The 57671-nt window shown below is 46.7% G+C and carries 49 protein-coding genes (2 of these 49 running past the window's edge); 27 read left to right on the forward strand and 22 right to left on the reverse strand.

What is annotated here, in order from left to right:
- The 7 genes from CLV25_RS05095 to CLV25_RS05125 all read left to right on the forward strand — a co-directional run.
- On the forward strand, positions 1 to 424 hold the final stretch of the coding sequence (locus CLV25_RS05095; RefSeq protein WP_131838554.1) for a Na(+)-translocating NADH-quinone reductase subunit A. Its footprint begins 929 nt before the window's first position; the window shows 424 of its 1353 coding nt (coding positions 930-1353); its start codon lies off the left edge, out of view; its stop codon occupies positions 422 to 424.
- 25 nt (positions 425 to 449) lie between these two features.
- The gene (locus CLV25_RS05100; protein ID WP_131838555.1) at positions 450 to 1613 is read left to right on the forward strand and encodes an NADH:ubiquinone reductase (Na(+)-transporting) subunit B; all 1164 of its coding nucleotides are present in this window, start codon (positions 450 to 452) and stop codon (positions 1611 to 1613) included.
- Between the two features lie 18 nt (positions 1614 to 1631).
- The gene (nqrC, locus tag CLV25_RS05105; protein WP_131838556.1) at positions 1632 to 2357 is read left to right on the forward strand and encodes an NADH:ubiquinone reductase (Na(+)-transporting) subunit C; all 726 of its coding nucleotides are present in this window, start codon (positions 1632 to 1634) and stop codon (positions 2355 to 2357) included.
- Between the two features lie 3 nt (positions 2358 to 2360).
- Complete coding sequence (locus CLV25_RS05110) at positions 2361 to 3011, forward strand: NADH:ubiquinone reductase (Na(+)-transporting) subunit D (protein WP_131838557.1); 651 nt, start codon at positions 2361 to 2363, stop codon at positions 3009 to 3011.
- Between the two features lie 10 nt (positions 3012 to 3021).
- Entirely contained in the window at positions 3022 to 3639 is a 618-nt protein-coding gene (gene nqrE / locus CLV25_RS05115; protein ID WP_131838558.1) for an NADH:ubiquinone reductase (Na(+)-transporting) subunit E, read from the forward strand.
- 17 nt (positions 3640 to 3656) lie between these two features.
- On the forward strand, positions 3657 to 4913 hold the full coding sequence (nqrF, locus tag CLV25_RS05120; RefSeq protein ID WP_131838559.1) for an NADH:ubiquinone reductase (Na(+)-transporting) subunit F: 1257 nt from the start codon (positions 3657 to 3659) through the stop codon (positions 4911 to 4913).
- 67 nt (positions 4914 to 4980) lie between these two features.
- On the forward strand, positions 4981 to 5988 hold the full coding sequence (locus CLV25_RS05125; protein WP_131838560.1) for an FAD:protein FMN transferase: 1008 nt from the start codon (positions 4981 to 4983) through the stop codon (positions 5986 to 5988).
- Between the two features lie 73 nt (positions 5989 to 6061).
- Here CLV25_RS05125 and CLV25_RS05130 read toward each other — a convergent pair whose 3' ends face one another.
- Complete coding sequence (locus CLV25_RS05130; RefSeq protein WP_131838561.1) at positions 6062 to 6301, reverse strand: hypothetical protein; 240 nt, start codon at positions 6299 to 6301, stop codon at positions 6062 to 6064.
- A gap of 153 nt (positions 6302 to 6454) precedes the next feature.
- On the opposite strand from CLV25_RS05130, the gene CLV25_RS05135 reads away from it, so the two are divergent.
- On the forward strand, positions 6455 to 7009 hold the full coding sequence (locus CLV25_RS05135; protein WP_131838562.1) for an HDIG domain-containing metalloprotein: 555 nt from the start codon (positions 6455 to 6457) through the stop codon (positions 7007 to 7009).
- Positions 7010 to 7072: 63 nt separating this feature from the next.
- Here the strand turns inward: CLV25_RS05135 and CLV25_RS05140 are convergent, their stop codons facing one another.
- The 4 genes from CLV25_RS05140 to CLV25_RS05155 form a co-directional block, all read right to left on the reverse strand.
- Positions 7073 to 7954, reverse strand: a complete 882-nt coding sequence (locus CLV25_RS05140) for a YitT family protein (RefSeq protein WP_131838563.1) — start codon at positions 7952 to 7954, stop codon at positions 7073 to 7075.
- Between the two features lie 153 nt (positions 7955 to 8107).
- Positions 8108 to 9433, reverse strand: a complete 1326-nt coding sequence (locus CLV25_RS05145; RefSeq protein WP_131838564.1) for a DEAD/DEAH box helicase — start codon at positions 9431 to 9433, stop codon at positions 8108 to 8110.
- 396 nt (positions 9434 to 9829) lie between these two features.
- Positions 9830 to 10558 carry a hypothetical protein gene (locus CLV25_RS05150; protein ID WP_131838565.1) on the reverse strand — a complete coding sequence of 243 codons (729 nt, stop codon included), beginning with the start codon at positions 10556 to 10558 and terminating at the stop codon, positions 9830 to 9832.
- A 293-nt stretch (positions 10559 to 10851) separates the two neighbouring features.
- The gene (locus CLV25_RS05155) at positions 10852 to 15372 is read right to left on the reverse strand and encodes a hypothetical protein (RefSeq protein ID WP_131838566.1); all 4521 of its coding nucleotides are present in this window, start codon (positions 15370 to 15372) and stop codon (positions 10852 to 10854) included.
- A 228-nt stretch (positions 15373 to 15600) separates the two neighbouring features.
- Here CLV25_RS05155 and CLV25_RS05160 point away from each other — a divergent pair, with 228 nt between their 5' ends.
- From CLV25_RS05160 to CLV25_RS05175, 4 genes are all read left to right on the forward strand, one after another.
- Positions 15601 to 16104 carry an outer membrane beta-barrel protein gene (locus CLV25_RS05160; RefSeq protein ID WP_165876991.1) on the forward strand — a complete coding sequence of 168 codons (504 nt, stop codon included), beginning with the start codon at positions 15601 to 15603 and terminating at the stop codon, positions 16102 to 16104.
- 182 nt (positions 16105 to 16286) lie between these two features.
- A complete protein-coding gene (locus CLV25_RS05165; RefSeq protein WP_131838568.1) occupies positions 16287 to 16907 on the forward strand; it encodes a porin family protein in 621 nt (206 codons plus the stop codon).
- Between the two features lie 125 nt (positions 16908 to 17032).
- A complete protein-coding gene (locus tag CLV25_RS05170) occupies positions 17033 to 17581 on the forward strand; it encodes an outer membrane beta-barrel protein (protein WP_165876992.1) in 549 nt (182 codons plus the stop codon).
- Between the two features lie 88 nt (positions 17582 to 17669).
- Complete coding sequence (locus tag CLV25_RS05175) at positions 17670 to 19217, forward strand: sulfatase-like hydrolase/transferase (protein WP_131838570.1); 1548 nt, start codon at positions 17670 to 17672, stop codon at positions 19215 to 19217.
- A gap of 51 nt (positions 19218 to 19268) precedes the next feature.
- Here CLV25_RS05175 and CLV25_RS05180 read toward each other — a convergent pair whose 3' ends face one another.
- On the reverse strand, positions 19269 to 20258 hold the full coding sequence (locus tag CLV25_RS05180; protein ID WP_131838571.1) for an aldo/keto reductase: 990 nt from the start codon (positions 20256 to 20258) through the stop codon (positions 19269 to 19271).
- Between the two features lie 331 nt (positions 20259 to 20589).
- Here CLV25_RS05180 and CLV25_RS05185 point away from each other — a divergent pair, with 331 nt between their 5' ends.
- The gene (locus CLV25_RS05185) at positions 20590 to 21579 is read left to right on the forward strand and encodes a beta/alpha barrel domain-containing protein (protein ID WP_131838572.1); all 990 of its coding nucleotides are present in this window, start codon (positions 20590 to 20592) and stop codon (positions 21577 to 21579) included.
- Positions 21580 to 21687: 108 nt separating this feature from the next.
- On the forward strand, positions 21688 to 22761 hold the full coding sequence (locus CLV25_RS05190; protein ID WP_131838573.1) for a diphosphomevalonate/mevalonate 3,5-bisphosphate decarboxylase family protein: 1074 nt from the start codon (positions 21688 to 21690) through the stop codon (positions 22759 to 22761).
- A gap of 87 nt (positions 22762 to 22848) precedes the next feature.
- Here CLV25_RS05190 and CLV25_RS05195 read toward each other — a convergent pair whose 3' ends face one another.
- From CLV25_RS05195 to CLV25_RS05205, 3 genes are all read right to left on the reverse strand, one after another.
- Positions 22849 to 23106 carry a SemiSWEET transporter gene (locus tag CLV25_RS05195; RefSeq protein WP_131838574.1) on the reverse strand — a complete coding sequence of 86 codons (258 nt, stop codon included), beginning with the start codon at positions 23104 to 23106 and terminating at the stop codon, positions 22849 to 22851.
- 218 nt (positions 23107 to 23324) lie between these two features.
- Positions 23325 to 24044: a hypothetical protein gene (locus CLV25_RS05200; RefSeq protein WP_131838575.1), complete on the reverse strand. Its 720-nt coding sequence runs from the start codon at positions 24042 to 24044 to the stop codon at positions 23325 to 23327.
- A 767-nt stretch (positions 24045 to 24811) separates the two neighbouring features.
- A complete protein-coding gene (locus CLV25_RS05205; protein ID WP_131838576.1) occupies positions 24812 to 25552 on the reverse strand; it encodes a DUF6261 family protein in 741 nt (246 codons plus the stop codon).
- Between the two features lie 645 nt (positions 25553 to 26197).
- Here CLV25_RS05205 and CLV25_RS05210 point away from each other — a divergent pair.
- Positions 26198 to 26806: a hypothetical protein gene (locus CLV25_RS05210; RefSeq protein ID WP_131838577.1), complete on the forward strand. Its 609-nt coding sequence runs from the start codon at positions 26198 to 26200 to the stop codon at positions 26804 to 26806.
- Positions 26807 to 26933: 127 nt separating this feature from the next.
- Here CLV25_RS05210 and mnmE read toward each other — a convergent pair whose 3' ends face one another.
- Positions 26934 to 28337 carry a tRNA uridine-5-carboxymethylaminomethyl(34) synthesis GTPase MnmE gene (gene mnmE, locus CLV25_RS05215; RefSeq protein WP_131838578.1) on the reverse strand — a complete coding sequence of 468 codons (1404 nt, stop codon included), beginning with the start codon at positions 28335 to 28337 and terminating at the stop codon, positions 26934 to 26936.
- 216 nt (positions 28338 to 28553) lie between these two features.
- Between mnmE and sucD the strand changes: the two genes are divergently transcribed.
- The 5 genes from sucD (at position 28554) to CLV25_RS05240 (ending at position 37614) form a co-directional block, all read left to right on the forward strand.
- Positions 28554 to 29423, forward strand: a complete 870-nt coding sequence (sucD, locus tag CLV25_RS05220) for a succinate--CoA ligase subunit alpha (protein WP_131838579.1) — start codon at positions 28554 to 28556, stop codon at positions 29421 to 29423.
- A gap of 255 nt (positions 29424 to 29678) precedes the next feature.
- Positions 29679 to 31391 carry a 3'-5' exonuclease gene (locus CLV25_RS05225; protein WP_207895589.1) on the forward strand — a complete coding sequence of 571 codons (1713 nt, stop codon included), beginning with the start codon at positions 29679 to 29681 and terminating at the stop codon, positions 31389 to 31391.
- Between the two features lie 520 nt (positions 31392 to 31911).
- Positions 31912 to 34743 carry a TonB-dependent receptor gene (locus CLV25_RS05230; RefSeq protein ID WP_131838580.1) on the forward strand — a complete coding sequence of 944 codons (2832 nt, stop codon included), beginning with the start codon at positions 31912 to 31914 and terminating at the stop codon, positions 34741 to 34743.
- A gap of 105 nt (positions 34744 to 34848) precedes the next feature.
- Positions 34849 to 36357: a hypothetical protein gene (locus tag CLV25_RS05235; protein WP_131838581.1), complete on the forward strand. Its 1509-nt coding sequence runs from the start codon at positions 34849 to 34851 to the stop codon at positions 36355 to 36357.
- Positions 36358 to 36465: 108 nt separating this feature from the next.
- Positions 36466 to 37614 carry a transglutaminase domain-containing protein gene (locus CLV25_RS05240; protein WP_165876993.1) on the forward strand — a complete coding sequence of 383 codons (1149 nt, stop codon included), beginning with the start codon at positions 36466 to 36468 and terminating at the stop codon, positions 37612 to 37614.
- Between the two features lie 9 nt (positions 37615 to 37623).
- Here the strand turns inward: CLV25_RS05240 and CLV25_RS05245 are convergent, their stop codons facing one another.
- From CLV25_RS05245 to rocD, 3 genes are all read right to left on the reverse strand, one after another.
- Entirely contained in the window at positions 37624 to 37881 is a 258-nt protein-coding gene (locus tag CLV25_RS05245; RefSeq protein WP_131838583.1) for a hypothetical protein, read from the reverse strand.
- A 470-nt stretch (positions 37882 to 38351) separates the two neighbouring features.
- Positions 38352 to 40394: a M13 family metallopeptidase gene (locus tag CLV25_RS05250; RefSeq protein ID WP_131838584.1), complete on the reverse strand. Its 2043-nt coding sequence runs from the start codon at positions 40392 to 40394 to the stop codon at positions 38352 to 38354.
- 233 nt (positions 40395 to 40627) lie between these two features.
- Positions 40628 to 41878, reverse strand: a complete 1251-nt coding sequence (gene rocD, locus CLV25_RS05255; protein ID WP_131838585.1) for an ornithine--oxo-acid transaminase — start codon at positions 41876 to 41878, stop codon at positions 40628 to 40630.
- Between the two features lie 355 nt (positions 41879 to 42233).
- On the opposite strand from rocD, the gene CLV25_RS05260 reads away from it, so the two are divergent.
- Positions 42234 to 42920: a response regulator transcription factor gene (locus tag CLV25_RS05260; protein WP_131838586.1), complete on the forward strand. Its 687-nt coding sequence runs from the start codon at positions 42234 to 42236 to the stop codon at positions 42918 to 42920.
- A gap of 85 nt (positions 42921 to 43005) precedes the next feature.
- Here the strand turns inward: CLV25_RS05260 and CLV25_RS05265 are convergent, their stop codons facing one another.
- The 9 genes from CLV25_RS05265 to CLV25_RS05305 form a co-directional block, all read right to left on the reverse strand.
- Positions 43006 to 44901: a glycoside hydrolase family 13 protein gene (locus CLV25_RS05265; protein ID WP_131838587.1), complete on the reverse strand. Its 1896-nt coding sequence runs from the start codon at positions 44899 to 44901 to the stop codon at positions 43006 to 43008.
- Between the two features lie 217 nt (positions 44902 to 45118).
- Positions 45119 to 46135: a hypothetical protein gene (locus CLV25_RS05270; protein ID WP_131838588.1), complete on the reverse strand. Its 1017-nt coding sequence runs from the start codon at positions 46133 to 46135 to the stop codon at positions 45119 to 45121.
- Positions 46136 to 46342: 207 nt separating this feature from the next.
- Positions 46343 to 46777 carry an FMN-binding protein gene (locus tag CLV25_RS05275; protein WP_131838589.1) on the reverse strand — a complete coding sequence of 145 codons (435 nt, stop codon included), beginning with the start codon at positions 46775 to 46777 and terminating at the stop codon, positions 46343 to 46345.
- A gap of 94 nt (positions 46778 to 46871) precedes the next feature.
- Positions 46872 to 48173 (reverse strand): hemolysin family protein, encoded by a 1302-nt coding sequence (locus CLV25_RS05280; RefSeq protein ID WP_131838590.1) that lies wholly within the window; start codon positions 48171 to 48173, stop codon positions 46872 to 46874.
- Between the two features lie 440 nt (positions 48174 to 48613).
- The gene (gene rnk, locus CLV25_RS05285) at positions 48614 to 49024 is read right to left on the reverse strand and encodes a nucleoside diphosphate kinase regulator (RefSeq protein WP_131838591.1); all 411 of its coding nucleotides are present in this window, start codon (positions 49022 to 49024) and stop codon (positions 48614 to 48616) included.
- A gap of 84 nt (positions 49025 to 49108) precedes the next feature.
- Positions 49109 to 49591, reverse strand: a complete 483-nt coding sequence (locus CLV25_RS05290) for a hypothetical protein (RefSeq protein ID WP_131838592.1) — start codon at positions 49589 to 49591, stop codon at positions 49109 to 49111.
- 118 nt (positions 49592 to 49709) lie between these two features.
- Positions 49710 to 50084 carry a hypothetical protein gene (locus CLV25_RS05295; protein WP_131838593.1) on the reverse strand — a complete coding sequence of 125 codons (375 nt, stop codon included), beginning with the start codon at positions 50082 to 50084 and terminating at the stop codon, positions 49710 to 49712.
- Positions 50085 to 50293: 209 nt separating this feature from the next.
- Positions 50294 to 50989, reverse strand: a complete 696-nt coding sequence (locus CLV25_RS05300; RefSeq protein WP_131838594.1) for a hypothetical protein — start codon at positions 50987 to 50989, stop codon at positions 50294 to 50296.
- A gap of 312 nt (positions 50990 to 51301) precedes the next feature.
- The gene (locus CLV25_RS05305) at positions 51302 to 52321 is read right to left on the reverse strand and encodes a DUF6588 family protein (RefSeq protein ID WP_131838595.1); all 1020 of its coding nucleotides are present in this window, start codon (positions 52319 to 52321) and stop codon (positions 51302 to 51304) included.
- A 140-nt stretch (positions 52322 to 52461) separates the two neighbouring features.
- On the opposite strand from CLV25_RS05305, the gene CLV25_RS05310 reads away from it, so the two are divergent.
- From CLV25_RS05310 to CLV25_RS05335, 6 genes are all read left to right on the forward strand, one after another.
- Positions 52462 to 53736 carry a replication-associated recombination protein A gene (locus CLV25_RS05310; protein WP_131838596.1) on the forward strand — a complete coding sequence of 425 codons (1275 nt, stop codon included), beginning with the start codon at positions 52462 to 52464 and terminating at the stop codon, positions 53734 to 53736.
- Between the two features lie 11 nt (positions 53737 to 53747).
- Positions 53748 to 54566: a 3-deoxy-8-phosphooctulonate synthase gene (gene kdsA, locus CLV25_RS05315; protein ID WP_131838597.1), complete on the forward strand. Its 819-nt coding sequence runs from the start codon at positions 53748 to 53750 to the stop codon at positions 54564 to 54566.
- Between the two features lie 69 nt (positions 54567 to 54635).
- A complete protein-coding gene (locus CLV25_RS05320) occupies positions 54636 to 54923 on the forward strand; it encodes a YciI family protein (protein ID WP_131838598.1) in 288 nt (95 codons plus the stop codon).
- A 128-nt stretch (positions 54924 to 55051) separates the two neighbouring features.
- Positions 55052 to 56386 (forward strand): serine hydrolase domain-containing protein, encoded by a 1335-nt coding sequence (locus CLV25_RS05325; RefSeq protein ID WP_131838599.1) that lies wholly within the window; start codon positions 55052 to 55054, stop codon positions 56384 to 56386.
- Positions 56387 to 56491: 105 nt separating this feature from the next.
- The gene (locus CLV25_RS05330) at positions 56492 to 57175 is read left to right on the forward strand and encodes a M15 family metallopeptidase (RefSeq protein ID WP_207895590.1); all 684 of its coding nucleotides are present in this window, start codon (positions 56492 to 56494) and stop codon (positions 57173 to 57175) included.
- 256 nt (positions 57176 to 57431) lie between these two features.
- A protein-coding gene (locus CLV25_RS05335) for a GIN domain-containing protein (RefSeq protein WP_131838600.1) crosses the window boundary here: on the forward strand, positions 57432 to 57671 show its 5' end (the start). Its footprint extends 408 nt past the window's final position; 240 of the gene's 648 nt are visible here — the first part of the coding sequence; the start codon lies at positions 57432 to 57434; the stop codon falls past the right edge of the window.

The raw sequence follows: 57671 nt of genomic DNA on the forward strand, positions 1-57671 counted from the left end.
TACGAAGATCTCTTCGGAAGGATTTATTGGATTTTACGATAATATGCTGGCTGTTATTCCCGAGGGAGACCAATATGAGTTCTTCGGTTGGGCTCTACCTGGGTTGGATAAATTCAGCTTCTCCAAGTCTTTCCTATCGTGGCTTACTCCTAGCAAGGAGTACGTTTTAAACACAAACTACCATGGTGGTGAGCGTGCATTTGTAATGAGCGATGTTTATGGGAAAGTATTTCCCTTCGATATTTACCCTGTATACCTTCTAAAAGCAATCCTAGCAGAAGATATTGATGCTATGGAAAAGCTAGGAATTTACGAGGTGGTAGAAGAAGACTTCGCTCTTTGCGAGTTTGTAGATCCATCAAAAATCGAAATTCAGGCAATTGTTCGTAAGGGCTTGAATTTGATGATTAAGGAGATGAACTAATCCATAACCCTTAATTCGTTTAAAAATGTCGTTAAGAAGTTTTATTGATAAAATAAAGCCAAACTTCGAGAAGGGCGGAAAATATGCGAAGCTTCAATCTACGTTTGATGCCTTCGAATCTTTCCTTTACGTTCCGAAGAAGGTAACAACTCATGGCAGCCAAATTAGGGATGCGGTGGATTTGAAGCGTATAATGTCAGTTGTTATTATTGCGCTTGTGCCTGCTCTACTTTTCGGTATGTGGAACGTTGGCTTCCAGCATGCACGCTCTCTTGGACAAGTTGATACGTGGACATTCTGGCAAATGTTCGGCTTTGGTGCCCTTAAGGTGATGCCTATTGTCGTTGTTTCGTACGTTGTTGGTCTGGGTATAGAGTTTATTGCCGCACAAATGCGCGGGCATGAGGTAAACGAGGGATTTCTTGTTTCCGGAATGCTTATTCCGCTTATTATGCCGGTTGATGCACCACTTTGGATGGTTGCCGTATCTACTGCTTTTGCCGTAATTTTTGGCAAGGAGGTTTTTGGAGGTACCGGAATGAATATCTTCAACCCTGCACTACTTGCGCGTGCCTTTATGTTCTTTGCCTATCCGTCAAAGATCTCTGGTGACTTTGTTTGGATTGCCGGACTTACCGGTGGCGATGGTGTTGTAGATGGCTTCTCTGGCGCTACTCCGCTTGCTATTGCAAAGTCTAACCTCGTTGATAAGCTCCCTAGCGCCTACGATATGTTCATGGGGTATATCCCAGGTTCTATTGGCGAAACATCAACCCTTGCAATTCTTATTGGAGCTGCTATCCTAATCTTCACCGGAATCGGTAATTGGAAGATTATGCTGAGCGTATTTGCTGGTGGTGCTGTTATGGGGCTAATCTTCAATGTTATTGGGATTAACCCATACATGGAACTGCCGTTCTACTACCACTTCATTATGGGTGGATTCGCTTTTGGAGCAGTATTTATGGCTACCGATCCTGTTACCGCTGCACAAACCGAGCGTGGTAAGTGGATTTACGGTTTCCTAGTCGGATTGATGGCCGTTCTGATTCGCGTATTCAACCCTGCTTATCCAGAAGGTATGATGCTTTCAATCCTTTTACTCAACACTTTTGCTCCGCTTATCGACCACTTTGTAGTAGAGTCGAATATCAAGCGCAGGCTAAAACGTGCAAAGGTAAAGGCATAACAACAAAACAGATCAGCCATGAACAAAGAGAAAAATTCCTATATTTTTACCTACTCGGCCGTAATGGTTATCCTTGTTGCCATTGCTTTAACCTTGGCTAACATTTTCTTAACTCCTGCACAACAGGCTAATATCCTTGTTGAGCAGCAGTGGCAAATCCTCAAGTCGGTAGGAAAAGCACTTGATGCAGATGCCCAACCAAACAAGGTGGAGTATATCAAGGGGATGTACGAGAAGTATATTGTAGAATCTTTTGCTGTTAGCAGCGAAGGAAAGAAACTTGAAGGTAAAGATGCCTTTAAGATTGATTTAAAAGCAGAACAAAAGAAACCTCTAGAACAGCGCGAACTTCCTGTATTTGTATACAAGGGAGATAATGGCGAGTCTAAAGTAATTGTTCCAATCCGCGGTAATGGTCTTTGGGGACCAGTATGGGGATACGTTGCATTGGAGGCCGATTACAATACCATTTGTGGTGCTGTATTCGATCATGAGGGAGAAACTCCAGGCCTAGGTGCTGAAATTAACACTCCTGAATTCCAAAAGCGTTTTGTAGGGAAGAAGATTTTTGAAGGAGAAACCTTTACTTCTGTACGCCTGATAAAGGGTGGTGCAGATCCCTCCAATCAGCATGGTGTTGATGCCATTTCTGGAGGAACGCTTACCAGCAACGGTTTGGATGCTGCTTTAAGTAATAGCTTGAGCCCTTATCAAGCATTCTTTAAATCTCAAATGAAAAAATAAGCCATGAGCCAAAAAGAATCATTGTTTTCAGCAAAAAACATGAAGCTGCTCACTGGGCCGCTTGATAGAGAGAATCCGGTTACCATTCAAATTCTCGGTATTTGTTCGGCATTGGCGGTAACCGCTCAGCTTAAGCCAGCACTAGTTATGGCAATTTCGGTAACTGTGGTTACTGCTTTTTCGAACCTCATCATCTCCATGATGCGCAATGGAATTCCAAACCGTATTCGTATCATTGTTCAGCTGGTGGTGGTTGCTGCTCTTGTAATTTTGGTAGACCAAATTCTTCGTGCCTACGTTTACGATGTAAGTAAAAAACTATCCGTATTTGTGGGGCTTATTATTACCAACTGTATCATCATGGGTCGCTTGGAGGCATTTGCGCTTGGCAATAAGCCTTGGCCTTCGTTCCTAGATGGGTTGGGTAACGGTATGGGATACGGCTTAATTCTTGTAATTATTGCGTTCTTCCGCGAAATATTTGGTTCTGGAACCTTGCTCGGAATGCGCATTATTCCAGAGTCGCTGTACATCTCGAATGGCGGTTTTTACGCCAATAATGGATTTATGATTCTTCCTCCTGCAGCTCTTATTATTGTAGGGTGTATTATCTGGTTCCAAAAAAGCCGAAATAAGGATTTACAAGAGAAATAAGACTTGAGGTATGGAAAACTTACTTAATATATTCGTCAAGTCGATCTTTATCGACAACATGATTTTCGCCTTCTTCTTGGGAATGTGCTCTTACTTGGCGGTTTCTAAGACAGTTAAGACGGCGTTAGGACTAGGTATTGCGGTTGTTTTTGTGATGATTATTACCGTACCTGTAGACTTCCTTCTTAACAAGTATGTACTTGTTCCGGGAGCTCTTTCTTGGTTAGGTGCCGATTTCGATTCTGTAGATTTGAGCTACCTATCCTTTATCATCTTTATTGCGGTAATTGCTGCAATTGTGCAAATTGTAGAGATGGCGGTTGAGAAATTTTCTCCATCTCTATATGCTAACCTTGGAATTTTCCTTCCGCTGATTGCTGTAAACTGCGCCATTCTTGGTGGTTCTCTATTTATGCAAAAGCGCGAGTACGAAACCTTAGGTGAGGCAACCTCTTTTGCTGCAGGTTCGGGGATTGGCTGGTTCTTGGCCATTGTTGCCCTTGCCGCAATTCGTGAAAAGATGAAGTACTCGAATGTGCCAGCACCGCTTAAGGGTATCGGTATTACCTTTATCGTAACCGGTTTGATGGGGATTGCATTTATGAGCTTCCTAGGTATTAAGTTGTAATTATTAAAAACAGAATGATGATTTTGCTATTTAGTCAAACATCGCTTATCATAACAGCTGTCATCGTCTTCCTTTCGTTGACTTTGCTTTTGGTATGGTTAATTCTATTCCTAAAGAAGAAGCTTACGCCTGGAGGATTGGCCACAATTGACATCAACGGCGAAAGACAGCTTGAGGTGGAGTCGGGATCTACCTTGCTTAGCACTCTTGGAAATAACGGAATTTTTCTCCCATCAGCATGTGGTGGTGGTGGTTCTTGCGGTATGTGTAAGTGTAAGGTTACCGATGGTGGTGGCGAAATTCTACCTACCGAAACGGGTTTCTTTTCGCGTAAGCAGCAGCAAGAAAAATGGCGCCTTGCCTGTCAGGTTAAGGTAAAAGAGGATATGAAGGTTGAAGTTCCCGAAGAGGTTCTTGGTATCAAGAAGTGGGAATGCGAGGTGGTTTCGAACCGCAACGTGGCAACCTTTATCAAGGAGTTCGTGGTTAAGCTTCCTGAAGGGGAAAACCTTAAGTTTAAGTCTGGTGGTTACATCCAAATTGATGTACCAAAGTTTGAAACAAACTTCTCTGACTTTAATATCGAAAAGGAGTACCACGAAGATTGGGATAGCCTGAAGTTGTGGGATCTTAAGACAAAGAACGAGGAGGAAACCTTCCGTGCATACTCTATGGCCAACCACCCTGCAGAGGGTAATATTGTAATGCTAAACATTCGTATTGCCACTCCACCATGGGATCGTGCTAAGGGTGCTTTCATGAATGTTAACCCTGGTATCTGCTCGTCTTATATTTTCTCACGTAAGCCTGGCGATAAGGTAACCGTTTCAGGACCTTACGGAGAGTTCTTCCTGAAGCAAACCAAAAACGAGAAGATGTTTATTGGTGGTGGTGCAGGTATGGCCCCTATGCGTTCGCATATCTTCCACCTGTTCCATACAGAGAAGCATCAGGAGAAAGCTACTTTTTGGTACGGTGCTCGCTCGCTTCGTGAGGTATTCTACGAGGATGAGTTTAGGGCTATTGAAAAGGATTTCCCTAACTTCAAGTTTAATCTTGCGCTATCAGAGCCTAAGCCAGAGGATAACTGGACCGGTCCTACCGGCTTTATCCACCAGGTGATTTTTGAGAACTATCTCAAGAATCATGATGCACCAGAGGATATCGAGTACTACCTATGCGGTCCTCCTATGATGAATGCAGCTGTAGAGAAGATGCTATTCGACTTGGGAGTTCCAAAAGAAAACATCATGTTCGACGACTTTGGAGGTTAATCCCTATATCATTTAAGGCTCTCTATTCTGAGAGCCTTATTTTTTCTATCCTTAAAAACGTCATAATATGAAGATAAAATTGGCTATTACGATTGCCGCAGTAGCAATACTTGCATCGTGTAGCAGTAGAGAAAAGGAGTATGTGCGATTTGGCGGTTTTGCGCAGGGAACAACATACAGCATCTCGTATCGAGACCCTGAAAAGCGAAATTTGCAGCCACAAGTAGATTCTCTGCTGAACGATTTTGACAATTCACTCTCCATCTACAACAAAAAGAGCATCATTTCTAGGATGAACGATAACGATACCTCGGTAGCTGCAGATGGCTATTTGACCGAATGCTTTAGCTATGCTGTAGAGGTTTACAAGGCTACCAATGGGGCATTTGATATTACCGTTGGTCCTCTTGTGCGCGCTTGGGGCTTTGGCTTGAAAAATAAGGATAAGATCAGCCAGCAGCATATCGATAGCTTGCTTACTCTTGTTGGTATGGAAAAGGTGAAGCTGGTGGCAGGAAAGCTGCAAAAGAGCAACCGAAAGATTTTTGTTGATGTTAACGCTATTGCTCAGGGGTATTCTGTTGATGTGGTTGCTAGATACCTCGAGAGTAAAGGGATAACCGATTATCTGGTGGAGATAGGAGGGGAAACCTTTGGAAAAGGGCTTAATTCGAGAGGAAAAGCATGGACAATTGGCATTGATAAGCCCTACGATGGTAACGTTACCCCAGGTGAAGATCTACAGGCCAAGGTGGAGCTACCTAGCGGGAAAGCTTTGGCAACATCTGGGAACTACCGCAAGTTTTACGTAGAAAATGGGGTTAAATATTCGCATACTATCGATCCTAAAACGGGTTATCCTGCCCGCAACACGCTACTATGCATATCGGTAATTGCTGGCAACTGCGCATATGCTGATGCTTATGCTACGGCTTTTATGGTTATGGGGGTTGATAAGGCTAAGGAGTTCTTAGCTGCTCATCCTGAATTTGAGGCGTATATGGTATACTCTGGTAAGAATGGCGCATTTGAAACTTTTGCTACGCCAGGATTTGAGAAACTGATTCTGAAGTAGGAAAAAGGACTTGAATGCTGAAAATATAAGGGCTGTCAACAACTGTTGACAGCCCTTTTTAGTGCTTTCTATCCTAATGGCTGCCGCAGGTAGAGCAGCAAGAGCTGCAGCTCCCAAAATCGGTGCCTGTTTGTTCGCAGTGGGCTTCCCATTCCTCCTGTTTGGCGCATTTGATGCCCATTTTTTGCATAGCCGGATTGGTTTCTACCTCGGTGTCGGGGAACTTGCCCTTAATCCATATTCTGATGCCTAGCCCTGCAAATGCAATTGCCAGCAACCCGATAACTACAGCTAAGGTTTTAAGTAGTACCATTGTTGTTGTTTTTTGCAAAGGTACTATTCTTCGTAAATCTATACTTCCAAAATGTGCTAAACATGGCATCTATTCGTTCGAAGGATTTTGGATGCTACAGAATGTATACACGCGCTTTTTTATAAATTAACCCCAATTTTTAAGCATAGTATTATGGATCGAAAACAAGCATTAGAGCTGCTGCATGACCGTATTAAGAACCCCAGAATGGTTGCCCATTGCCTAGCTTCGGAAGCCGTAATGAGACGGTTGGCGGTTCACTTTAACGAGGATGTAAACCTATGGGGGCTTGCTGGGCTTCTTCACGATTTGGATGTGGAAGAAACGGAGGGGGACCACGAGCAGCATGGCAATGTTGCCGCCGATTTCCTTAAAGAAAACGGACTCCAACAGGTTGCTGTTGATGCCATTCGTAGGCATAATGAAATGGCTACTCCTGAGCCTAGAACTACTTTGCTAGACCATGCTCTTGCTGCTGGCGAAACAATTACGGGCCTTATTACCGCAACGGCAATGGTTTACCCCGATAAGAAGGTGGCTTCCGTCAAGCCGTCGTCGGTGGTAAAGCGGATGAAGGAGAAGAGCTTTGCAGCATCTGTTAAGCGCGAGAATATCATGGAATGCGAGCTGATTGGCATTCCCATTGCCGCATTTGCTGGGATATCGGTGGTGGCGATGCGCGAAATTGCCGAGGATATTGGGCTCTAGGTTGGGGGTAAAAGAAAAGCCGCAGATGTTCTACGGCTTTTTTATTTGAGCTTCGTGCGTGCTTTAGGCGTGTGGTTGGAAACCATTTCCGAGAATCTCGCCCGCACCGGTAACGTTTACGAACGCCTTAGGGTCGATCTTGCGGATCTCCTGCTTTAGGATTTCCACCTCGCGACGGTTGAGCACTACGTATATCATCTTACGGTCCTGCTCCTGGTAAAGCCCCTTTACGTTAATAAGGGTGCCTCCACGATCGAGGTCTTTTAGGATCACCTGGCGGATCTTCTCGTACTCGTCCGAGATAATCATCACCGTTTTGTTAAACCCTTCTTGGGTAACAATCATATCGATAATCTTGCTTTGGATATAGATCAGAATCCATGCGTAGCAAGGGAGCTTCCAGTCGCCAAAGGCAGGTACGGTAATAAGGGTGATGATCGAGTCGACGATGAGCACCAGCTTACCCAGCGACATGTGGGTGTACTTGTGCAGGATCATCGAAATGATATCGCTACCGCCCGAGGTGGCCTTCGACTTGAAGATGATGCCCATGGCAACACCGTAAAGGACTCCGGCAAAGATGGAGGCTAGGAGTGGATCGTCGATTAGCGGTTGACCCGAGGTCCATATTTGGGTTTCGAATAGCCAGGTGAAGCCTAGCCCTGCCGCTGTCGCAAGCGCAGTTTTAAATCCGAAGATGGGGCCAAGAACGAGGGTGCCTATTAGTAGAAGCGGCCAGTCGAGGAAGGCAACTGCCGTACTGATGTTCCATCCAAAGAGGTGGTGAAGCACGATCCCGATTCCATAGGTGCCTCCAGGGGCAATCTTGAAGGGGGAAACGAGCATGACGATAGCCATCGTAAAGATGAAGCTGCCCAGAAGAATGTAGCCAACGGCCTTCCACCATTCGGCCGAAAACATTTTTTCCTGTTGAATTTGCGACATGTTGCGAGATTTAAGTTACGGTTTGTAATCGATTACAAAGGTAATAGAGGGAAATTGTTCGTCAATGGGTCTATTTAGCTTACGGATATGTTTAATGACATCAAAAAAGCTTGCGATTATATTTGGATAATTGGTTTCCGCTAAGCCGATGCGCTACCACGAGACCCCGATGGTGGGCTTTAGCTTCTTTACGGGCTGGTTGCGAACCGCTTTAACCAGCTCGTGGGCCAGCTGGCGCCGTACGGCCACAAAGGCCGACTTGTCGAGGATGTCTATCCGGCCAATATCGCTCTTTTCGATGCCTCCCTTCTGGATCAGGAATCCTACTACATCCACCTTGCTGAGCTTATCCTTCTTGCCTGCGCCAATGTAGATGGTGGTCCAATCGGGTTGGGGGGGCAGCTCGGCCTCCTTCGAGAGCGGCAGCTGCTCGATGTCGGTGCTGGCGTAGTGGGGGAGGTCTTCGGATTCGGCAAGTACGAGTACCGCACACCCGTTGGCCTTCATGCGGGCGGTACGGCCGTTGCGGTGGACGAACGCCTCCTCGGTTTCGGGTAGCTGGTAGTGCACCACGTGACCGATCTCGGGGATGTCGAGCCCGCGCGAGGCGAGATCGGTGGCAACGAGGATCTTTATGCTTCCATTTCTGAACTTAATGAGCGAGCGCTCGCGCTCGGGCTGCTCGAGCCCTCCGTGGAAGACGTCGGAGATGATGCCCTCCTCCATGAGCATGGTGCAAAGGCGGTCGGCGGCATCGCGGTGGTTTACGAAGACGAGCATGGTGCTTTCGCCCAGCTGGCAGATCAGGTTTACCAGCGCCCCAAACTTGTCGTGGTGCTCCGAGCGTACGATCTTTAGCTCCAGCCGTTCGGTGGTGCTTGGCCCATCGAGGTACGATAGCTTGTGGGGGCTGTTCAGGCCGACGAAGGGTGGTATTTCGAGCGCATCGGTGGCTGAGGTAAGCACCTTCTTGCCCAGATTCTCCAGGTTCTCCATAATTTGCGCCATCTCCTCGTCGAAGCCCAGCTCCAGGCACTTGTCGAACTCGTCGAGCACCAAAAAGCTGACGAGCTCGGGGCTGATGGTGCCGCGGCGGATATGGTCGGCGATGCGCCCGGGGGTGCCAACGAGCAGCGCAGGTGGCTCCTTTAGGCTGTTGGCCTCCATCCAAAAGGGGTGGCCGCCGTAGCAGCATACCACCTTGAAGCGCGTTTTTAGGTGGCGGAAAACCTGCTCGATCTGCAGCGCCAGCTCGCGCGTGGGCGTAAGCACCAGCGCCTGCACGAACCCCGCGTTGGGGCGCAGGTGGTGCACAATGGGGATCAGGAAGGCCAGCGTCTTGCCCGATCCGGTGGGCGATAGCACAACAACTTCGGGGTGCTCCTCTACGGCCTCGATAACCTCCTCCTGCATGGGGGTCAGGTGGGCGATGCCCATGTTGGCCAGCCCATTCGATACGATCTGCTTGCGGTTTTCCATGGGGGCAAAGGTACAATATTCTGAGCTGTATGCTATAGTTTGCCCATAATGAGCAATCGTATGCTAAGGATATCCAACGGAATCTTCTGTTAAGGTTTTTCCCTATTCTTTCTCTTCAACTACTTGTTCTGGGAACGCTTTTGCCTTGTCTTTCTCTTCAACTACTTGTTCTGGGAACGCTTTTACCTTGTCTTTCTCTTCAACTACTTGTTCTGGGTACGCTTCTACCTTGTCTTTCTCTCCAAATATCTGTTCTGGGGATGCTTCTACTTTGTCTTTCTCTCCAACGACCTATTCTGTGAGAGCAACTACCTGTCCTAGGTACGCTACTGCCTTAACTGTAAAAGCAAGAAGGGCTACACAAACGGTAGCCCTTCTTTTATACTTGTATATTGCTTACTTAGTGGGTGGAGTGGTAGGGTTCGTCTTTTTTACAGATGGCACGTACCCCTGAGCCTTAAGCGCATTGGTGAAGTTAAACTGGTCGACAAGCACCTTGTTGTCGGCAAAGTAGGTGCTCACGAGCTTGCATACAGAGATAACCTCGTCGTAGATGTCGTTTAGCTCCTCTACGTTCACCGAGTTTACGGTTTTACGGTTAACCTTCAGCGATTCCTGTCTATCGTTTGCTTCAATAAGCTGAACAGCTTGCTGCAGTAGCGAGTCGATAGCCGTAGGGTTTGCACCTGCCTGAACCAGTTCGGTCTTTACCTCTGGGGTAAGGTTGCTCTTGAGCGTTTGTAGCATATTTACGTAGCCAGCCTGTGTGGTGTTCTTTTTAGGCAGCTTGTTGTAGCCAAGTAGGATTAGTAGGGCATCCATGCGGGTTGGGTTCTTTCTGAAGCCAACCTCAATTTCAACCTTAAGATCCATAATACCACGGTGAGCAGTTGCAATTGTGTCCGTTACCGTTGCGGTAGCTTCCTTAATTTGAGAGAGGATGTCTACACCGATATTCTTATCGAATGCAGTGGAGATTCTTGATTTCAGGTCGAGGAAGAAAGGGCTCTTCCACTGAGGGCGGCGAGCGCTGAGGATATCAACATGCTCAATTCCGCGTTCGGCAATTTGGCTCGATGCCATCAGCATTTGTGCATCGGTTCCTTTATACTGACGTTGCGTCATACGTAAAAGTATTGGTTAGTATTTTTTAGTAACGTTTAAAAGTATAAAAAGATTTTCTAGTTGTTGCAGCTTGTGGTTATTTTTTTATGGTATTCTCCCAGTCAAAAGAATAAATGTAGGTTGGCCATATAGTCGTTGCACTGCAACGTTCATACACACCTTCCCCAAATAGATTCTGTAGTAAACCTCATAAAATAACAGGAGGTCGCTTCATGTACTGAAACGACCCCTTACTTTATACTAATAATATCTCAAATCTCAAATCGCATATCTCAAATCGCACATCACTCATCTTATTTCTTCAGCTGCTTATACCGGGCGGCCACAATGTCCACCAAGCGGTCGTCGGCGTTGGTGTAGCTGTACAGCGTTAGCCACATGTTCTGCTTGATGCTGCGCTTCTTGTTGCTGGTTTTGGCAATGGGGGTGTTAAAGGCTTCGTTGGTCGACGAGGCAAACATGTTGCCGGCCGAGGTGTAGACGAAGGTGTAGAACTGGTTGTTGCCCAGGTCGAGGTGCAGGTACATCCGATGATCCTGGTAGGGCATAAGCTCTATGAAGCCCTTCACCTTTCGGTTGACCTGCTTGCCGCCGATGTTGGCGATGCCAATGTCGCCCTTCGAGATGTAGGAGCGCGATTTTTTGTCCCACCTTAGCTGCATATCGGTAAGGGTGAGCGTGTGCAGGTACTCCTCCGGAAGCTTTTCGGGCGTAGGCGTCTTGGCGTAGCTGGCAATAATGGCCTCGGCCTTGGCGTCGCCCAGCAGCTCGCGTAGGGCAACCCTCGAGTTGGGGGTGCTGTAGTCGAGGGCGGTTTTGGCTCCGGCGGCAACGTCGGCGGCCAGCACGTTAAGCGCTTCGGTGTTGAACAGGAAGTCGAGGGTTACCATTCCGGTAAAGCTGAGCTCCTTGCTGCCGATGTTCTGAACGGCCTTTCCGGCGGTGGCCAGCTTCACCTCGCCGAGGTCGACGCCCAGCTTCAGCTTGCCCTCGTTCACCAGCAGGTCGAAGTCGGAGTAGAGGCTCACCATATCGCCGGCGGTATTGGGCCTGCGGATTTTGTCGATGGAGCTCAGCTGGTAGTAGCTGCCGTTGTCGTTGTAGTAGAGGAAGCCGTTGGGCTGCACGAATGCCGAATCTTCGGTGTACTTGCGTCCGGTAAAGAAGGTGGGGTATACGCTCAGCGAGTCCCTTCGCAGGTAGGTTCCGGCGTAAACCCGAATCTTATCCACCGTTTGGTAGGGGTTGCTGATGGGGATCATCACCGAGTCGGGCGCTATCTCGGCGGTAAACCTCATCCAGTTCTTGGGTAGCGACTCGTACTTGTGGGTGAGGCGTGCCCCGCCATCGAAGGTCAGGTGCTTCTTATCCGAGAAGGCCGTTACCTTCCCCTTAAAGCGGAAGTAGGGGCTTAGGAAGAAGCTGTCCTCGTCCATGATGTTGGCAAACGCGGTGGTCTTGTACTCCCTGTCCACGGTAATGGTGCCAAAGGTGATGGTGTCTACCTTGCCGTACTTGTCGATGTAGCTGTACAGCCCCTGCCCGTTGAAGCCGTTTCGGCCGCCTACGCTGATGTCCACATCGTAGAAGTGGTGGCTCTTGGTTTGGCGGTTGGCGTACAGGTCGGCCTTGTAGAGCTTGTCCATAAAGCCCTTGGTGTGTAGGGTTACCGTATCGCGCTTGGGGTTTAGGATTAGCGCAGCATCGGCAATCAGCAGGTGCCTAACCTTGTTGGCCTGCAGAGTCTTGTTCCGCATGTTGTAGTAGGCCATCGGGGAGGCAAAGCAGAGCGAATCCTGCTCCTTTACGGTGGCAACAAAGGCGCTTCCCGGAGGAACCTTCCCCTCGTAGGCTAGCGCGTAGCGGTCGGTAATGCTCGGCGGCAGCTGCAGGCTTTCGGGGGTCGAAACCGTCAGCAGCTGGTTGTTCATGTCCCAGCCCACGCGCTTGGCGTAGGCCAAGTAGGCTAAGTCGGGGTAGAACGAGGTAAAGATGTCGTTCTTCTTCTCGAACTTGCCCTGGTAGCTCTTCAGGTCGATGCTCGAGGCGATCCCGTTTGATGCAAACAGCCTATTCTCGCGCTTGTCGTCGTAGATCACAACGTTGGAGGTATCGCCCTTAAAGGTGTAGGCGGCCATGTCGAAGTTTTTCGACGCTATGGTGGCCGTGTTGACGTCGAGCACGCCGTTGCCCCTTAACCCGAGAGGCTCAATCACCAGATCGCCGTTGAACGTAACCTGGTTGTCGTATAGGTTAAAGGGCGTTTTGTCCTTAAAGAACTTCATGGTGTTCTGGTAGGGTCGCCACTTCATCAGGTGCTGCTTGGCGTTTCCGTTGGGATACTCGATGCCCAGCAGCGTGCGCTCTATGGTCATCGACTTCAGGATCGATACGCAGCTGTCGGGGAAGAAGAGGAAGTCGTTGGAGTTCGACATCGAGCTCAGGTACTTTATCGAACCCTTCCCAATTAGCCCTTCGTTGCTCAGCTTAATGGTGTTGTAGAACTTACCCTTGCTCTTGTACAGCGTCACCCCCGTGGTGTCCACCTTACGGCTAAAGCCCAGCGACTGGTCGGGCTGAACCACCAGCGTTTCCTGGAAGGGGGCAAATATATCGGCCGAGTTGAGCTCGCCCTTAAAGCCTAAACTCTCCTTCTCGAAGGTGTTTAGGCTGTCAATCTCGTAGGGGTACACCTTAAAGTAGAACTTGTCGCGCTTGTATATCCCCCCAAATATGGCCGGATCGTCGTAGTAGATGTACGAATCCTTCTTGCTGGCAAACTTTGGGTAGCTGGGTCGCCGTTTAAGCCCCGACTTGTTGTTGGGCTCATCTATTCGCAGCGATCCGGTGATGTTCTCCATGGTGGAGGTGATGTTGCTCAGCATTCGGTTTCCCTTGTTGTCGTACTTGTCGGTTCGGTAGTCGAAGTTCATGGAAACCACCTTGTCCATGTTGATGCTAAAGGCGTCGTAGTCGAACTTAAAGCCATCGCCCTTAAACGATACCAGTCCGGCTCGAATCTCTCCATCAAACTCCATATCCCTGTTCTTTTTAAGGATGATGGAGTTGTTCTTTGGGTAAACCTTTACGTTTTGGGTGTCGGAGAGGTTAATTTGGGGAATCCCAAAGATGGTAAGGTTAAAGTTGCTAAGGTCGAGTATGGCGTTGTTCTGGTTCTTCTTGTTTTCGGAGTTGAAGAGGATGGCGTCGTAGTCCTGTGCGCCATTGCGCGCTCTTAGCGCCTCGCGCAGCTTTGGTGTTGTGGTAAAGACCTTGCTCTCCGAGTCGTACACAACATAGCCAAGAAAGCCCATCTCTTTAAGCAGGATGTCGCAATCGGCGTTGCTGCGCTTGGCAAAGCGGCTAAGGCCGTCGCAGGTTAGGGGGCTAACCTTTTTCTTTTGCTGCTCCTTCTCGTACTGTCGGATAAGCGATATCGGATGCTTATCGTCGCGGCGCATCAGGCCGTCGAACATGTCCTGGTTAAAGAAGTTTATCGATTCGAAAATGGCCTCACTCTCCGAGCTGCCAAAGGGGGCGTTGAAGTTTAGCACATCCTTCCTCATGTTCCAGTATAGCTGCTCGGAGTAGATTCCAATCTTGTGGTACGAGTCGAGGTAGGGTGCCCTTGTTAGCATGTTTTGGTTGTCGGATGTAAGCCTGAGCTCGCGCCTTCGGCTATCGAAGTCGAGCAGCTTATTGGTGTGGACGATAGAATCGGCAAGTAGCCTAATGGTAACCGAAGCGCCGCTCGAGGAGAAGCCATCGCTTCGGATAATGAACGACGGGCTAAGCGCAGTTATAAAAGGCTTTTTTGTTCTGATAAAGGTAACCCTTGCTGGTTCCTGCTTCGATCCGTACCCCAGCAGCGTGTGCCCCTTAATGGCAATTCCTCCCTTGTAGTTGATGGAGTCGAACAAGTTGGTAATGCTGATATTCCTGTTGTAGCTGTAGAAGTGGGGGTAGTACACCAGCTCCTTGGTGTTAACGCTGTTGGGCGAAAGCGTAAGGGTGCCCAGCAGCGGATTTTTGAATACATCGGTAAAGTAGAAGCTAACGGAGTCAAAATCCTGCTTGGCTTTCACGAAGTTCAGCCGGTAGCTTTTAAGATCGGCATATACCTTTGTGGTGTCGTAGCCTGCCTTTTTCCAGAAGATCCTGCCGTTTTTCCCTATAAATTGAGATGTAAATGGTAGTACTGTTCCTGTGGTTCCGAATATGCTTACCGTGTCGTGTTCGGCAATGTACGATATGCGCGAGTTGGATGTGCTGAGGTAAAGCGTAGTGTCAAACCTGTAGGTAAACTCTTTGTCGGAAAGGCTCCATTTGATGTAGTTGTTCGCATAAAACGCCTTCTCCTTGTTAAGGGTTGTGGGGCTTTCAAAAATAGAAAGAACGAGAGGTTTGGGGTATTTTTTGTGGCTAAGCAATAGCTTAACAGCCTTGCTCCATGCTTCAAATCCTTTTATCATAGAGGTCGAATCGAAGAAAACCATCATACTCTTAAGGTAGCTGGTAAGGAAAGGGTCGGCAGTAAGGTTTCGTTCTTCGAATTGAGACGTGGTTTCTACTATTACCTTTCGTTGCTCGTCATTTAGCGATGGCGATTGCCAAAACTTTGCGAAATCGGCCAGAAACTTGGTATTTGCTTCGCTTTTGTGGCTTGCTAGCCTGTTGGCAACATCAAGGGGGAATGCTTTAAGATCATCGGGAAGCTCTACTTTATCCTTTTTGCTAGGATACGATAGGCACACAAGAAGCAGCAAAAAAGCCGTAGCTGCTAACGAAACGATATGCTTACTGTTGGTTTTCAATCTTTATAGGGTAATGGTAGCGTTGTATTCTTTCCAAAAAAAGCAATTTTTTGCGAATATATACTATTTGAGATGTAAGGACAATTATTGAAACGGCATAAATACCATTTAAAAGAATTGGTTAGTAATGGTTTTGAAGAAGATGGTTGGTGTTATTGTGAACAAAATAATTGGGAGTTGTGTTAAAGGATGTGTTGTAAGTGTTTATTAACCAAACAATCTTTTCTTATGAAAAAATTCTTTTTAGTAGTAGCTGTGGTATTGGTTGCAGCTATAGCAGGTAATGCTCAGGACAAAAAGTGGAACGTAGGAGTAGGTGGAGGCTTATCTATACCTACCGGTGATGCTTCAGATTTTGTTAAGACAGGATTTAATGGTTTCGTACTTGGAACCTACAATTTTACTCCAAAGTTTGCTGCAGGTGTAGAGATGAACTATACCATTCTTCCAGGTAAAAGCATTGGTGGTTATGATATTTCCGACTCCGAAGTTGCCGCATTCCTAGCAAAAGGTATTTACACCTTTACAGAAGAAGGATTCCGTCCCTATGTTAGCGGTGCACTTGGACTTTATTCTCATAAGGATGGTGACACTAAGGCTGGTATTGCTGCAGAGGCAGGCGTTAAGTACAACCAATTTGGACTTGGTGCTGCATACCATATGGCTGGAGAAGAGAATGACTTTACCTTCTCATACATTCAGCTAAACTTCACCTACACCTTTAGCTTCTAGAGAAATTATTATAGTACAACAAAAAGCCACTTCTTTTCGGAGTGGCTTTTTTGTTTATCTAGTATATATAGCAGAACCTCCCTTTTGTATTACTTAATAGTTGGTGTTTGATTGTATCGGCGTAAAGTTTGAAGGTATCCCTACTTTTGTGCCGATTTACTAATCAAAATAAAAAGGTAACTATGAAGAAAGTTTTTTTGGTAGTAGCAATAGCTCTTGCTGCGGTAGCTGCAAATGCTCAAGTAAAATTTGGTCCTAAGGTAGGTTTGAACTTCTCTACCATGTCATCTAAGGGAGGTGGATTTTCTGCCGATGCAAAAATGCGTACCGGATACCAAATTGGTATGGTTTTTCAGGGAGATATTGCTCCAAATGTATTCGTTCAACCAAGCATCCTTTTTTCGTCTAAGGGATCGAAGTATGATAATGGCCTTATTGAAAAAGTAGTGGCAAACTACATTGATGTACCTGTAAACTTTGGCTACAGAATCAATTTGGGGGGCGCTAACCTTAACCTTTTGGCGGGTCCTTATTTCGCGTATGGTGTTGGAGGGAAAGTTACCTCTACATTGGATGTAATCTTGGGAAAGATTACTGTTGAGGAAGATATTAAATGGGGATCTGATAAGGATAAGGATCATTTTAAGCCATTTGACATGGGGATTAACCTTGGCGGCGGAGTTGAGTTTAACAGCTTTCAGGTGTCGCTTCAGTACGGATTTGGCTTGCTAAACATCAACCCAAATTCTGATATTACAAACAAAAATGGGGTGTTAAGCCTTTCTGCTGCATTCCTTTTCTAGAATAGCTCATAAGACAAAAAAAGGAGGGACTCTTTGGGTCCCTTTTTTTGTCTATTGCTTGAAATTTGAGATGGCTTGGCGTAGATTTCTGAATGTTTCGAATCGGCATCAAATCTGAGTTTGCCATGAAAACGCTTGCTTTAATCGTAGCTATTCTGATGTTTTGTGTAGCAGGTAATGCACAAAATAGGATGTTGGGCTTCGGGTTTGGTGGTGGGATTGCCATTCCTACCGACGATGCTGCCGATTATAGCAAGATAGGTTTTGATGGCTTTGTAAATGGGATGTTAAGCTTCTCCTCTAGTTTTAATGCCGGAGTTATTTTGGGCTACGCTTCCTTTCCTTCAAAGATGGTAGATACGCTGAATCTGCCAAATACTGTAGTAAGGGCATTTCTTTTGAGAGGAGCCTATACGTTTACTTCCGAACAGCGTATTCATCCATATATTGCAGCATTTGGTGGGCTATACCATACTAAAATAAACAAGTGCCTTACTGTTACAGGGAACGAGGTGGTATCGGTAAATATTACAGATAGCAGCTACGGGTATGGCGTAGAAGCCGGTGTGCGGCGAGGTCATCTTTCTGTTGGGGTTGCATACCATGTTGTTGGATTCGATTTTAAGTACGTACTTGTTAATGTAGGGTACAGCCTCTTTTTTAAAATACGGTAGCTTTGAACCATCTGCTTTAGTCGTATCTCCATGGTATTTGTTCAAGTTTTCTTAGCTTTGCAGGCTAACAAACCCAGAATAGGTAGCTATGCGTTATAAGTTAAGGGGATTTCTTTTAGCAGCCAGCACTATACTCCCTTATACGCTATTGGCCGATAGGCCATCCGACAGCGTTGCTGTAAGGAAACCCAATATTGTAGTAGTTCTTGCCAGCGATCTTGGTTATGGCGATCTAGGAGTATATGGTCAATCGAAGATCGAAACGCCCTATATCGACCGGTTGGCATCTCAAGGGGCTCGTTTTACCAATTTTTACAGCGGATCGTCTTCGTTTGCGCCATCGCTTTGTAGCATGCTTACTGGAAAGCATGTAGGGAAGGCTGCGATTCGTGGAACCGACGAATGGGTAGAGCGTGGCAGCGTAATGAACTACGTTAAGGTTCTCATGGATTCTACCCTAGAAGGTCAGCGTCCTATGCCACTTGGCGAAGAAACGATTGCCAACAGGGTTAGGGAAAAGGGGTATGTCACCGGAGCTGTTGGTCTGTGGGGCTTAGGCTCTGCTACTACCCAAGGCTCTCCTTTGCTCCATGGTTTTGACTCGTTCTATGGCTACACATGCCTTCGCCAGGCGCAAACGTACTATCCAAAGTACCTGTGGCGAAACGATAGTAAGGTATCGATGGATAATGCGCTTGTTTTTCCTAATATGAAGCTTCCTACTAATGCCGATCCTTACAAGGACGAGAGCTATCTGTCGTATACGCTCGAACACTATGCACCAGATTCTATACTGATGGCTGCGCTAAGGTTTGTTGAAGTAAACAAGTCAAATCCGTTTTTCCTGCTTTACTCTGCACAGCTTCCACAAGCTCCGCTACAAGTACCACAAGAGCGTGTAAGACGGTATCGCCTAAAGTTTGGCGAAGAGGAACCGTACCTTGGCTTGAATGGAGGCTGTCCGAACCGAACTCCACGAGCAACATATGCCGCTATGGTATCGTACCTCGACGATCAGGTAGGAATGCTAGTTGAGAAACTAAAGGCCGAAGGGGTGTACGATAATACGATCATCATCTTTACATCGGCAACAGGAGCAGCTTCGCAGTCGGGTGTGGATGGCGCGTTTTTTGAGAGTGCAGGAAAGCACCCGCTAGGTAAGGGGAGAGGTAGTGGGTTCCTTTTCGAATCGGGGATTAAAGTACCTATGATAGCAGTATGGCCATCTGTTATTGCACCTAATCAGGTTGTCGATCAGATTGGGATTGGCTACGATGTTTTTTCAACTCTTGCGGATGTGGCCGGGGTAGATAGCGTGGCATCTGGCGATGGAATTAGCCTGCTGCCGGTACTGAAGGGAAAGTCTCAGGAGAATCAGCATGAGTACCTTTACTGGGAGAATGCCGATAACCTAGGGCATATTGCCCTAAGGATGGGAAAGTGGAAGCTGCTAGGGCGTAACATGAGCTACGACGAACCCTACTTTGAACTATACGATTTGGAGGCCGATCCAGAGGAAAACAACGACGTTTCGGAGCAAAATCCTGATGTTGTTTGTCGGATGGTGGATCTGATTCTTAATGCTCGAACATCGCCCTCAATTTCGAGTTTCAAGCTACGGTATTTGGAGGATTGAATTTCACGATAAGGAAAAGGGGATGGTCGAAAGCCACCCCCTTTTTTATGCTTACTCTAGCGTTATTCTGTTAATCGCGTCTATTTCTTCTTGGCTGAAACTGGTATTCTCCAACGCCTTCAGGTTTTCGGCAATTTGCTGAACTCGGCTTGCACCAATAAGAACAGAGGTTACCCTATCATCGTGCAGCTGCCAGCTGATGGCCATTTGGGCAATAGTTTGTTCGCGTTTTATGGCAATCTCGCGAAGGGCCATCACCTCGTTCATCTTTGGAGCAACCTCTTCCACTTTTAGAAAGCCCTCTGCCTTGGCTGCTCTGGAATCTTGAGGAATACCACTAATGTACTTATCGGTTAGTAGGCCTTGAGCAAGTGGCGAGAAGGTAATCGTCCCTAGACCATGCTCCTTGTTATACCCAAGAATTTCTTTTTCGGGTTCGCGAACCAGCATCGAGTACTTAAGCTGATGGATGATTACGGGAACCCCAGCCTCCTTTAGGTAGTTTAGCACCACATCGGCCGCAAAGGCAGGATACTTCGAAATGCCGATGTAGAGGGCCTTCCCTTGCTTGTAGATGGTTTCTAGAGCCGATGCTGTTTCTTCGAGCGGAGTGTTGGGGTCGTATCGGTGGGTATAAAAAATATCGACATACTCCAGCCCCATTCGTTTAAGGCTCTCGTTACAGCTTTCGATAAGGTATTTACGAGACCCTCCATCTCCGTATGGGCCAGGCCACATAAGGTGTCCAGCCTTGCTCGATATTACCATTTCGTGGCGTAACCCCATGAAATCTTTGCTAAGAATACGGCCAAATGTTTCCTCGGCAGAGCCAAGAGGTGGACCGTAGTTGTTGGCCAGATCGAAGTGGGTGATGCCTGCATCGAATGCAAATCGGATCATGTCGCGGGCAACGGCAAAGCTATCGGTTTCGCCAAAGTTATGCCACAGGCCAAGCGATAGCTCTGGAAGCGCTAGTCCGCTATTGCCCGAACGGCGGTAACGCATAGTGCTGTAGCGTTCAGGATTGGGTAAGTAGCTCATGTGATGTGTGTAAAGTTTGTCTTAATAAGTCCATTTGTTGGAAGTGGTAAATATCGAAAATTTGAAGCATTTGTTAGACGATTGGGAGAAGTTATTTCGGAAGTTAGATGGAGTTAGAAGAATATAACGGTTAAGTAGGCCGCTGCTCGAGATCTTCTCGACTCCGCTCGAAGACCTTTTTGGTTTCGCTCGAAGATCTTCTCGGAGCCCGAGCGGAGTCTAGGGCGAAGTCAAGGCCGGATTCCCAAAAAAACAAGCGTAGCGAGGATCGCCATAATTTTGTCGTTTACGACGAAAAAAAAGCTATATTCGATTAATAATTGGGCTAAGCATGGAAGAACGCAAGAAAGATCATATCTCGTTGGCATTGCAAGCGCAGCTGCCTACTTCTCATAACGATTCCAGGTTTTACTACGAGCCAATGCTTGCGGCTCATCCTGTTGGGATGAGTAGCCCCACTCAGCTTTTAGGAAAAGAGCTTGCCATTCCATTTTGGGTGTCGAGTATGACAGGGGGCACCTCTGCGGCCAGAACCATTAATCAAAACCTCGCTCGCGTTTGTGGCGAGTTCGGAATGGGAATGGGGCTTGGTTCCTGCCGTATTCTGCTGGATAGCCCAAAGCATTACAACGACTTTGATGTGCGCGATCTGCTGGGGAGCCATCTTCCATTTTACGCCAATATTGGAATATGCCAGCTGGAGGATCTTCTCGATGGCAATGAGGTTGATCGGCTTACAGAGATTGTTAAGCGCCTCAGAACCGATGGGCTGATTGTTCACGTTAATCCTCTTCAGGAGTGGTTTCAGGCCGAAGGCGATAGGATTAAGCGCCCGCCAATCGAAACCATTACCCAACTTCTGGAGGTGGTTGATTACCCTATTATCGTGAAGGAGGTAGGACAGGGGATGGGCTACCAAAGCCTTAGCGCGCTGCTTAAGCTGCCGATTGCCGCGGTAGAGCTTGCGGCTTTTGGTGGGACCAACTTTTCGAAGATGGAGATGCTGCGGGCCAACACTCCCGAGGCCGAGGCCTTTTCGGGATTAGCGGCCGTTGGACACTCGGCCATCGAAATGGTGGAGATGGTGAACGATATCGTGCTAAACGAACCCATACGCTGCAACCAGCTTATCATTTCGGGCGGTGTCGAGAATTTTCTCGATGGCTACTACCTGCTTTCGAAGTCGTCGTTGCCTGCTGTGGTGGGCATGGCTTCGGCATTCCTAAAGTATGCGCAGGACTACGAGCTGCTTAAGCGCTTTGTCGTTGCTCAGGTAAAAGGTTTTAGGATGGCGCAGTCTTTCCTAAGGGTAAAGGAGTAGGGCTAGCGTCTTTCGTAGCTCTAATGAACTTGATAAAGCTTGAATGGTTAGTTATTAAACAAAATAGATGTCGACTTTAACGATTTGCTAACGTAAAAACACGAAACTATGAACTTCTACTTAAATACGCTTGGTCAGCTGCCAATATCGCTCGATAAGCCATTTACGGTTAGCTGGACTGCACCAGCAAACATTGCGCTTGTAAAGTACTGGGGTAAGCATGGTAAGCAACTTCCCTGCAATCCTTCCCTGAGCTTTAGCCTAAGGGAGTCTACTACAACCACCCGAATAACCTTTGCCCCTCATAAATCGTTAAAGGTTTCCTTCAACTTTCAGGGGCTGGAGAACGAGCGTTTTCGCGAGCGCTTGGAAAAGTTCTTCTCTAGTCTTGGCGAGGTTACCCACTTCTTCAAGAACATGGAAATTAGCATCGAAAGTGCTAACTCCTTCCCTCATTCCGACGGGGTAGCCTCCACATCTTCGTCGTTGGCATCGATTGCGCTGTGCGTGTGCAGCCTGATTTACGAGCTTACCGAAAAGGAGATGGACGATAGCTTCTACCGCCTTTCGTCCTACTTTGCCCGATTGGGATCGGGAAGCGCCTCGCGCTCGGTGTACGGCAGGTACAGCATTTGGGGGCATACCAGCATACTGGCTTCCAACGATGAGTATGCCATAGAGTACAAGGACTACGACCCGATATTCATGGAGCTTTGCGATGCCATTTTTGTGGTTTCGGACAGCGATAAGCGCATCAGCAGTACCGTAGGGCACAACCTGATGAACGTAAATCCTTACGCCGATATTCGCTACCAAAACGCTCAGAAAAATGCGCTTAAGATTCTGGATGCGATGAAGAAGGGGCGCTTAGATACGTTCTACGCTATTGTGGAGCAGGAGGCCATGGAGATGCATGCCATGATGATGGTTGCCAATCCTTCGTTCCTGCTTTTCGATCCCAACACAATAGCAATTATCAACCGCATTAAGGCGTTTAGAGAGCAAACCTCGTTGCCCGTAGGCTATACCATAGATGCCGGTCCTAACGTGCACTTCCTCTACTTCGAGAGGGATAGGGAAAAGGTTATGCCGTTTATTGAGGAGCAGCGTGCGCTATGCCATAAGGGAATTATCGTATTCGACGGATTGGGCGCAGGTCCGGTAAAGAATCCGGTTGAGTAAGGGCTTCCTCTAAAAAGAATTCGTATGCAGCACCCGGCTTTCGAGCGTTAGGGTGCTGCTTTTTTATGGGCACAAGGGGAACTCTTGCTACTTCTTTTTTACAACCGAGGCTACCTTTAGGTAAAGGATGGTGAGCGAGGGCAGGAGCGTTATGAGGTTGGCAAGAATCAGCGGCCAATCGGCCTTAAGAATTCCGTATACCAGCCACATCGAAATTCCAAAGCAAAGAATGGAGTACATGGTAAGCGATATGCTCTTTACATCTTTAGTTCGAATGGCCATTATGGCCTGAGGGAAAAATGCGAAGGTGGTGCAAAATGCCGCGAGATATCCGATATATTCCATGAGAACTGTTTTAGGAGTACAAATCTAGCAATAAGCGAGAAGGTGCTGTCCTTAAAAAGGGCTAAAAAGGCTTGCGGGATTTCGCATTTAAAACATCCATCTTACATAATAGAGGCAGACGTTAAGGATTCAGCTTGCCGCTGCTCAAAGCTTATCCCCCGCCAGCGGGGGATATCCTTCGAAATGGAGTAGTCTAATAATTACTAGGGCTAAAAAGGCTAGCGCGTGCCTGCGGCGCTCCTTATCCTTTCGATCTCTTCGGCCTGCTTCTTGAGCGCGCTTGCCGGGATGTCGATCTGCTGGCTATACTCAAATCCGTGGAAGAAGCCGAAAATGGCATCGTTCTGCTTGCGGGTAAGGTCGCTGTTCACCTTTAGCCCCTTGGGGGTGATGGAGTAGTAGATGATGGGGTTGTAGTCGGTGTACTCCTTTTCCTCGCCCCAGGTTTCGTTAAAGGCCCAGAAGCCGGCGTACTCCAGCGTGCCGTCGCCGTTAAGATCGGCAGCGGGCGCAATAAAGGTGGGCAGCTTCTCGACTTTGGTAAGCCTTCCGTTGCTCACGAAAAGCTGGAGTAGGTAGTTCTTGTTGGGGCGATCGTTTACCTCTATCAGCACCTCGGCGTCGTTGTCACCGGCCGGAACCACCAACGGGTAGAGGCTGCTCTGCGGTTCGTACTCGTTGCTGCTGTCGGCGTACACCTGCTGGCCGTTGTGCCGCAGGCGCGCAAAGCCGTAGAGCTTAAGGCTGGCGTAGACCGTTTCGTGGCCCAGCTCTAGCCTAAAGCCGTTGCTTAGGTTTATGGTTTGCTGAATGGGCACCGCTGCCGTGTCGGTGGTTGCGGCTATTTGCATGCCGTTGCCTTCTCCCTTGTCCGTTGCCCTACCGTAGGCTGTAAGCAGCGATGCTGCCAGTACGAGTACTACCAATCCCGTTTTCATTCCCCAACGTATTTGCCAAAAATTCCCTGTCGATTTTAAACGCGAGCAAATGTAGGAGAATTTTGGGAAGTAGGGTGCAGTGAAATGCTGTTGATGTCATCTTACCTAGTTGGGCGGAGCGTCTGCGCTCATATCCGTCAGTCTAAGATATTATTTTTACTGATTCGATTATTAGGAGCACGTAATCCCCTCCTATGGAGGGGGGTAGGGGTGGGTTTGTTCGGTTAAATGAACATTTTTTACTCCACTTAGCGTTCTTAACCCACCCCTACCTCCCGCAAATGGGGGACTAATGCTTCGTGTAATTCTCAATTTTCATTTCTTTTCAGGGATGAAAAGAAACGAAACAAAGAAAAATCCTGCACGAAATAACTCGTTCGGTCGCTGCTTAACGTTCCCCCTACTTTGTACGTTATGGTTAGTTGATGGCTCTTCGGCTAATTAATGTTGTAGATGCTCCGCTCACTCGAACAGATTTCGTGCCAGTCTGATATGGCTTCGCCATGGTGTTTACGGGATAGCCTTACGGTTCTTTTTATCAATCCATGCCGATTGTTTGTTGTGCATCAATTTTATTCCTCTATAAATAGTCCTGACGGCTATGAGGTAGAGCCTACGCTTAGCTAGGAGGGGATTACGTGCTTCTATTTAGGCGAAGTAGCAGAAATAACATTCTTAGCTCGATGGAACTATCATTATCTCCACCATCCAAAATAAAAAAGCCCACCCCATTGCAAGGTAGGCTTCCGATAGTTGCCTAGAAGCGGCTACTTCTGCGCGCCTCCTTCGGTCTTGGTAGGGTCATCCTTCTTCTTCCGCTCGTTGTACTTCTGCCGGATGCTCAGGTAGCGGCTGTAGATGGCGCGCTGCAGCTGGGCAAACTGCTCCTTGTTGGCGTTGTACTTGGCGTTGTAGGCCAGGTAGCCGTAGAACGCGTTGATGGCATCCTCCAGCTTCCTACGGCTCTTGGTGGCCGATAGGCTGTTCCTAAACTCCTCCTTATCGCTCTCCATCTCGCCCCAATCCGAACGGAAATCATTCTCGCACTTGTCCAGATTATCAACGAACACCTTTACGCCGATCTCGGTGGCCATCTGGTAGTTTTCGGGCTCCTTCAGGCGGTTGATGATGATCTTAAGGTACTCGCTCTCCTTAGAGTCGGGCAGCCTTTCGACACTTGCACCGTACATGTCCATAATGCTGTAGAGTTTGGTAGCCTTTTTGCTTACCTCCTCAACAGGCGAGTAGGTTAGCGAATCGATAGCCTTACGAGTTCCCACATAGGCATCGTCGCGACGCTTATCGGCCTCGTTCTTCGACAACGTATTGTCGCTTTTACGCACGCGAGCCATAGCGTCGTCGTAGCTCAGCTGCTCGTTTACCACCTCCTGGTAGGCTGCCGACTCCTTCGCCTCCGTGAGGGTCGAAGCCACAACCTCCTCCTTGATAACCGTTGCAACTGCACCTACATCGGCTACACCGAGCTTGGCCATTGCTAATTCGTCCATAAGAATTAGGTTTTTGTTTAGCGGCTGACTGCTTTTGCACCATTTACTTAAGGCAAGGTCGAATATCCCTAACGCAAGCGACTACAAGGGCTATACTGCCGATTGCACAGGCTATAGCTCAGCTGCCGGGTGGCGATAGAGCTTTACACTCTGTAAAAGCTCAGCTGCCGAGTGGCGATAGAGCTTTACACTCTGTAAAAGCTCAGCTGCCGAGTGGCGATAGAACTTTACACTCTGTAAAAGCTCAGCTGCCGGGTGGCGATAGAACTTTACGCTTTGTAAAAGCTCAGCTGCCGAATGGCGATAGAACTTTACACTCTGTAAAAGCTCAGCTGCCATGTGGCGACGGAACTTCTCCCTTGGTGAAAGCTCTACCCGAGGTTTCACGCAGCTGCTACAGCTTGTACTACGATTAAAAATTTGGAAGTTTTGTAGGCTATTGGACCAGATTTGGCTGAATAGCCCGTAATGTTATGCGTTAGCTGATATTTTTGCTGGCCTAAAGAATGCTACTAAAAACAATCTTTACCGCTGCCTAAGATAGAAAATTTGGTTTGGTTAACAAAACAAAAGTAAGTATTAAATAGGTGAATGTTTTTTTTGTAAAATTGTAAACTATCAATACAAAACACTAAAAAGACAATAATGAGAACTATTTATGTTTTTGATGATGATGCATACAATTATGCATTAGAAATAGGAATGGATAAAATTACAGAGATAAAAAAAGTTACAAAAGGAACACTAAAAGGGTATACTATAGTTAAAACAATAGAAGAGTTTAATGAAATATCCTTATTCCCTATTTGTTGTGTGCTTGCAAGACCAAATACTAAAGAAGCAGAAAATTTTGAAGAATCAATAGCGAGGCTTGAAACCAAATGGAATACACCATTTGGTAAAAGAAAAGAAGCAGTAGTAACTGTTTGTAATGACACAGTAGTGCCAACAAATGGATATTACAAAATTTTAGAAACAACAAAAAAAGAGTATACTGATGCTTCTAATGGTATTACAAAACAAACAGACTGCGCATTAATGCAGTATAAATCAAATAAGGATAATGAGTTTGTAACAGATCCCCAATGGTATAGGATTAATGCGTTAATATCGGATGATACAATATGTCCAGTAGGTGGTGATTATAGAACTAAACTTCGTTTAGTGAAATCGTCAATTAATAGAGTTATTTACATTGAGGATGTCAGAATTGTAAATAATCATTATTGTAGCAAATGGTATTTTGTTGAATAAATATGAAAAAAGAAGGTCTTTAGAATATTTATGTGGTTTAAATTCCGTAATTAAGCGACGTGATGCTACAAATAACAAACGCCCGAAGAAATCTCCGGGCGTTTGTCTTATGATGTTGAAAGAACGTCTACTTTCCGATGCAGAACTTGCTAAAGATGGTTCCTAGAATATCGTCGGTGGAGATGGTTCCGGTAATCTGCCCTAGGTAGAATATTGCCTCGCGGATATCCTGCGATAGGAAGTCGCCCGAGATACCTGAGTCCAAACCTTCGAGAGCGCGCTCCAGCGCCTCCTGGGTGTTAACCAGCGCCTCGTAGTGGCGCATGTTGGTAACAATAACGCTCGATTCCGACATCTGCTCCAGCCCGGCCTTCTCCACCAGCAGGCGGTTCACCTCTTCGAGGTTGGTGCGTTGCTTGGCCGATATGGCAACGATATCTATCCTGTCGTCGTACTTTGCCTTAAGCCTAGCCCTAAGCGGATCGATAAGGGCAGGGGTAGCGCCATCAATCTTGTTGAGCACTACGATAAGGTGCTGGTCGTCGCTGATGCGCTTAAACACGTTGGTCACCGAATGCTCGATGCTCTCTTCCGACTCCGTAGGGTCTACCAGCAGCAGCACGATGGATGCCTGCGCGATCTTCTTGTAGGTACGCTCGATACCGAGGCTCTCGATGGTGTCTTGAGTGTGGCGAATACCTGCAGTGTCGATAAAGCGGAACGAGATGCCCTTAATGGTAAAGGTGTCCTCAATCACATCGCGGGTGGTGCCGGCAATCTCCGAAACGATGGCCTTATCCTCGTTGAGCATGGCATTTAGCAGGGTCGATTTGCCCACGTTGGGGTTTCCTACGATGGCAACGGGGATCCCGTTCTTCACCGCATTCCCAAGGCTGAAGGTCTTTGCCAGCTTGTCGATATGGCTGATGATGGTGGTGATAAGGGTGCGCAGGTTCGAGCGGTCGGCAAACTCCACGTCCTCCTCGCTGAAGTCGAGCTCCAGCTCGATAAGGCTGGTGAAGGTGAGCAGCTGCTCGCGTAGATGCTCGATCTCCTTCGAGAAACCGCCGCGCATTTGGTTCATCGCCAGCCGATGGCTTGCCCTATTGGTTGATGAGATAAGGTCGGCCACTGCCTCGGCCTGCGACAGGTCGAACTTACCGTTGAGGAAGGCCCTTTGGGTGAACTCTCCCGGTTGGGCAAGCATAGCGCCAGCCCTTAGCGTAGCCTCAACTACGCGCTGCTGGATGTACACCGAGCCGTGGCACGAGATCTCTACGGAATCCTCGCCCGTAAACGAGTGCGGCGCCCTAAAGATGGATACTAGCACCTCGTCGATTTCCCCTTCCTCGTTTTCCAGTTTCCCGAAGTGGATGGTGTTGGCCTTCTGATCGGCCAGCTTCTTGCCCGATGGCGAATGGAACAGCTTATCGGCAATGGCAATGGCATCGGGGCCGCTAAGACGGATTACCGCTATGGCACCCTGTCCGGCAGGTGTGGCAACGGCTACTATGGTGGAGCTATCTCTCATCTTCGTAAGGATTGTAGCGCAAAGATAGTGAAAATAGGGAGTAGGGAACAGTGAACAGTGAGTAGTGAGAAGGGAATAGGGGAGGCTTATTCTTTAATCCGGCCAAGGCGGGATGTCGCTTCGCTCCACTTCCGTTTAACTCCTTCTTAAAAAAAAACTCCCCTTCCAAATTAAACCTTTTAACTTTTGTTAGGTTATTAAGAAAATGTAAATCGCATGAGCATTCTGGTAGGCAAGGATTCGAGAGTTGTTGTGCAAGGGATTACCGGTAGTGAGGGCACCTTTCATACAACGCAGATGATGGAGTACGGAACCAACGTGGTTGCAGGTGTTACTCCAGGCAAGGGTGGCACTACGTGCTTGGATCGTCCGGTGTTTAATACCGTAGAGGATGCTGTAAAAGCAACTGGTGCCGATGTGTCGGTGATATTTGTACCTGCGCCTTTTGCTGCAGATGCAATCATGGAGGCTGCCGATGCAGGCGTTAAGCTGGTGGTTTGCATTACCGAAGGAATTCCCATACAGGATATGGTTAAGGTGAACGCTTTTCTAAAGGATAGAACCACTCAATTGGTTGGTCCCAATTGTCCAGGCGTGATAACCCCGGGCGAGTGCAAGGTTGGCATTATGCCCGGGTTTATCCACCAAAAGGGCAGGGTTGGCATTATCTCCAAATCTGGAACGCTAACCTACGAGGCCGTTTACCAGCTAACCGAGGTAGGCTTGGGGCAATCGACCTGCATTGGTATTGGCGGCGATCCCATCATTGGAACCTCTACGCTAGATGCCGTAAAGATGTTTATGGATGATCCCGATACCGATGCCATTGTTATGATTGGCGAGATTGGCGGAACCATGGAGCCCGATGCTGCTCGCTGGATAAAGGATCATGGCACAAAGCCTGTGATTGGATTCATTGCCGGGCAAACAGCCCCCAAGGGACGACGGATGGGGCATGCCGGTGCAATAATCGGGGGAGCCGAGGACACCGCAGCCGCTAAGATGAAGATACTACGCGAGTGCGGCGTACATGTGGTAGAATCACCTGCCGATATTGGAGCAACTGTAAAACGTGTTTTGTCATAGTAATTGAGAATGAAAAGGTTTATTCATAAGAAGAGGCTTACCGAGATGGTGCGCCTCTTTTTTATGAGAGAAGTTAAAGGGAATAGTCCTACCTGATAGAAGTTAAACGGAAATAAACGGGAGTTAAACGGAAGTGGAGCGAAGCGACATCCCGCCTTAGCGGGATTAAAGAATAAGCCTCCCCTATTCCCTACTCACTGTTCCCTACTCCCTATTTTCACTATCTTTGCCGCCCACCAAATCCATTAGCGAGTAATGATGAAGCTCACCAACGAGCAGGTTGCCATTGTGCAGGAGAATGCCGATGTGAAGGTTAATGCTGTTGCAGGTTCGGGGAAAACTACCACCATTATCGAGTATGCCCGGCAGCGGCAAAATGCTAGAGGAATGCTCTACATTGCCTTTAACAAGTCGGTGAAGCTGGAGGCCGAGCAGAAGTTCGCCCGTGCCGGACTATCGAACGTTAGGGTAGAGACTGCGCATTCGTTGGCCTTTAAGCATGTGGTGATGGGTTCGGGCTACCGTGTCCGATTTGGCTACCAAACGCACGAACTGGTGCGCATTCTTTGCTTGGGTAGAAATATGGATATGGTGCACGCGCTTACCATTGCCAACCACGTTAACCGCTTTGCCGCCTACTTCTGCAACAGCCCAAGCCGAAAGGTGCAGGAGTTAAGCTACCTCGATGCGGTAAAGGACGAAGGGGCACGCCAGTTCGTACAGGCTAACTACGACACCATCGAGTACCTTACCCGTGTTTTCCTAGCCAAGATGGACAGTGGTGAGCTGGAGATCACGCACGACTTCTACCTGAAAAAGTTTCAGCTATCAAATCCAACGCTTCCCTACAGCCACCTGCTCTTCGACGAGGGGCAAGATGCCTCGGCGGCCATGCTCGATGTCTTTTTAAAGCAAAGAGGTACAAAACTAATTGTGGGTGATACGCACCAGCAAATCTACGGCTGGCGTTACGCCATCAACTCGCTGGAGTCGGTTGGCTTTAAGTCGCAGAACCTTTCCACCAGCTTCCGCTTTAACGGCGATGTGGCCGCGCTGGCGCAGAATATCCTGCAGCTAAAGAGCAACCTTAGCTCGTCTTTTGTACCTCCGTACATCAGCGGAATGGGCGATGCGTCGGGAGCAATCCATTCGAGGGCGTTTGTGGCGCGCACCAACATCAGCCTGCTCGATAAGGCCATCGAACTGCTCATCGACAAGAAAAAGGTGGGCAGCATCTACTTCGAGGGTAACATCAGCTCGTACACCTACGGCGACGAGGGTACGTCGCTGCTAGACATCATTTACCTACAGCGTGGGGCTAAGGATAAGGTACGCGATGGGCTCATCGGATCGTTTAACGACATCTACGAGTTCGAGGAGTACGTGGAGGAAACCGACGATGTGCAGCTGAAGTCAATGTTGGAGATGGTGAAGAAGTATGGGCCGGAGTTGCCAGCGCTCATCAACAAGATAAAGCAGAGCCACACCGAGGATAAGGATAAGTCTAAGGCCGATATTGTCTTCTCAACCGTGCACCGCTGTAAGGGCATGGAGTACGACGAGGTGACATTGGCCAATGACTTCTTCACCGAGGAGAAGCTGCGCCGCGAGTTTGCCATCAATCCGGCAAGGGTAGATGAACTGAGCGAGGAGGTTAACCTGCTCTATGTGGCGGCAACGCGAGCACGCAAGCGGCTAAACCTTCCTGTAGAGCTAAGGCTTGTAGACTATGCTATCTCGCAAACGGGCAGCGTGCGGGCGGTAGCCTCGCGCACCAAGATGGAGAAGACGATTGAGCCTGCAGCTACACCAAAACCAACCTCATCATACAAGGGTTGGAAACCAGATGACGATCGCAAGCTGGTGGAACTCTACGACAGGGGCTGGAGCATTACCGAAATCTCCGACTTTTTCGACCGCAGCAAGGGCGCCATCAAGATGCGGCTGCAGAAACTGGATATCTTTTAGGAGTTGCTTTGTTGGAATGATAAAAAAGTAGCCCCGGGCTGTCGCAGCTGGGGGCTAAGAAAAATAACTCATATTATATCTGATTATATAATCATTTTGTGCCAATAAGTAGCGGTAAAGCACATTTGAATGTTGTAATGCAAACCTACTATTCGAGTGTTAGCTGATCGTATTGGTTGGGTTAATTCTACATTATATTCAATCTTTTTTATCTGTTTTAATGACGGAATGTGCTTTGTTATTCCCCTGTTACTTGTATGTTAAGATGATGGTGTTGTGCTTAGCTGTAACTAAGCTCTACTAATGGGAGGATTGATATAAACGCCTTGCTGATTGTTCGTAATCCTACTCGCAGACGAATTATTTATGGCTTAGGGATGATTATTTTGTGGATTGAATATTACCTAAACGATATCCATCGCCCTTTATAATTAATCATTTGATAAATCCGTTTTAAGCTTCAATTCTTGTTAGAGCCGTTTTTTTGTGGTGTAAATAAACATCACTAAAGAAGCTTTACATGAGAAGTTTTGATCTGAAAGTTGCTCTATTATTTCTGATTACTTTCCTTTCATTAAATGCCAGCTCGCAGCAAGGTGGTAGGTGTACCATTAAGGGTGTGGTTAAGGACAAGGTAACTTCAGAGACTCTTATTGGTGCAAACGTAGCCATTAAGGGGCTACCTAAAGGTTCGACAACCAATATCAATGGAGAGTTTGAAATTGCAGTTACTCCAGGAACGTATGTATTAGTAGTAAGCTATATTTCCTACAATAAGGTAGAAACCGAAAAAATTCGTGTTGTGGCTGGTAAGCCTTCCGAGGTTAATATCCTGTTGGAACCCGAATCTAAGGCAATAGACGCTGTGGTGGTAAGCCGCAAACGAAGGGCTAACACCGAAATGTCGATGATTACCACCATGAAGGCATCTTCGTTGGTAATGAGCGGCGTGTCGAGCCAGCAAATTGCTAAAACGCAGGATAGGGATGCTTCGGAGGTGGTGCGCCGTATTCCGGGGATTTCAATCATCGATGGTAAGTTTATTGTAATTCGTGGTCTCTCGCAGCGGTATAATAATGTGTGGATGAATGGTGCGGCGGTGCCCAGCTCCGAGTCGGACTCTCGTGCCTTTTCGTTCGACATGATCCCCAGCTCGCAGCTCGAGAATATAACCGTGGTAAAGTCGCCAGCACCAGAGTACCCTGCCGATTTCTCGGGTGGTTTCGTTCAGATTAACACCAAGGATGCCTCGGAATCGAACTCGCTGGAGCTCAGCTACGGCACCGGAATCAACGACCAAACGCAGTTCAAAAGCTTCAGGGTTGCACCAACAGGAGGTTTAGATTTCTTAGGATTTGATGATGGAACCCGAAGCCTCAAAGGTATTGTACCCTATCGCCTCAATAATGATGCTGCAAGTAACGCTTCGCAAATAAACGAGGTTACCCGTAACGGGTTTAACAACGATTGGAGCATAGATAGCTACAAGTCGTTTAAACGTCCCGACCAACGCTTCTCGCTAATGCTAAACCGTAAGATCGGCGTAGGTGACGATAGAAATATCAACCTTTCGTTTGCTGCCAACTACAGCAACAGCTACAAAGCGCTCCACAACATTGAGAATGCGCTAATTGGCTCGTACGACATCGTAAACGATCGTCCCAACTACTTCTTTAAGTATACCGACAACCAGTACAACGCCGAGAGCAAGGTAGGTGCAATGCTAAATCTTACCTATGCGCTAAGCAGCAAGTCGTCGATACAGCTACGCAACGTCATCAACCAGTCGGGGCGTAACAGGCTTACCGAGCGTGTCGGCGAGCAGCTCAACAGCGGGTACTACCAGGAGAAGCAGGAGTTCCTATACACCAGTCGTCTTACCTATTCGGGTCAGCTTTCGGGGAACCATAATTTGGATGAAAAAGGGAAGTTTGATTGGAACTTAGGCTACTCGCTCTCCAACAAGAATCAGCCAGATAGAAGAACCATCTCTCGCGACCGTAACATCAACAACCCGAACGAGCCCTTAGAGATCGACTTTAACGACACCAAGCGCCTTTTTGTCGACCTTAACGAGAACGTTTACTCGGGGGCTGCCAACTACCAGTACAGGATTACGCGCTTGGGAAGCATTCTCCCAACGCTTAAGCTTGGAGCATATGGCGAGTACAAGAACCGCGATTATAATACCCGATCGTTCTACTACATACTAAATGAAACCTCAGCCAACCAATCGCTAAAGTACCAGTCCAACGAGGAGGTCTTTCAGCAAAGTAACTTTGGTACCAGTAGCATTTACGCCTACGAGGATACTCGTAATACCGACAACTATAAAGCGGATAATACCCTTGGTGCTGGATATGTAGGAATTAATATCCCGATAAAGAAGTTCAACATCTACGGTGGTGTGCGCTTCGAGAACAACAGGATGAGCGTTACCAAGTACGTTTCGATGGACCCAACCGACTTTAGCACCAAGAAGACCAGCTACACCAAGTCGGATCTCTTTCCATCGCTAAACACCTCCTACAATATTAGCGATAAGCAGCTTGTGCGCTTAGCCTATGGGGCAACGGTAAACCGTCCAGAGTTCCGCGAGCTATCGCCATCAACCTACTACGACTTTGAACTCTTTAGCTTCGTAAAGGGTAACGAGAACCTGAAGACGTCGTACATCCAAAATGTTGACCTACGCTACGAGGTTTACCCTACCCCAGGCGAAATGCTCTCTGTAGCCCTCTTCTACAAGAACTTTAAGGATCCCATCGAATCGACCTACTTCGAGAATGCTGGTGGCTACACCTACTCGTACACCAACGCCAAATCTGCTAACAATCTAGGTGTAGAGGTAGATATGAAGAAGGATTTGGGCTGGTTAGGGATGAAGAACTTCTCGCTATCGGTAAATGCCGCTTACATCTACAGCCGCGTAGAGTTCGATAAGGGCAACACGCTGGAGCATAGTCGTCCAATGCAGGGGCAGTCTCCCTATCTGGTAAATACGGGACTTTTCTACCAAAATAGTAAGAATACGCTAACCTGTGGATTGCTCTACAACGTCATCGGAGAGCGAATTGTAGGGGTTGGCAGAAGGGTTGAGGGCAATCCGAACATCTCGGTTCCCGACATCTACGAGCGCCCCCGCAATCTGATCGATTTTACCTTTAACGTAAAGCTAAGCAAGTACATTAACCTTAGCGGTGCTGCAAAGAACCTGCTAAACGAGGATGTCGTTCTGGAACAAAAGGCCGAGTTTACCGATGCCAGCGGCGTATCGCAAACCCGAAATCAGGTAAAGCAAAAGTATAATCCGGGACGCAGCTACTCGCTCTCGCTAGGAATTAGGCTATAGAGAGTGAGTAGGGAATAGGGAGTAGTGAAAAAGATGTCCAACATCTAAAGTCTAGTATCTAGAATCTAACAAAACAACAATAACCAAATTTTAAAACCGAAAGCAATGAAAAAGATGCTTACAAAGATTAACCTTGTAGCTGCAATGATGGTAATGCTGGCACTTGTAACCAGCTGCAGCAAGGACGATGATTCACCTGTAAATCCTATTGTACCTGGTGATGCCATTGCCTGGAATGGAACAGCTATTGGCGATGGATCGAATGCCTTCGAGGTAAAGGGAAAGTATGTAATCAAGAAGGGCGTTTACTCGCTAAAGGGATGGGTTTATGTAACCAGCGGATCGGAGCTTTACATCGAGCCGGGAACCATCATCAAGGGCGATAAGGCCACCAAGGCTTCGCTTATTGTAGAACCAGGTGGAAAGCTTTTTGCCGAAGGAACCCAAACCCAGCCAATCGTATTTACCTCGGCACAAGCGCCTGGTAGCCGTAAGCCCGGCGATTGGGGTGGTTTGGTAATTCTAGGTAAGGCCAAGAATAACATTGGCCAGATGACCATCGAAGGTGGCTTGCGTACCCAGCATGGCGGTACCGACGATAACGATAACTCGGGTAAACTACGCTACGTGCGCATCGAGTTTGCCGGTTACCCTTTTGCAACCGATCAGGAGATTAACGGTCTTACCCTTGGATCTGTAGGTAGAGGCACAACCATCGATCACGTTCAGGTATCGTACAGTAATGACGACTCTTTCGAGTGGTTTGGTGGCAGCGTTAACGCTAAGTATCTTGTTGCCTACCACGGTTGGGACGATGACTTCGATACCGACAATGGCTTCTCCGGAAAGATGCAGTACATGCTTTCGGTTCGTAACCCTAAGATTGCCGACAAGTCGGTTTCTAACTGCTTCGAGTCCGATAACAACGCGAGCGGAACGGCTGCCGAGCCTTTTACCTCTGCCGTATTCAGCAACGTTACCATTATTGGCCCCATCGGACAGGCTGCCGACTTTGCCAACACCACCACCTACATCAACGGAGGTAGCGTAAACCCCAACAATGGCTCGGCTTTAGGCCAGTTTCAGGCAGCCATGCAGATTCGTAGAAACTCTCGCCTAAACATCTTTAATACCGTTGCTGCGGGTTACCCGGTTGGCATCATGGTAGAGAACGATAAGGGAAGCGCAACTCAGGCAGCTGCTACTGCCGGAAACCTTACCGTTCAGAACGTGGTATTTGCAGGAATGACCATTCTTGGAAGCGACAAAAACAAAACCTGGTTAGACCAGCTGTCGACTGATGGAACCAACCTCGATGCCACTAAACCATCGTTCTCCAATGGCTACTTCTCGCGCGCAGGCGGTAGCAATAGCAACCTTGCCGCGATTGCCGATATGAAGATGAAGCAGCCCAACAGCATGGTCGCAAGTCCAAACTTCGGCCCAATGGCAGGTAGCCCGCTTGTAGGCAAGAGCAACCTGTTTACCAGCGCGCTTCTTCAGGATGCATGGTTCGATAAGGTTGACTTTATTGGAGCATTCAAGAGCGATGCCGATGCCGACAACTGGTCAAAGGGTTGGACTAACTTCGATCCTCAGAACACCGTTTACTAGTGTTGTTTATAAAGCGAATCTGAAATTACATTTCAGAGAATTGGGCGGGGAGAATATATTCTTCCCGCTTCTATGCATTGGTATACTTTGCCATGCTATATTTGGCATATGAGGCAGCTTGCAGCTATAGTAGGTGTAATTCTTATTGGCCTTTCGGGCTATGCGCAGGGCAACCGAAAGGTCGACCGCTTTGTGCACTCGCCCTCAGTGGCTCGTATCAACGATGCCGACTCGCTATCGGCGCTTATTGCCGAATCGTTTGGGCGCGAGTCGGACCGCCTACGCGCCGTGTACGGTTGGATATGCTCCAATATCGAATACGATGTAGCGCGTATGGCAAACCCTATTAGCTACCGTGGCGATTCAACAGTTAAGGTTACGCTCGCAAAGCGGAAGGCAATCTGCTCGGGCTATGCCGATCTCTTTATCAACCTATGTAAGCGGATTGATATTAAGGCCTACTACGTTTCGGGGTACACCCGGCAGGATGGGGGAGTGGTCGATCAGGATCATGCCTGGGTGGCCGTGCGGCTAAAGAACGGGCAGTGGAAGCTCTTCGACCCCACCTGGGGGGCTAGTACCTGGCAGAATGGCGAGCTGGTTAAGCGGCTTTCCTTTGGGTACTTCATGCAGGAGCCTGCCGATTTCGTCAAATCGCACATGCCCTTCGACCCGATGTGGCAGCTGCTGTACCAGCCCATAACCACGGCGGAGTTTTACGGGCAAAAGGTGGCGAAGGATGCCAACTACCTCTTCAACTACAGCGATTCGATATCTGCCGATCAGGTGCTGCCCGAGCCACAGATGTACGCCAACGCGATGCGCCGGATGGAGTGGGCGGGGATCGGGAACGAGTCGTCGGCCCGCTACTATGCGCTCCTGAAGCGCGAGCTGGCATTCGCTCTAGAAGCCGAACGGAGGCGGCTATCCGAGATGTGGCTCTACGCCTTCGAAGAGCTGGAGAAGAGCTACCAAACCAGCGTGGAGATGTACGAGCAGCTGCAGGTGCTCAAAACCGACTATGCCAGCCGAGGCGTCTCGGTTAGCCAGCTGCGGTACCAGTCGGACGTGCTGCTGGAGCACAGTAAAAGGTGTGCCGAGGCGCTGGCCGGGCTTCGGTTAAGCGAGCAGTCCGACCTGTCGCTCTGGCGCTCGTTAAGCCAGCGGGTGGCTCGTATGCATAACCTTATTGAGCAGCAGCATGGGCTTATCCTTCAAGCTACGAACCCGAATGCCGAGAAAGGCTCTATTCGGTGATGTTGCGCCCTAGCGCATTTTGAATAGGCTGATGGGGATGTAAATTGGGTCGGCATCGATGCATTTTTGATGGTTGCCGATGCAATTTTGGTCAATGCCCCTTCTCGGAGAATCCTCGTCGATGTAAATTTGGTCGATGGGGGGTACAAATTGTATCGGCATCGATGCATTTTTGATGGTTGCCGATGCAATTTTGGTCGATGCCCCTTCTCGGAGAATCCTCGTCGATGTAAATTTGGTCGATGGGGATATAAATTTGGTCGGCATCGATGCATTTTTGATGGTCGCCGATGCAATTTTGGCCGACGCCTCCTCTCGGAGAACCCCCGTCGGTACAAATTCGGTCGATGGGGGTATAAATTTGGTCGGCATCGATGCATTTTTGATGGTCGCCGATGCAATTTTGGCCGATGCCCCCTCTCGGAGAACCCCCATCGGTGTAAATTCGGTCGATGGAGGTGTAAATTAGTCCGGCAGTTGTGTAAAATAGTCCAGTGGGTGTGGAAATTCCTCCAATTGATGTGCAAATTAGTCATGTGGATGTGCAAATTCATCCGATAGGTGTGAAGATTAGTCAGACAGCTGTGCAAATTCATCCGGTGCTGGTGCAATTTGATCAGATACCCCCTCTCGGAGAAGCCCCATCGGTACAAGTATGGTACTTGTTAATGGTGCGAAAAACAAGAAAGGGGCACCCGTTGCCGGATGCCCCCATTTGTATAGCAGCTGCTAAAATGCTACCAAACCCTTGCTCTATCAGCAGGTGCTATGTAGAGCGGATCGGTAGGCTTTATGTCGAATGCCTTATAGAATGCGTCGATGTTGAACACGGCGCGGTTTACGCGGGCAATGGCAGGGGAGTGAACGTCCTCCTTTAGGCGGCGCATAAGCTCCTTATCGCGCATCTTCTGGCGCCAAACCTTAGCGTATCCTAGGAAGAAGCGTTGCTCTGGCGTAAACCCGTCGATAGCGGCAGGGCGCTTCTTGCCCTTTAGCGATAGCTGGAAGGCATCCCAGGCGATGTTCATACCGCCGTTGTCGGCAATGTTTTCGCCAAGGGTTAGCTCGCCATCAACATGTAGGCTGTCGAGCACCTTGAAATTGTTGTACTGGTTTACCAGAACCTTGGTGCGCTCGGTAAAGTTCTTGGCGTCCTCGTCGGTCCACCAGTTAATCATGTTGCCATCTGCATCAAATTGCTTTCCTTCATCGTCAAAGCCGTGGGACATTTCGTGAGAAATTACCATGCCAATGGCTCCGTAGTTTACGGCATCATCGGCATCTAGGCCAAAGAATGGTGGCTGAAGAATAGCTGCAGGGAATACGATTTCGTTGTTAAGCGGGTTGTAGTAGGCGTTTACGGTTTGTGGGTACATGCCCCATTCGGTAATGTCAACGGGTTTGCCGTACTTGTTGAGGTTTTCGCGAATCTGGAAGCGGTTTGCAGCTAGTACATTTTCGAAGTATGAATCACGGCTGATCTCCATTGATGAGTAATCCTTCCACTTGTCGGGATAGCCCACCTTTACCATAATCTTGCTAAGTTTATTGATAGCCTTTGCCTTGGTTTCGGCGCTCATCCAGTCTACATTTTGGATGCGGATCTTGTACGCTGCTTTTAGGTTGTTCACCAGCTCAACCATGCGCTGTTTTGCTTGAGGTGGGAAGTGCTTTTGCACGTAGAGCTGGCCGATGGCTTCGCCTAAATCGGCATCAACCTCGTTAGAAATTCGCTTCCAGCGTGGCGATAGCGTCTTTTGGCCCGATAATGCCTTCCCGTAAAACTCGAAGCTGGCGTTTACGAAGTCGCTGCTGAGCGTTGAGGCCATGCTGCGAGTGATGTTCCAGGTTAGATAGTCCTTCCAAGCCTGAATAGGGGTAACCTTTAGCAGGCTATCAACCGTAACAAAGAATTTTGGCTGCATAACCACCACCTCGTCGTTCGACAGGTTAAGCCCTAGGCTCGAGAAGTACTGGTTCCAAGGGAAAGACCCGTTTTTGCTGCAGAATTCTGCGGTTGGTACAGGGTTGTAAAGGGCTACCATATTCCTGTTCTCCAAGCGGGTGTTCGATGCAATAGCTAGGTTGTATTCGAGGGTGTAAATGTTGTTTACAGCTTCAGCTGCCTGTGCCTCTCCATATCCGAGAAGAATAAAGCATTTTTTGATTAGCGCTTTATAGGCTGCCTGGAGTTCCTTGTTGTGAGGGGTGTCCTTAACGTAGTAGTCACGGTCGGGCATCCCAATGCCGGCTTCCGCTAGGTACATCTTGTAAATACGGCTGTTCTTGAAGTCTTGCTCTACGCCACCACCAAATAGAGCGCTAATACCATGTAGGTGAAGCTGTGTAATTGCGATTGCAAGGTCGTTATTGTTCTCGATTTGGTTGATTTGAGCAACGTACTTTTTGATTGGTTCAGCGCCCAACTTCTCTATTCGGGTGCTATCCATACCCGAAGCGTAAAAGTCTCCAATCTTTTGGGATGGAGTTCCCTTAGGTGCGTTGGTTGTTGCAGCAGCCTCTAAAAGGATGTTCTGAACATCCTTAATGCTATTCTCGCGAAGGATGTCGAATGCACCATACGAGGTTTTGTCGTCAGGAATATTCAGGTTCTTAAGCCATCCTCCGCCGGCGTATTCAACAAAGTTTACGCCTGGGCGTACCTTTTTATTCATGTCGACAGCATCCAGCGCTTTGCTTTTTACTTCGGGCTTGTTGCCGCAAAATGCTACCGTCGAAGGAGCCAAGGCAAGTAGCACCAGTAAATACTTGTTCTTCATTCGTTAATGTTTTATGAAAATTGTGGGTATACCACCCGCTAAACTAGCTATAAAGACGCTCCTAATGGCGAAACGTTACAGTGTTAATTTACAATTGTCTGCTTTTTTATAATCTTAGCCAAATAGGATGAGTATTAGGCTATACAACAAGAAATGAAGAAAGCCATTCCTTCATAACGGGAATGGCTTTCATGGTTAATAATAGATGTGTAGCAGTTTGTAGTTTGTCTTTATTATTCGATAGGCTGTTTGCCGTTTTCGATATCCTTAAATGCTAGCTGGATAAGAGAAATGGCCTCTCTGATCTCTGCTTCTGTAATAACCAATGGAGGCGCAAAACGGATAATATTACCGTGGGTTGGCTTGGCCAGAACACCTCTATCGCGCATAGCAAGACAAACATCCCATGCTGTCTTCCCATTCATATTCTTAATGACGATTGCGTTTAGCAGACCTTTCCCTCTTACCAATTCGATCATTGGAGAGTCGAAGTTGCGCATTTCGGTGCGGAAGATTTCTCCTAGTCTGGCTGCATTATCAGCAAGTTTTTCTTCTTTTACAACCTCTAGTGCTGCAATAGCAACTTTGGCTGCAACTGGGTTACCCCCAAAAGTAGAACCGTGCTCGCCTGGCTTGATGCATAGCATGATGTCGTCGTTAGCAAGTACGCACGATACCGGCATAACGCCTCCTGAAATAGCTTTCCCTAAAATTAGAATGTCGGGATGAACACCTTCGTGATCGCAGGCAAGGAGCTTACCTGTACGGGCGATGCCGGTTTGAACCTCATCGGCCATAAATAGAACGTTCTTCTTCTTACAAAGATCGTAAGCTGCTTTTAGGTAGCCTTCGTCTGGTACGAAAACGCCTGCTTCGCCCTGAATAGGTTCTAGAAGGAACCCGGCAACGTTGGAATCCTCCAATGCTTTCTCGAGAGCGGCTATATCGTTGTATGGAATTTTTTCGAATCCGGGGGTGAATGGGCCAAATCCCCCATACGATTCAGGGTCGTTCGACATGGAAACAATGGTAATGGTTCTTCCGTGGAAGTTCCCCTCGCATACAATAATCTTTGCCTGGTCCTCTGCAATGCCTTTTTTTACGTATGCCCACTTGCGGCAAAGCTTAAGCGCTGTTTCGTCGGCTTCAGCGCCAGTATTCATTGGAAGAACCTTGTCGTATCCAAAGTAGCTGGTGACGAATTGCTCAAATTCTCCAAGTACGTTATTAAAAAATGCGCGAGAGGTTAGGGTCAGCTTTTGTGCTTGCTCTACCATTGCGTTTACGATCTTTGGGTGGCAGTGGCCTTGGTTTACAGCAGAGTAGGCCGATAAGAAGTCGAAGTATTTTTTCCCTTCAACATCCCACATATATATGCCTTTTCCTTTTTCGAGAACAACGGGTAGCGGATGGTAGTTATGTGCTCCGTACTTTCCTTCTCTTTCGATAAAGTCTTTACTGGTTAGTTTAGTCGTAGTGTCCATTGTGGTTTAGTTTAATTTGACGCAATCTATGAAAAATTAGCATCAATTAGAATAAAAAAAGTTTTTTTTGATGTAAAATTTTGTAATTGAATTACAAATTGCAATCTATTTGGTTGTGAATCATTTTATATTGTAAGCGATGTCCACCCGCTTGTTTAGAAAATAAAGATCCTTTAATTTAATAGTAGCAATTGTTTGCTAATCAATATGTAATCTATTAATAAGAGAGTAGCGTGGCTTATCCATCTATAAAAAAGAATGGAAAACTAGAATTATTTTAGCTAATTGTTAACTTTAGGGTAACATTCTTTTGGTAGAATTGTACTGGAAACAAAAACTTACATACAACCAGAATATGGGTGAAGCGCAGCAAAAAATTCTTCTTGTTGATGATGAAAACGATATCCTTGAATTCGTAGGATATAACTTGAAAAAGGAGGGCTTCGATGTTTATACGGCAACAAATGGAAGAGAGGCTATTCGTTTAGCATTGGATGTTAGGCCGCAGCTTATTATTCTTGATGTAATGATGCCGGAAATGGATGGCATAGAAACATGCGAGGAAATGCGCAAAATACCAGAACTCTCTACTTCCATTATAGCATTCTTAACCGCAAGAGGCGAAGATTATTCGCAAATAGCAGGTTTTGAAGCAGGTGCTGACGATTATATTACGAAGCCAACCAAACCTAAAGTTCTTGTAAGCCGAGTAAAGGCGCTGTTAAGGCGCGTTGAACATGTAGGCGCTACAGAAGCAATCGATCGTAGTGATTCATCCATAGTTATAGACAAGTCGCGCTATATTGTGGTTAAGAATGGTGTTGAGATGGAACTCCCTAAAAAAGAGTTTGAATTACTTGCGCTTTTATACTCTAAGCCTCAAAAGGTGTTTACCCGCGAAGAAATCTTCAACACCATATGGGGCGACAACGTAATTGTAGGCGATCGTACTATCGATGTTCATATTAGGAAACTTCGTGAAAAAATTGGGGATGAGTATATTAAAACAATAAAGGGAGTTGGATATAAGTTTGTTGATTAGGCAGGTACGAAAATAGTGCTATGATATGCAAAAGCCCATTCAGCATTTTGAATGGGCTTTTGCATATGTAGTAGGAGGGTATTGCTTACTTAGATATTAGTACCATAGATTCTTTTGGTCCTAGTGTTACTACAAGTTTCCCCTTTACTGGTTTTACGCTTTTGCCCTTCAAAAGGCCATTGGTGTAACTGTTTTTTTGGAGGGCAGGAATGCTCACAGTTTTAGGTTTATTAGAGAGGTTGAAAACTGCTATAGCCTCTTTTTTTTCTAGATTACGGCTATAGGCAAGGATTCTGTTAGCCTCGTCGGTTATGAGGTATTTTAGCGAACCTCTAACTAGAACTTCGTTGCTTTTTCGCATAGATATTAGCTGCTTGTAAAGGTAGAAAAGAGTAGAGTCGAAGGCTACCTTATCAACGGGTTTCTGCATTCCGAGTGGGTGCACAACCTCATCGTCGAACTTGTAATCGGGCCAAATTAGAGGTTTGCGGGTGTCCGGGTCATCGCAGCCCCACATTCCCATTTCATCTCCATTCCATATTTGGGGTGAGCCTAAAAAGGTGTACTGATGCACAAGTAGCTGTTCCATGATTTTGTAAGTTGCTGCATCGGGTTTATTTACCTTGTAGGTTGAGTCGTCAGATGGTTTTGCGTTGAACTTGTACAGTCCTTTATTGTATAGCGAAGTTGAAAGACGAGGGGAGTCGTGGCTGCTGGCCATATTCATGTAGGCTCTTGCCACCTCGGGACGAACGGTTTTGAATATGGTGTCCATTTGAGAAATGAACTCCTTTATCGGCATGCTATTGGGAGAGTCGTTGAAAAAGTGGCGTGCGGTGCGGAACCAGCGGTAGTTCATATTGGCATCGAATACATCGCCTTTAAGGAATGGACGTGGGTCTAACAGCTTGTCGGGCCATGCCTCCCACCAAACTTCGCCAATTAAATACATCTCAGGATTGATGTTGCGGGCTACCTCGCGAAAATCTCTCCAAAAGTTAAGCGGAAGTTCGGCTGCTACGTCGAGTCTAAAGCCATCAACGCCGTCTTCTGGGTTACCGTCGTTGTTTGGATCGGCCCAGCGCTTTATAATGGCAAAAATGTGCCGTTTAACCGCATCGCTATAGATATCGCCTTCGTAGGCTTTTAGTGCAGCGTTGCTTTGGTGAACCGTTTCCCTTATTTCTGGTAGCGATTTCGTTCCAAACCAACCTTGGTAATCAAATTCGTTTTCGGGGGTAGCGGGATTGTCGAAACGGGTGATAATGTACCAATCCTTGTATGGTGAATTTTTACCCTTTCGGAGCAGGTCTTGGAAGGCCCAAAAGTTGGTTCCTGTGTGGTTCCAAGAGTAGTCGAGAATGATGCGAATGCCGCGCTTGTGGGCTTCTTCTATAACCTTGAGGAATAGCTTATCAGCATTTGTCCATACCCATTCACTAGGATTGTCATAGTTCTCAAAGTTCATCGCTTCTCCATCCTTTTGAGGGGTTGGACCAAAGTTACGGTCTATATGATGCCAGAATGCTGCATCGTACTTATGTAGCGAAGGTGCATCGTTTAAAGGGTTAAAGAAGATGGCATTTATGCCAAGCTCTTTTAGATAGTCGAGTTTGTCGAGAACGCCTTGAAGGTCGCCACCATAGCGGCGGAACTGAACCTTTGATGTAAAGCTCATGTTTGGATCGCTGAAGTTTGCCATCCAGCTATCTTGCTGATACCAATCTTGAGTCCAAGGTGTAATCTTCCATCCTGTAGGAACTTCGTGGGTGACGTAGTCTTTTATATTTTCGGGTGTGGGATCATTATTAGGATCGCCATTGCGAAATCGTTCTACAAATATTTGATACCAAATTGCTTCTTGAGCCCATGTTGGAACGTGTGTGAGCCTCTCGTTGGGGTGGTCGTTTGGATCTGAGGTTTGTGCAAACGCTGCTACTGTAAAGCATAGGCACAAAAGGGCAAGTAGCTGCTTTTTCATTTTGAGTGTTCTTTAAAAATTTTAAAGGTGGCAAGCCAAATTACGGTCTAATATAACTATTCTCCCAAAGAAAATCTATCTAGCTTTCATTGGCAAGTTCTTTATTTGTAAAGCTTGCTTAGATGTTCGTAAAGCGAAATTGGAGGTTTAAGCGTGTTCACAAAACGAAGAGCCCAGCCTTAAGGCTGGGCTCTTCGTTTTGCTATGAATTGTTCGTTTAGTCTTCGTAGTAGTAGTAGCCATCGTCGTAGTAGCCGTCTTCGCTATCGTAATCTTCTTCTACCTCAAACAGCGGCTCGCTTAGCAAGTCTATGTGAAGGTAAAAGCGAGGTAGCCTTTCTGAAACCCTCCAGCGGTTGCCGCGTAGGTATACGAAGACATTACTGTAGTTATCCCAGTAGATGTTTAGTCTAGGGAAGAAGATCCATCTGCGAACGAAATCGTAATCATCGGCCCAGTAGGGACGGTAGTTTCTAAATGGTCGGCCTATTTGGTGGTTGTGGTATACAGCCACTGGCATATTTCTGTAATGAGGAGGACGTACTCTAATGATACCGGTAAAGTATGGAGCGCGGTATATGCGGGTTTGATGGTAGACTACGTAGCGAGGTTTACCATACCCATATGTTCTCCATTTTTCTACGTGCCTGTTGTCCCATCTGCCTTCATATCGACCTTCGTAGCGATAGCCGTTTCCTCGGTCACCACGGTTGTTATCGTATCGGCGTTCGTAAGTGCCATTTCTACGATCTCCACGATCGTAGTTGCGAGTTTCTACTGTTCGTGTTGTTGTGGTTACGGTTCGATCGGGGCGTCCATATTCAGAGCGTCGCTGTGTTGTAGTCGCTTCGGTATTGCTACGATTTTCAGCAGGTGATGCCGAACGGGTCGTTTCAGTTCTGCTTTCTCGCTGGCTCTGGGTGCGCACCTGTGGAGCTTGTGACGCACTTTGTGCATTGCTGCTTGTTGATCGCTGGTAATCTTGTTGCCTGCTCGATGATTCGCGGCTTCCCTGTTGCGATCTTTCTGGTGTTGATTGTGCTTGGCGTACGGTTTGCGATCGCTCGGAGGAGCGTTCAGAACGTACTGCTGCTGGTGCTTCGCGTTTTACCTCGCCATTAGAGTTAGAGCGAGAGCTGCGACTACTTCTTTCGTTTTGAGCTGCGGCTGCAAATGGGATTATCATTAGGAGCGAGAGTGCAGCTATATTGTTTAGTGTTGATGCTCTTCTCATGATCGTTGTTCTTAAAGGTTGTTGTTAATCTGAGTGACAAACTTTGTTTGATGGCGCCAAAGTAGCTTTATTTTATTGTAGGTCTACTCAATTTTTGTGCCATTTATGACAACTTCACGGAAAAAATGAAATCTTTTTTTGAGGTAGCCGCTGTTTTATAAAAAATGCCGGAGCATGTCCGGCATAGTGCTTTGGGGGTTATATTGGCTACTTTTTTTTCACTTGGGCTGCTTTAAGTGCTTCCTGAAGTGAAGCCTTTAGCATGTTGTACGACCAAGTTGCTCCCGATACGGCATCTACTTTTTCGATGCTCTTCTTTTTTAGGAGCGTTTTAGGATAGGTTTGGACTCCTTCCCAATCCTTCCGGCATTGTTGGATGTACTCGTCGTTGCCTTTAAAGTGCTTTTCGTACTTTTCGTCGAAGACTTCGTTGTGCGTTTTGTCGATAATTCTGAAATCGACGCTAACAATTTGATCGTCTTTAATGGTAACCGTGGTTTGTCCGTAGTAGGGCTCCTGAACGTAAATAGAGCGCGATTCGCCAAAGTAAACGCCATCGTTGTACTTTTTGGGTTTCCCAGTGAGGGCAAATAGGCTGGTGGTTACAGCTAAGAGCGTGCAAATGATCAGTATTCTTTTCATGCTTGTTACGTTTTAAGCTAAGGTTTTCTAGCTATATCATACTTTGCTTATGGAAATAGATTCCTTACTGATGATGCATAAGTGGCTATTTACCCTATGGATTTTCCCGTTTTTTTGATTTTCTGCTTCGCGAGATGAGAATTTTGTCGATTCGGTTCCCGTCCATATCCATAACTTCGAAGGTAAACCCTTTCCAGCTGAACTTGTCGGAGGCTTTAGGAATATCCTTAAAATGGTGCAGCATAAACCCGGCAACCGTGTTGTACTCCTGCTGTATTGGTTCGTAGTCGTCAATTTCGAGAACCTCGATCAGATCGTAGAAAAGCGCTTTGCCATCCACCAGCAGCGATCCGTCGTCGCGGGTAACGATGGTTGGCTCTTCGCTGTCGGTAAATTCGCCCACTAGCTCTTCTAAGATGTCGTTAATGGTTAATATGCCTTCCACCTCGCCGTACTCGTTGATTACAAAGCCGAAGTTGTTGTGGGTTTCGCGGAAGCGTTCCAGCGCCTTGTAGGCTTTTTGGTTGTTAGGGATAAACAGCGCCTCGCGGATGCAGCTTTGGAGTTGGATGGTTTGGTTGCTGGCCAGCTGCTTAAATAGGTCTTTGGTGTATACTACGCCTAGCACGTTGTCGATGTTGTCGTCGCAGATGGGGTAGATGGAGTGCTCCTGGTCTACCATTTTCTGGATGTTCTTTTCTATTGGATCGTCGATGTTGAGCCACGTTACATCGCTGCGAACGGTCATCAGCTTTTCGATGCGGAGGTCGCCAATAAAGAAGACGTTTTCTACAATGTCTTGCTCAATCTCCTGAATGGTTCCGTAGGTGGCTCCCTCCTCAACCAGCGCTTTGATCTCCTCTTCGGTTACCTGCGAGGCCTCTGTCTTTCTAACTCTGAAGAGCTTGATAAAAAAGTCGGTGGTGGTGCCGAGCAGCCATACAAACGGAGCGGTGATGCGCGAGAGCACAATCATTGGCTTAGCGGAAAGCAGCGCAATGGCTTCGGGGTTGGTCATGCCAATTCGTTTGGGCAGCAGCTCGCCAATAACAATCGAAAAAAAGGTAATAATAACAACCACAATAACGATGGCAACGTTGTCGGCGTATACGCTACTCATGCCAAAATCGACGAGGATGTTTTGTATGGCCGACGAGATGGTGGCTCCTCCAAAAATACCGGTAAGAATGCCTATTGAGGTAATCCCTATTTGGACGGTTGATAGGAACTTGTTGGGATGTTCGCTGAGATTGAGCACCTCTTTAGCGGTTCGATTTCCCTTGCGCAGCAGCTCCTCCAGCCTCGATTTTTTTGCCGATACGATGGATATCTCGGCCATAGAAAATAGTCCGTTTAGGACAATGAGGAATGCAATAATTGCTATCTCTTCTACCATTTTGTACTGATGATACTTTTTCTGCTAAAATAGCTTCGAATTGGTAAAAATACTAGCGATGCCCTACTTTTCGTCAATTATGGGAATTGCCCGACCTGCCTGATTTTAGGTTTGTGCTTTTGGGTAGACGTTTGCACCAACACGCAGCCGTGTTTGTACTTTTGGGTAGAGGTTTGTACTAACACGCGGCCGTGTTTGTGCTTTTGGGGCGAGGTTTGTACTAACACGCAGCCGTGTTTGTGCTTTCGGGAGGTGGTTTGTACTTACACGGAGTCGTGCTTGTGCTTTCGGGTAGAGGTTTGTACAAACCTAAAGTTAGGTTAGTTTTTTCTGGTATCGGTTTGTGCTGATAGAGGTAGAGTAGAGACTCCTTGGCTCAAGCATACTACTTGAGCCAAGGAATGCTGCTATTTTTCCCAAAGCATGTTACCGTCTCCATGCTATACGTTATAGTGCCCGGCTGCTTCGGGTTGGTAGACTATTGCATCAATTTTGATTTTTGTAATTCCGGCGGGTACAACCCAATCGATTTCGTCGCCAGCCTTATACCCAATAAGGGCTGTTGCAATGGGCGAAAAGATGGAGATCTTATTTTCCTTTACATTCGCCTGATTGGGATATACAATCTGAAACTCGACTGTCTTCTTGGTATTCAAGAAGCTGATTTGAACGATGGAGTTCATGGTTACCACGTTGGACGGAATACTCTCCGGATCAACAACCGATGCCGATTGAATTTCCTTAATTAGCGTGGCCGCTTCCATTTTGCTAATGGCATTAACCTGCATAGCCTCCTTTAGGCAGGTTTGGATTCTTGTTAGGTCGAGGCTGTTAAGGGTAATTGTTCCCATAAAACTTAGTTTTAGTATAAAAAGAAAAGCATAACACCTGCAGCATTCTGCAGATGTTATGCTTTGTTTACTTCTGCTTTCCTGCTATTGGTTTGCCGTTACTGTAGCATTTACCTTTGATGCCCACTTCTGGGCGAGCTGTAGCTCATCGGTTAGCGATGCGCTATGGTTGGCGCTGAAGAACTCTAGTCGTTTTTCAGCCTCCGAAGGGTTTTTAAATGATACCACGAGGTAGATGGCATCTACAATTGTCGATCCTCCTACGTTTCGGCTGGAATTAAGAACCTTGCAGCTGCTCATATTCGATAGATCTACAGCAAAGTGTTCCTCTGTATCTATTCGTTTCCTTAGGTAAAAAAGAGCTTTAGAGCTGCTGTCGATGCCTATTGCGTAGCTGCTACTCCATACTTCGGTTTCGGATAGCGAAATGTTCTGCTGTTGGGCAAGCTTGACGAAGTTTGATAGGAACTTTTTCTGCTTAGCCTTGCTTGCTCTTATGATTAGTGCGATTGGTATAACAAACGCTAGTACGGTAACTAGTCCGATTATTGCTGATGATAAATCCATTTTATTGCTGTTTAATTGTAAAAAGATGATACATACCTCGGTGAATATATTACCGAAGTACAAATTCCATGGTTACGTTGGCGCTTACACCAACCTGCTTACAAAAAATGGGTTGGATTTACCAGAAATAGCTGAACGGGTAGATGATGTCCGATACGGTTAAGCTGCGGTATATGCGGTACGATCTAAAGATGTATCGGCCGGCTATATGCTTAACCCTTTGCTCGAATGTTGGAGCGTAGCCCCATATGCTAGAGGTGTTTTTAGCACTGTTTTCCGACGATAGACCATGTCCGACAATTGATATAACCTCGTTTTGACGGGGCGTACAGTAGTGGGCCGATTTTCCTTCGGAAAAGAAGTAGTCAGAGTTTTTCTCTTTTGCACTAGAAGATACGTTGGAGAGCAGCGCACCATTATTGTAGCTGGTAGTGCCAACGGATAGTAGCACTACTGCAATAAGTAAAATGGTATGTTTAAGAATGCTCTTCATGGCGCAAAGGTATATCTTTTTATTGTAAAGGCTAATTTTAGGTTGCTGCTGTAAGTCTAGGAATGCTAATGCTTTGTTTGGCTTGACTTATGGGCTAAGGTTGCTATAGTATGGCCATCACCTCAAGAATGATGGCCATTAAAAAGTCAGTCGATATTAGCAATTTATTTCATAACCGAGCGCTTGAGGTCGCCGGGAAGATGCGCTACTCAGGCTTCGTTCATAGCAGCATCTTTTACTTCTTGGCGAACTTTGCTCAAGGCGTAGGCAAGGGTGTACTTCTCTTTTTGAGCAGCATCCTCGCGTTGAAAAATGAGCTTTCCATACTTGTTGATGTACGAAATATCGTCCTGAAGCTGGAGTATTTGCTCTTGGTTTGCCGCAAAAAGATCTTTTTGTTCGGCATAAAGCTTATCCAGCTCTTTTTTTGTAGCAACCAGCTCTTTTCTTTGGCTGTCGAGTTCTTGGATGATGGATTGGTTAAATCCATCATTTTTTAGATGGGCTATATTCTTGGAAATAGCAGTAAAGGTTGCTTCTAGGCCTGTGTAGATGCCTTTAACGTTTTCTTTTCTGATTTCTCTTCGTACTTCGTACAGCTTAAACTGTCCTCTAGGAACAATAAGGCGCTGCTTGTAAAGCGTACAAAGGTCTTCTATTCGGATTGTTTGCTCCTTGATTAGGGATAGCAGCTGGTAGTACCTCTTCTCCGCATTCCTTATCTTAGAAGTAAGGTCGGCAGGTGCTATTTTTATACGGAGATTCTCGATGCTGTGGTTTACCTTAGCGAGGTATTCGCTGTTGAACGATTTCGAGAACGATTTAAAAAGATGGAGGTCGTCTGATAGGTTTTGGAATGCCAACTCCGCAACGCGGATAACTTCGTTGTTTCTCAATTTAGCCATTGCTGAAAAATTTTAGTTTTACTAGAAATATTGTTTGCTTAAAAGCAGATAAAGGAGGCCTGTACGGCCAAAATCATCTTTGGCCCAGCGGTTTTTTGTGTTAAGCATTTTTCTCATATTGCTTGGTTTAAATGTTTAAAGCGTTACTAAAAAAAATGAGGCCGCATCTAAAGCAACGCCTTTAGATGCAACCCTACGTTTTGGTAACGCCACAAATATAGCCCTTTTGTTGAATAGAAAAAATTTGGTTCCAGCAAAAAGCCCATCGGGGATATTCCCGATGGGCTTAATAGTATCTTTAAAATTTAACTACTAGCGGAAAGTAAAGCCTAAACCTGCTGTGTACATCGAGGTGCCAGCATAGGTGTAGTCGCCAAATAGCATAAACACGGCCAATTTAATGCGAAGACCAGCATTAAACATCATACCGGTAGAGGTGTAGCTTAAGTTAAATGGGTCGTTAAAGGTTAGCAGCGACGATGCACTTGGATCTTTGTACAACCCTTTTAATTTGTAGTCGCTCGAGCTGCTGTTATAACCGATGCCACCATAAACGGTAAGTACAGGAATCGACTTCGAAATGAGTAAGCGCGCGGTGTACGATGTTGCATTGGTAGATAGCTCGTGATCGCCATTGCCAGTTGCGTAGGTATTATCGTTCATATCCCACGAAAGCTTATACTTGGTCATTCCCCAGAAAGCTGATAGGTTAAAAGGAACGTGCTTGAAAACTGGTATAAACTCCTTAAACTCGTTACGAAGACCAATGCCCCACAATCCAAAATTACCATTATCACCGAAGCTTAGGTTTGGCACAAAGCGGAAGGCAACATCGGTATGGAAAGGAAGGCCAACGCTAATGTTATAGTTGGCCATTGGCATAACCGGCATGTTAGCACCCTGAGGAAGCTTCATTGAAGTAGCTGCAGTATTTACCCCTGCATATACAGTTGTACCATCAACCTCTTTACCAAGTACGGTAGGTGTAGATGGATTGGAACCTGGAGCAACCTTTAATGTAGAATTGGCCCCTAGCACATCGTTCACATTAAAACTCTTCATCGATGAAGAAACAGGAATTGCCGTAGCCGAAATGGTGATGTCGAAACCTCCAAGCTTGTGGGGTTTTGCAGATGTGTACCATCCGGTATTGAGGGTTTTACCAAACTCTTCACCAAAAGGTCTCATGTATTCTTTTGCCAATAAACTTACATCGCCCTTTGCCTGGTTAAACAACTTCAGCAACTCAGTAATGTCGGTTTGAGCAAAGCTAGGTACGCTAAATGCAATTGCAAGTACAGCCACCAAACATCTCTTTCTTATATTCCTCATGTTAATTATTTTATATTCCGGCACTAAAAGTATAAAAATGATTAGCACCACAATGCATGGTTTAGCATTTTTACAAAATATGCTTACACAAACTAAATATCCGCAAACGATCTGCTATCTTTACCTCAAATAAAATGGACATGGCGAGCAATATACCTCTTGCAGAACGATTACGCCCTCGCAACCTCGATGGGTATGTAGGACAGCAACATTTGGTTGGTCCGAAGTCGGTTTTGCGCCGTTTTATTGAGTCGAAGAATATTCCCTCGATGATATTTTGGGGGCCTCCCGGCGTTGGAAAGACTACGCTCGCCAATATTATTGCAAAGGAGGTCGATCGTCCATTCTACATTCTCAGCGCAATCAATTCGGGCGTTAAGGATGTTCGCGAGGTAATTGAGAAGGCAAAATCTCAGCGCTTTTTCAACACCCCTTCACCAATCCTATTCATCGACGAAATCCACCGCTTCAGCAAGTCGCAGCAGGATTCGCTGCTAGGCGCTGTTGAGCAAGGTATCGTTACGCTGATTGGTGCTACTACCGAGAATCCTTCGTTCGAGGTGATCTCGCCGCTCCTCTCGCGCTGTCAGGTGTACACGCTTAAGCATCTGGAGGAAAGTGAGCTTATTGGCTTGGTGAACCATGCCATAGAGCACGATATTGAGTTAAAGGAGAAAAAGATAAAGGTAGAGGAGTACGATGCCCTGATTCGCTTTAGTGGCGGAGATGCCCGTAAACTTCTTAACATTTTGGAGCTACTTGTTGCCGCCACCGACGAGGTAACCATAAACAACAAGATGGTGGTAGACAAGCTGCAGGAGTCAACCTCCATGTACGATAAGGATGGCGAGCAGCACTACGACATTATCTCGGCCTTCATCAAAAGTATCAGAGGAAGCGATCCTAATGGGGCACTCTACTGGCTTGCGCGTATGCTGGCCGGCGGTGAAGACCCCAAATTTATTGCTCGTCGGTTGGTTATCTCGGCTGCCGAAGACATCGGTTTGGCCAACCCAAACGCGTTGCTGCTGGCAAATGCCACATTTCAGTCGGTACACGTTATTGGGATGCCCGAAGCGCGAATTGTCCTCTCGGAGGCAACGGTGTACCTGGCAACAAGCCCCAAGAGCAATTCTGCCTATAAGGCCATTAACGAGGCTATGGAGTACGTTAGAAATACGGGAAACTTGCCCGTACCGCTTCATCTTCGGAATGCTCCAACTAAGCTGATGAAAAATTTGGGATACGGAAAGGATTACCTTTATCCGCACGACTATCCCTCTAATTTTGTCGAACAAGACTACCTGCCTGCAGAGTCCAAAAACACCAAATTCTTTGAGCCGCAAAATAACTCGAAGGAGAGGGAAATTCGCCAGCGCATGCAGATCTACTGGAAAGAGAAGTACAAATATTAAAGATAACCCCGATGTATTTAAACCTAGAAAAGCTCAAGCATCAGGATAGCGGCAACTTTTTCTTGTTGGCTGGTCCATGTGTTGTGGAGAGCGAAGAGCTAGTGATGGAGGTTGCCGAAAAGATGGTGACCATTACCAATAAGCTGCAGATTCCTTACGTGTTTAAAGGATCGTACCGCAAGGCAAACCGCTCGCGCCTCGATTCGTTTACAGGTATAGGCGACATCAAGGCTCTTGAAATACTTAAGAAGGTAAGCGACACGTTCGATATTCCTGTTGTAACCGATATTCACGATAAGGAAGAGGCTGCTCTTGCCGCTCACTACGTTGATATCCTTCAGATACCTGCATTCCTTTGCCGCCAAACCGATCTTTTGGTTGCTGCCGCACAAACTGGCAAGTATGTAAACATCAAGAAGGGACAGTTTCTTGCTCCCGAGGCTATGCAGTTTGCCGCCAACAAAATCAGAGAAGCAGGCAACGATAAGGTTATGCTTACCGATCGTGGATCTACCTTCGGCTACTACGATCTAATTGTTGACTACCGTGGAATCCCTGAGATGCAGAAAACCGGTTGTCCTGTTGTGCTCGACATCACTCACTCGCTTCAGCAACCCAACCAGTCGAGCGGCGTAACCGGAGGTAAGCCAGAGCTAATAGAAACCGTTGCCCGTGCAGGTATTGCTGTTGGTGTTGATGGTATCTTTATCGAAACGCATCCAGATCCAGCCGTTGCCAAGTCGGACGGTGCCAATATGCTTCGCCTCGACCTGATGGAGAACCTACTGGAGCATCTGGTGGCAATCCGCCAAACAATAAGGAAGTTCTAGTAACTCTAGCATAATAACCCAGGGCAATTGCCCTGGGTTTTCTTTTTTAACCAGTAACCATAAAAAGCAATGTTCATCATCTCATTAGCATACAAGGTGCCTACAAGTGTTGTAGACGAGCATCTAGCCCAACATGTCGAATTCCTAAAGGAGCAATACGGAAAAGGTAACTTCCTGGCCTCTGGGAGAAAGGTTCCAAGGACTGGCGGCATTATCCTATCAAACGTATCGAGCAAGGAAGAGCTAGAGCAGATCATTGCACAAGATCCCTTTAACCAAAACGGCGTAGCAGACTACGAAATAGTAGAGTTTATCCCAAGCATGACCTGTCAAGAGTTCGACTTCCTTAAAGGTTAAAGAACTACTAATTGCTTTATTATATCGTATAAAGACCTCACAAAATGAGCCGGGTCTTTTTTAATTTTATTGGGTTGATGTAACCTTTTTTGAATCAACAGCGTCTTACTCTACAAAAAAAACATGCTATGAGACGGATTATTAACCTATTTATTCTAGCAATCGCCTTTTGTGCTACACTTAGCACGTCAGCCCAAACAGTAAATAGCAGTAAGCTCGACAGCCTACTCTTAGCCCTTGATAAGGCAAACAAGGCCATGGGTAGCGTAGCAATTGCTCAAAACGGGAATGTAGTTTACGCTAAGGCTTTTGGCTACAGCCAACTTTCCGATGCCGGAAACATTGCTGCTACACCTCAAACCAGGTATCGTATCGGATCCATAAGTAAGGTGTTTACAGCGACTATGATTATGCAGCTGGTAGATGAAGGCAAGTTAACTCTTTCAACCACGCTGGATCGGTTTTACCCTCAAATCCCGAACTCCGAAAAGATAACCATAGAGCAGCTGCTATCGCACCGTAGCGGCATTCATAGCTTTACTTCCGACCCTGATTATCCTAAATGGATGATGAATCCAAAAACGCATGAGGAATTAATTGCTCTGATATCCGGTTATAAACCAGACTTTGAACCAAACGCAAAGTATGCTTACAGCAACTCTAACTACGTGCTGCTATCCTACATCATCGAAAAGTTGGATAAACGTTCTTTCGAAAAGAGCCTTGATAAGCGTATTATCCGCAAGGTTGGTTTAAAGAACACCTACTACGGTAAAAAAACGGATGTTAAGAACAACGAAAGCTACTCGTATAGCAAGAAGATTAAGTGGGAAAAGGAGGTTGAAACCGATATGAGCATCCCCTCTGGAGCAGGAGCAATTGTTTCGACGCCTTCTGATCTGACCATATTTGCCAATGCCCTATTTACAAAGAAGCTGGTAAGCGATAGCAGCCTAGCCGCTATGACCCGTACGCGCGATGGTTACGGATTAGGATTAATGAGCATGAACTTTGGAGAAGAAAAGGGCTATGGGCACGGAGGTGCGATTGATGGGTTTCTAAATCAGGTTGTATACATTCCAGAGAAGTCGCTCACCATTGCATTTTCATTAAATGGAATGAACTACTCGCTGGATAAAATTGTCAAAGGGATAGGGAGCATTTGCTTCAACGAACCATACAGCATTCCAAACTTCAAAACTATCGCTTTAAAAACCGAAGATCTAGATAAGTATCTTGGCGTATACGCCAGCAAGACTATTCCTTTAAAGATTACTGTAACCAAGGATGCAGATATATTGCTGGTTCAGGCAACCAATCAGGGGGCTTTTGCTGTTGATGCAATTGATATCGACAAATTCAGAAACGACAGATACGGCATTGAGCTCGAATTCGATACGGAGAAAAAGGAGGTGATACTTAATCAACGTGGTATGAAGCTAGTTTTCAGCATCGAAAAATAACAACCTCCGCTATTGTTTGTTAGGTAAAGTAAAAGAGATGTAGGCACTGCCTACATCTCTTTTACTTTAGAAAACCACCATAAAGCGATTGTTAAGGAGGTAGCCATGTTAACCCGCAACCACGCAAAAAGCAGTATTAGAAGATCGGTTCCTGTTCTTGCTGTCACCGCCATGCTTGCATGTTCGCTATGCTATGCAGGGAGTAAGCCTACCAAAGAAAAAGGAGAATTTCGTACGAACGATTTGGTTGAGATCGTTACGCTCGACCCAACCATTATGCTCGACATCCGCTATGCAACGTCCAACAACTTTACGGGTAAGGCGCTCTATCCCGAAGCAAGAGCGTTTTTGCAGCGTGAAGCAGCGCTGGCACTGGTCCGCGTAAACGCTAAGATTAAGAAGTATGGGTACGGCATTCTTGTATATGATGCATATCGTCCTTGGAGCGTTACAAAAAAGCTATGGCAAATTACGCCTCAAAATAAGAAGATGTACGTGGCCAAACCCAAGGTGGGATCGAGGCATAACAGAGGGTGCGCTATAGATGTAAGCCTCTACGATCTTGTTACAGGGAAACCAATGAAGATGATATGCGAGTATGACGATATGACCGAACGTGCCCATATCTGCTATCGAGGAGGAACTATAGATCAGCAAAAACTGAAGTATCTTTTGATAATTGCAATGAACGAGGAAGGGTTTATGCCTTTTAGCAGAGAGTGGTGGCACTTCGACTATAAGGGGTGGAAGCGCTATCCGGTTAGCGATATGCCCTTTTCGGAACTCTGATTGTTGATGGGAATAGCGGTTTGGTACTTATTTTTTAAAATGTTGGATAATTAATATAATTAACATATATTCACCTTGTCGTGAGAGCAGGTTGCTGTATGTGTAATTTGTTGCTTCATGCCTTTTATGGAGTAGCCAAAAGACTTCCTACATGGTTATAGAAAAGGTTAATATAAAAGCGATAAGCCCCAATGGAACAATAGCAGCAGGCAGAATAGACATTTCATTATTAACACGCTAAAACTTATCTTTTTTTATGAAAACAACACTTAGCTCATTACATTTCTTTATCGCATCTATGGTTCTTGTTGGCTCGTTGCTATGCTCTTGTAACGTTAACGTATCAAACGATGGTTCTAACGGGAAAAAAGTTGAAGGCACGGGCGACTTGGTTGAAAAAACAATTGCTTTGGAAAAGTTTACCATGCTAAACGTAGAGGGACAGGCCGATATAAAAGTTAGCTATGGGCCAGAGCAAATTGTTAAGGTAAAGGCG

Source organism: Acetobacteroides hydrogenigenes, from assembly GCF_004340205.1.
GTDB lineage: Bacteria > Bacteroidota > Bacteroidia > Bacteroidales > ZOR0009 > Acetobacteroides > Acetobacteroides hydrogenigenes.

Coding starts and splice junctions, on each gene's coding strand:
- CLV25_RS05100 (WP_131838555.1), top strand. CDS start 450: ATGTCGTTAAGAAGTTTTATTGATAAAATAAAGCCAAACTTCGAGAAG.
- nqrC (WP_131838556.1), top strand. CDS start 1,632: ATGAACAAAGAGAAAAATTCCTATATTTTTACCTACTCGGCCGTAATG.
- CLV25_RS05110 (WP_131838557.1), top strand. CDS start 2,361: ATGAGCCAAAAAGAATCATTGTTTTCAGCAAAAAACATGAAGCTGCTC.
- nqrE (WP_131838558.1), top strand. CDS start 3,022: ATGGAAAACTTACTTAATATATTCGTCAAGTCGATCTTTATCGACAAC.
- nqrF (WP_131838559.1), top strand. CDS start 3,657: ATGATTTTGCTATTTAGTCAAACATCGCTTATCATAACAGCTGTCATC.
- CLV25_RS05125 (WP_131838560.1), top strand. CDS start 4,981: ATGAAGATAAAATTGGCTATTACGATTGCCGCAGTAGCAATACTTGCA.
- CLV25_RS05130 (WP_131838561.1), bottom strand. CDS start 6,301: ATGGTACTACTTAAAACCTTAGCTGTAGTTATCGGGTTGCTGGCAATT.
- CLV25_RS05135 (WP_131838562.1), top strand. CDS start 6,455: ATGGATCGAAAACAAGCATTAGAGCTGCTGCATGACCGTATTAAGAAC.
- CLV25_RS05140 (WP_131838563.1), bottom strand. CDS start 7,954: ATGTCGCAAATTCAACAGGAAAAAATGTTTTCGGCCGAATGGTGGAAG.
- CLV25_RS05145 (WP_131838564.1), bottom strand. CDS start 9,433: ATGGAAAACCGCAAGCAGATCGTATCGAATGGGCTGGCCAACATGGGC.
- CLV25_RS05150 (WP_131838565.1), bottom strand. CDS start 10,558: ATGACGCAACGTCAGTATAAAGGAACCGATGCACAAATGCTGATGGCA.
- CLV25_RS05160 (WP_165876991.1), top strand. CDS start 15,601: ATGAAAAAATTCTTTTTAGTAGTAGCTGTGGTATTGGTTGCAGCTATA.
- CLV25_RS05165 (WP_131838568.1), top strand. CDS start 16,287: ATGAAGAAAGTTTTTTTGGTAGTAGCAATAGCTCTTGCTGCGGTAGCT.
- CLV25_RS05170 (WP_165876992.1), top strand. CDS start 17,033: ATGAAAACGCTTGCTTTAATCGTAGCTATTCTGATGTTTTGTGTAGCA.
- CLV25_RS05175 (WP_131838570.1), top strand. CDS start 17,670: ATGCGTTATAAGTTAAGGGGATTTCTTTTAGCAGCCAGCACTATACTC.
- CLV25_RS05180 (WP_131838571.1), bottom strand. CDS start 20,258: ATGAGCTACTTACCCAATCCTGAACGCTACAGCACTATGCGTTACCGC.
- CLV25_RS05185 (WP_131838572.1), top strand. CDS start 20,590: ATGGAAGAACGCAAGAAAGATCATATCTCGTTGGCATTGCAAGCGCAG.
- CLV25_RS05190 (WP_131838573.1), top strand. CDS start 21,688: ATGAACTTCTACTTAAATACGCTTGGTCAGCTGCCAATATCGCTCGAT.
- CLV25_RS05195 (WP_131838574.1), bottom strand. CDS start 23,106: ATGGAATATATCGGATATCTCGCGGCATTTTGCACCACCTTCGCATTT.
- CLV25_RS05200 (WP_131838575.1), bottom strand. CDS start 24,044: ATGAAAACGGGATTGGTAGTACTCGTACTGGCAGCATCGCTGCTTACA.
- CLV25_RS05205 (WP_131838576.1), bottom strand. CDS start 25,552: ATGGACGAATTAGCAATGGCCAAGCTCGGTGTAGCCGATGTAGGTGCA.
- CLV25_RS05210 (WP_131838577.1), top strand. CDS start 26,198: ATGAGAACTATTTATGTTTTTGATGATGATGCATACAATTATGCATTA.
- mnmE (WP_131838578.1), bottom strand. CDS start 28,337: ATGAGAGATAGCTCCACCATAGTAGCCGTTGCCACACCTGCCGGACAG.
- sucD (WP_131838579.1), top strand. CDS start 28,554: ATGAGCATTCTGGTAGGCAAGGATTCGAGAGTTGTTGTGCAAGGGATT.
- CLV25_RS05225 (WP_207895589.1), top strand. CDS start 29,679: ATGATGAAGCTCACCAACGAGCAGGTTGCCATTGTGCAGGAGAATGCC.
- CLV25_RS05230 (WP_131838580.1), top strand. CDS start 31,912: ATGAGAAGTTTTGATCTGAAAGTTGCTCTATTATTTCTGATTACTTTC.
- CLV25_RS05235 (WP_131838581.1), top strand. CDS start 34,849: ATGAAAAAGATGCTTACAAAGATTAACCTTGTAGCTGCAATGATGGTA.
- CLV25_RS05240 (WP_165876993.1), top strand. CDS start 36,466: ATGAGGCAGCTTGCAGCTATAGTAGGTGTAATTCTTATTGGCCTTTCG.
- CLV25_RS05245 (WP_131838583.1), bottom strand. CDS start 37,881: ATGCCGACCAAATTTATATCCCCATCGACCAAATTTACATCGACGAGG.
- CLV25_RS05250 (WP_131838584.1), bottom strand. CDS start 40,394: ATGAAGAACAAGTATTTACTGGTGCTACTTGCCTTGGCTCCTTCGACG.
- rocD (WP_131838585.1), bottom strand. CDS start 41,878: ATGGACACTACGACTAAACTAACCAGTAAAGACTTTATCGAAAGAGAA.
- CLV25_RS05260 (WP_131838586.1), top strand. CDS start 42,234: ATGGGTGAAGCGCAGCAAAAAATTCTTCTTGTTGATGATGAAAACGAT.
- CLV25_RS05265 (WP_131838587.1), bottom strand. CDS start 44,901: ATGAAAAAGCAGCTACTTGCCCTTTTGTGCCTATGCTTTACAGTAGCA.
- CLV25_RS05270 (WP_131838588.1), bottom strand. CDS start 46,135: ATGAGAAGAGCATCAACACTAAACAATATAGCTGCACTCTCGCTCCTA.
- CLV25_RS05275 (WP_131838589.1), bottom strand. CDS start 46,777: ATGAAAAGAATACTGATCATTTGCACGCTCTTAGCTGTAACCACCAGC.
- CLV25_RS05280 (WP_131838590.1), bottom strand. CDS start 48,173: ATGGTAGAAGAGATAGCAATTATTGCATTCCTCATTGTCCTAAACGGA.
- rnk (WP_131838591.1), bottom strand. CDS start 49,024: ATGGGAACAATTACCCTTAACAGCCTCGACCTAACAAGAATCCAAACC.
- CLV25_RS05290 (WP_131838592.1), bottom strand. CDS start 49,591: ATGGATTTATCATCAGCAATAATCGGACTAGTTACCGTACTAGCGTTT.
- CLV25_RS05295 (WP_131838593.1), bottom strand. CDS start 50,084: ATGAAGAGCATTCTTAAACATACCATTTTACTTATTGCAGTAGTGCTA.
- CLV25_RS05300 (WP_131838594.1), bottom strand. CDS start 50,989: ATGGCTAAATTGAGAAACAACGAAGTTATCCGCGTTGCGGAGTTGGCA.
- CLV25_RS05305 (WP_131838595.1), bottom strand. CDS start 52,321: ATGAGGAATATAAGAAAGAGATGTTTGGTGGCTGTACTTGCAATTGCA.
- CLV25_RS05310 (WP_131838596.1), top strand. CDS start 52,462: ATGGCGAGCAATATACCTCTTGCAGAACGATTACGCCCTCGCAACCTC.
- kdsA (WP_131838597.1), top strand. CDS start 53,748: ATGTATTTAAACCTAGAAAAGCTCAAGCATCAGGATAGCGGCAACTTT.
- CLV25_RS05320 (WP_131838598.1), top strand. CDS start 54,636: ATGTTCATCATCTCATTAGCATACAAGGTGCCTACAAGTGTTGTAGAC.
- CLV25_RS05325 (WP_131838599.1), top strand. CDS start 55,052: ATGAGACGGATTATTAACCTATTTATTCTAGCAATCGCCTTTTGTGCT.
- CLV25_RS05330 (WP_207895590.1), top strand. CDS start 56,492: ATGTTAACCCGCAACCACGCAAAAAGCAGTATTAGAAGATCGGTTCCT.